The organism is Azospirillum brasilense, from assembly GCF_001315015.1.
GTDB lineage: Bacteria > Pseudomonadota > Alphaproteobacteria > Azospirillales > Azospirillaceae > Azospirillum > Azospirillum brasilense.
On record NZ_CP012917.1, the window covers coordinates 65001 to 122244 of the forward strand.

Consider the following 57244-nt stretch of genomic DNA (forward strand, 5'->3'; position numbering starts at 1 on the left):
GCAGGAAGGCGGTGGCCCCGGCCCGGCCCGGCTCGACCCCGAACAGGCCGATGCGCGCCATGAAGCGGTAGCGGCGCAGCATCGCCGCGTCGATGGGGCCATAGCCCGGCCGGTCGCGGTAGCGGGTCGTCCCCAACACGATCAGCAGGGCGGGGTCCCACCAGGACGGGTGGTTCAGACAGACGATCACCGGCCGGTCCGCCGGCAGGTCCGGCCAGCCCGGCCGGGCCAGCCGCACCGCGTGGAAGTCGCGCCGCATCCGCCGCGCCATGACGGCGCCGAAGAAGCGGCAGAGCGCCGGCGAGCGCCGTGCGACCGGATCGTCCCTCAGCCCGTCATCCTCCATCCCTGGCCCCATATCCGGCCCGCCGCTCAGGCGACGGCGCGCAGGTCGCCGTCGCGCGCTCCGCTCCGGAGGTCCTGGTCCAGGCTGTCGGCGGCGATCCAGCCGGACATCAGCACCATCGGCATGCCCGGTCCCGGATGGGCGGCCCCGCCGGCCAGATACAGCCCCTCCACGTCGCGCGAGCGGTTGCCCGGCTTGAAGGCGCCCATGAAGCGGCCGTGGCTGGCCAGCCCGTAGATGGCACCGTTCAGCACGCGGTAGCGGTCGTGGATGTCCTGCGGGGTCAGGACGCGCTCGACGCGGATGCGGTCCTCCAGGTCGGTCATGCCGGCGGTGCGCTTCAGCTTGTCGAAGACGGTGCGGCGGTAGTCGGGCAGCATCCGAGACCAGTCGTGGTGCGGCCGCAGATAGGGGGTGTGGACCAGCACATAGAGCGCCTCGCCCCCCGGCGACGCGACGCCGGGCTCGGTGCGGGCGGGGGCGGCGATGTAGCAGGTCGGGTCGGGCGCCGGCTCGCCGCGGCGGTAGATCCAGTCGAACTCCTCCGCCGGGTCGCGGGAGAAGACGAAGTCGTGGTGCAGGAGATGGTCGTAGCCGCGGTCGAGCCCGAGATAGAAGACCACGCCCGAGCAGGCCGGCTCGTAGCGGCGGCGCTTGCGGAAGCGCTTGGCCGGGGCGCCGCCCACCAGCTCCTCGTAGGTGCGGACGGAATCCATGTTGGAGACCACCGCCGACACCGGAATGCGCTCCCCACTCTCGGTCTCGACGGCGGTGACGCGCTTGCCGGTCACCTCCAGCCGGCGCACGCCGGTGCCGGTGCGGATCTCGACGCCGAGGCGCCGGGCCACCCGCTCCAGCGCCAGCGGAACGGCGCGGGTGCCGCCCATCGGGTACCAGACGCCGTCGTTGGTCTGCATGTGGGCGATGGCGCAGAGCACCGCCGGGGAGCCGTAGGGCGACGAGCCGACATACTGGGTGAAATGGTCGAGCATCTGGGCGGCACGGGCGTCGGGGACGTGGCTGCGGATGGTGCCGGCCACCGTGCTGCCCATGCGCAGCGCCAGCACGTCGGACAGGGTGCTGGCGTTCATGCTGTCGCGGACCTTCAGGGTGTCGCCAAGGTCCTCCACCGACTTCCAGAAGAAGAAGCGTTCGGAGATGCCGTGCAGACGCTCCGACAAGGCCTGGAAGCGGCGGTAGCCCTCCCCGGCGCCGCGACCGGGAGTCAGCCGGTCGAGGTCCGCGGCCATCGCGCCGATGTTCTCCGACAGGTCGAGCACGGTGCCGTCGTCGAAGAAGCAGCGCCATTGCGGCTCCAGCCGGACCAGCTCCAGCTCGCGGTCGAGGTCGCAGCCGGCCTCCGCCAGGATGCGGCGCAGGACGCGCGGCACGGTCAGGATGGTCGGCCCCATGTCGAAGCGGAAGCCGCCCTCCTCCAGAACCGCCGCCTTGCCGCCGACCCAGCCGTTCTTCTCCAGAAGCACCACCTTGTGGCCGCGCGCCGCCAGAACCACCGCCGACGCCAGCCCGCCCAGGCCGCCGCCGATCACCGCGATCCGATCCGTCATGCCAGTCCCCCCGCTACGGCCCGCTTGGGCAGGCCGGACAGTCCCATGGTTTCGCTGCGCCAGGGCGTCGGCAGCCCCAGCTCCGAGGCCAGCAGCCGCGACGTGATGCGCGCGCCTTCGAAGATCACCGGCAGGCCGCTGCCGGGGTGGGTGCCGCCGCCCACCAGATAGACGCCGTCCAGATCCTCGAACCGGTTGTGCGGACGCAGGTGGAGCATCTGGTCCAGGCTGTGCGCGAGATTGAAGGTGGCGCCGCGGTGCACCGCGAACTGGCGGTCCCAGTCGGCCGGCGTCACCACGCGCTCCACCCGGATGCGGCGCTCCAGATCGGTCAGCCCGAAGCCGGCCAGCCGGTCGAGCACGAGGCGGCGGTAGCGCGGTGCCTCGGCCGCCCAGTCGATGTGGCCGCGCTGATGGCCGACCGGCACCAGGATGTAGAGGGTGCTGCCGCCGGGCGGGGCGAGATCCGGGTCGCTCACGCAGGCGTTCTGCACGTAGATCGACGGGCGGCGCGGCATCTCGCGGCCGTCCTCGATCTCGGCGAGGTTGCGGGCGTAATCCTCCGCCAGATAGACGGTGTGGTGGTCCAGCCCCTCCATCCGCCCCTCGATCCCGAGATAGAGCATGAAGGTGGAGCAGGAGAATTTCTTGGTGGCGATGCGGGCGTCGGTCCAGCGGCGACGCAGGTCGTCGGGCACCAGGGTCGTCATGGCGCGGGCGAAGTCGGCGTTGATGACCAGCGCGTCGGCCGGATACTCGCCGGCCTCCGTCCGCACCCCCACGGCGCGGCGGCCCTGGAAGCGGATGTGGCGCACCGTCTCGTTCAGCCGCACGGTGACGCCGAGGCTTTCGGCCACCCGCCGCATCGCCTCCATCACCGCCTCGGTGCCTCCGCGCGGGTGGAAGACGCCGTGCTCATGCTCCAGGAAGGACAGGATGGTGAACAGGCTGGGGCAGCGGAAGGGCGACATGCCCAGATACTTGCTCTGGAAGGAAAAGGCGAGGCGGACGCGCGGGTCCTCGAAGTAACGGGACAGGTCGCGGTCGACCGAACGCTGCGGCGCGAGGCGCCCCAGCGCCTTCAGCATCGGCAGCGAGGCCAGCGCCCAGGGGCTGGAGAAGTCGGTCTCCAGGATCGGGCGGAACAGCTCCATCTTCGCCCGGTTGTCGGCCAGGAAACGCGGCAGACCCTGAGCGTCGCGCGGGTTGAGGCGCGCGATCTCCGCCATCAGCGCCTTCATCTCGCCATGGACCCGCAGTTCCCCGCCGGCCTCGAAGACCAGCCGGTAGAGTGGGTCGAGGCGGATCAGATCGACCTCATCCGACAGGCGGCGCCCGCAGGCCTCGAAGATCTCCTCCAGGATGCGGGGGTAGAGGAAGAAGGTCGGACCGCTGTCGAAGCGGTACCCGTCGAGCGCGAAGCCGGCCGACCGGCCGCCGATGCGGTCCTGCCGTTCCAGCACGGTGACCTTCGCCCCGGTGAGCGCCAGGAGCATCGCGGATGCCAATCCACCCGGCCCAGCGCCAATGATCACGACTTGCCGTTCCATCCGCTTGCCAAACGCTCCCAAGCTGCCGACTTGTGTGAAGGCAGTTACGAACATGGACCGGGAATGGATCACAGCCACAAAGCCACCTCTCCAGGCGTAACCCCTTGGACAAGCGGGAGCGGCGATCCATTTTCCATTGCGCGCGCCGCGTGGGCGGGCGGCAATACAGGCGAAAGACTGTCGATCATCCGCAAAATCCGCCGCCGCATCGCGGCGGATGCGGAGGAGCTTGTGCGAACGCTGGCGACCCGCCCCGGACGCAGCGCGGCCGAGAGCCTGAGCGCGGAGGTCCTTCCGCTGGCCGAGGCCTGCCGCTTCCTGGAACGCGAGGCCGCCGGTCTGCTGGCGCCGCGGCGCCTGGGCGCGCGGGGCCGTCCGGTCTGGCTGTTCGGCGTCGCGGCGGAGGTGCGGCGGGAGCCGTTCGGCACCGTCCTGATCGTCGGCCCGTCCAACTACCCGCTGCTGCTGCCGGGGGTGCAGGCGCTTCAGGCGCTGACCGCCGGGAACGCGGTGCTGGTCAAGCCGGCGCCCGGCTGCTCCGCGCCGATGGAGCGGCTGGCCGACTGGCTGGCCGAGGCCGGTCTGCCGGACGGCCTGTTCCAGCTTCTGGACGAGTCCCCCGACGCGGTGTCCGACGCGATCGCCGCCGGCATCGACAAGCTGGTGCTGACCGGATCGGCCGGCACCGGCCGGGCGGTGGCCCGCCAGCTCGGCGAGGCGCTGGTGCCCTCCACCATGGAGCTGTCGGGCAACGATGCGGTCTTCGTCCTGCCAGGGGCCGACCTCGGCACGGTCGCCCGCGCGCTGGCCTTCGGCCTGCGCCTCAACGGCTCCGCCACCTGCATCGCGCCGCGCCGGGTCTTCGTACCGCGTGCCCTGGCGGCGGCGCTGGAGGACGCCATGACGCGCAGCGTGGCGGCGATCCCGCCGGCGGCGGTGCCCCTGCCGGTGCGGCGGCGCCTCGTCGGGCTGGTCCGCGCGGCGATGGCGGAGGGCGCCCGCCCGCTCGGCCCTCTGCCCGAGGATGCCGACCCGGCGATGGCGCCGCTGATCGTCGCCGACGCGCGGCCGGGCATGGCGCTGCTGCGCGAGGAGCTGTTCGCCCCCATCCTGTCGCTGGTGCCGGTCCGCGACATGGCGGAGGCGCTGGAGGCCGCCGCGCAGAGCCCCTACGCGCTCGGCGCCTCGGTCTTCGGGCCGGAGGCGGAAGCCTGCGCTCTGGCCGGGCGGCTGGACGCCGGGACGGTGACGGTCAACGACCTGATCGTGCCGACCGCCGACCCACGCCTGCCCTTCGGCGGGCGACGCGCCAGCGGCTGGGGCGTCACGCGCGGGGCCGAAGGGCTGCTGGAGATGACGCGGGTCAAGACCGTCTCGGTTCGGCGCGGCCGGCGGCTTCCCCACACCGACCCGCCGCGCGACGGCGACGCGGCGCTGATGCTGGCGGCGCTCCGCCTGCTCCACGGCGGTCCGGGTGCCCGCGCCGGGGCGGTCCGGACCCTGATCCAGGCCTTGCGCAACCGCCGGACCGACTGACCCGGAGACCACTGTGACGACTGCCCTGATTCTCGCCGTTCTGATCGGCGCCGTGTCCGGTTCGCGCACCCTGCTGGGGCCGGCGGCGGTCTCCTGGGCCGCCTATGGCGGCTGGCTCGACCTGTCGGGAAGCTGGCTGTTCTTCCTCGGCCACCCGGTCTCGCCCTGGGTCTTCACCGCGATGGCGGCGGGGGAGTTGGTCATGGACAAACTGCCGAGCACCCCCAGCCGCAAACGCCCCTTCCCCTTCGCCAGCCGCATCGCCGGCGGCGCCATCGCGGGAGCGGCCATCGGCGCGAACGCGGGGGCCTGGGTTCCTGGATTGATTGCCGGCGGGCTGGGCGCGGTCGTCGGCACGCTCCTCGGTTATGCGGCGCGTCGGCGCATGGCCGCCGCCTTCGGCCGCGACCGGCCGGCGGCGCTGATCGAGGACGCCGTCGCGCTGACCGTCGCCCTGCTGGTCGTCGCCGCGGCATGAGCGGGCCACCCGGTCGCGTCGGCGATGGCGCCGCCGTCGAACCCGATGGCGATAGGGACCATGGAAAAGGGAAAAGCCAGCAACCCGTCAAGGTTGCTGGCCTTATGATGGTGGAGCCAAGGAGGATCGAACTCCTGACCTCTACAATGCCATTGTAGCGCTCTCCCAGCTGAGCTATGGCCCCACTATAATCTCATACCAACACAAGAAGTGTTGGTGCGCTTGGAGGGACTCGAACCCCCACGGCCTTTCAGCCACTAGGACCTGAACCTAGCGCGTCTACCAATTCCGCCACAAGCGCATCGTCTGCTCTTTGCCCCGCATCTCTTGGGGTGACGCGGGAGCGCTGATATAGCCGTGGCGATGGCGGGGCTCAAGCGAAATCGACATGGCCCCGTCACTTTTTTGCAAGACCGAGAGGGTTGGTGCAGTCACCCTACTCCGCCGCACCGGCATGGCGCATCCGGCCGGCGTTGGCGGCTCCCGCCTCGGTCCCCATCCCAGCCAGCATCTCCGCGGCGCCGCGGGCGATGTGCAGGGTGCGCTGCGGCAGCGGGAAGTCGATTCCCAATTCGATGAAGCGCGCCTTCATGCGGCCGTTGAACTCCCGCCCGACGTTCCACTGCTGGATGGGCAGCGTCTTGATCCGCGCTTTGATGACCGCCGCGGACTCCTGGAAGGAATCGACGCCCAGCACCTCCAGCGGCTCCAGGATCAGCGGCGCGAAGCGCGGGTCCTTGCGCAGCTCGTCGCCGATGCCGTGCAGCACGGAAACCACGCGGTCGGCGTTCTCGTGATAGGGAATCGCCACGTCGAACACGTAGTAGCTGAAGTCCTTCGTCATGTTCGACACGCTGGTGACCGCGCTGAAAGGGATGGTGTGCACCGTCCCGTCGAAGTCGCGCAGGCGGATGGTGCGGATGTTCATCCCCTCCACCAGACCGCCCTTGCCGCCGACATTGACGACATCGCCGACCGAGATGGTGTCCTCGAACAGGATGAACAGGCCGGTGATGACGTCCTTGACCAGCGTCTGCGCGCCGAAGCCGACGGCAAGGCCGACCACGCCGGCACCGGCCAGCAGCGGCCCGATGTTCAGCCCCAACTCCGACAGGGTGATCAGGGTAACCAGCGTCAGCAGGACCACCAGCAGGGCGCTGCGCAGCAGCGGCAGCAGGGTGCGCACCCGCGCGCTGCGCTGGATGGCCCGCCCGTTGCGGTCCGTCGTCGCCAGATGGCGCTCGATCAGCCCGTTCGTCACCTCCCACACGGCGAGCGCGATGGCTCCGACCAGCAGGAGCGACAGGCCCGACGCCACGATGCGCAGGCCGATGGCCGTCTGCAGCCAGCCCCAGACATCCAGCCCCCAGGCGTTCAGCACCACCAGCCCGCCCAGAACGGCCACCGCCGCGTGCAGCAGCCGCGCGGTGGGAGCAACGTAGCGGCGCAGCCGCCCCGCCGCCCAGGCCGAGTGACCCCGCCGGCGGTCCATGCGCTCCAGGATCGCCGCGGCGGCGCGGGTGATCCCCCGCCCGATCAGCCGCGCGACCCCGGCGACCACCAGCGTCACCGCCGTCGCCTGCACCACGAACAGCAGCCCGCCGCTGATCTCCAGCGCCCAGATGCCGAACAGGACGATGATGTAGAGGATGGCGATGGCGTGCCAGACATCGGCCACACGGCGGCCGGCGGCGCGCAGCATCCGCCCCGCCCCGGCGGCCCGCCGTCCGGGCGGAACCGGCGACACCACGTCGGACAGCGGCTGCGCCGCCGCGATGCCGCCGCGCAGGCGTGCGGCCACGGCCTCCCGGCTCTGCAGCACCAGCACCGCCAGCATGACGGCGACAACCAGACCGACCAGGGTCACCAGCGCGCTGTAGCTCTGCGCCGGCAGGCCGAGCCGCCGCGCCGCCTCGGCCAGGAACATGCCGTAGAGCGTGGTGATGGCGATGGTCCGGCACCAGCGCAGCAGCCGCAGGGCCGAGCCGTCGCTCATCGGGATCAGCCGCAGGTTGGGCGAGGCCGGAGCCAGCAGCGCCCGGACGACCAGCAGGACGATCTGCACGAAGATGCTGGCGTTGAGGAAGGTAACGCCCAGGACCCGCACCACCGGCGGCAGGTCGAACAGCGCCAGCACGCCGAAACCCGCGGCGGCGAAGGCGACGATGGGCGCCAGATCAAACAGCAATCTCACCAGCAGCAGCGGCACCTTGGCGAGTGTGGAATGGATGGGCCGTGCCGCCAGCATCGCACGCGGGCGCCGCAGCGTGCGGATGGCGATCAGCCGCGCACCCTGCCCGACCACCACCACCAGCACCAATTCGGCGGCCAGCCAACCCCAGGCAGCGCGCTGCGCCGGGTCGGAGACCTGCCGCTCCAGCCAGTGCAGCCCCTGCGGCGCGTTCAGCAGAGCGTCACCGGCCAGCGCAGCCTCCTGCCCCAACCCGTCGAGCCGGTTTGACAGCAGAGTGAGCAGGCGGGTGCCGATCCCGTCCGGCTCCGTCGGTGCGGCGGCGGCCTCCGCCTGTTCCAGGGCGCGGAGTTGGCCAAGCAAGGCGGCGCGGCGCTCCGGGTCCTCCAGCGTCTGGCGCAGGCGGGCGATCTCCTCCGGATTGGGAGCCGCCTCGGTCTGGGCCGGCGGGGCGGGCGCCGGGATCTGCGCCGACGCCGGGGCCGCAATTCCCCCAAGCGCAACGGTCAGCAGGAGAAGGAGGGCGGAAAGGCGGCGCAAGGCGCGGAAGCGGGTGGCGGAAAGCCGTGGGGCACGGTCGTCGGAAGTCATCGTCCTCTGGTGGTTCCGGTTTTCGGGAAAGACCTTTGGAGCGGTCCGGTTCACGGGTCCAATCCAGGCCAACAGCGCCAAGCACGTTTTGTCTTGCAACGCAGCAACCGCGACATTTTGTCCGGCGGACCGCCCGACCCGCCGTCCGCTCTTGCATGTTCATCTGATATATTAGTATATATATTACCGCATGCCGAAAGCGCCCGCGCCCTGCCGCGGCGGGCCGCCCGATCCGGCGCCCACTTTCCAACCGGCCCTGGCCGGCGCCGCCCCCGACCCCATCCGGGGCCGCGAACACCAGCGGAGAACAGCATGTCCGTGAAGGTAGCGATCAACGGTTTTGGCCGCATCGGCCGTCTGGTTCTGCGGGCCATCTACGAGAGCGGCCGCAACGACGTTGAGGTCGTGGCGATCAACGACCTGGCCGACCTCAAGGCCAACGCCCACCTGCTGAAGTACGACAGCGTCCACGGCCGTTTCCCCGGCACCATCGAGACCCGTCCCAACGAAGGCGGGGGCGGCGAGCTGATCGTCAACGGCCACTCGATCAAGGTCGTGCAGGAGCGTGACCCGGCCAAGCTGCCGTGGAAGGATCTGGGCATCCAGATCGCCATGGAATGCTCGGGCATCTTCACCAAGCGCGCCGACGCCGCCAAGCATCTGGAAGCGGGTGCGGAGAAGGTGCTGATCTCCGCCCCGGCCACCGACGAGGACATCACGGTGGTCTACGGCGTCAACCACGACCAGCTCAAGGCCGATCACCGCATCGTCTCGAACGCCTCGTGCACGACGAACTGCCTGGCCCCGGTGGCCTTCGTTCTGAACAACCTGATCGGCATCGAGAAGGGCTTCATGACGACGATCCACTCCTATACGGGGGATCAGCGCATCGTCGACACCAACCACAAGGACCTGCACCGCGCCCGCGCCGCGGCGCTCAACATGATCCCGACCTCGACCGGGGCGGCCAAGGCCGTGGGCAAGGTGCTGCCGGAACTGAAGGGCAAGCTGGACGGCACCGCCATGCGCGTGCCGACGCCCAACGTCTCGGTCGTCGATTTCAAGTTCACCGCCAAGCGCGCCACCTCGGTGGAGGAGATCACCAAGGCGATTTCCGAGGCCGCCAACGGCCCGCTCAAGGGCATCCTGGGCGCCTACACCGAGGATCTCGTCTCCACCGACTTCAACCACGACCCGCACAGCTCGATCTTCGCGCTGAACGAGACCAAGGTCATCGACGGCAACTTCGTCCGCATCATGACCTGGTACGACAACGAGTGGGGCTTCTCCAACCGCATGAGCGACACCGCCGTCGCCATGGCCAACGCCAAGTAAAGGCCCATCGGCAACATTCCCCTGCGGAAGCTGAGGCACGCTATCATGCATGAACCGAGCCCGTCGCCATGACGGCGTGACGCAACCCGCCAGCGGGAACCATGCTCCCGCTGGCGGCGGTTCAATACGGATTGCAATCCACTTTAACCCGACCAATCCGCGCTGAGAGCCTCTTCCTCCAAGTCCAGCCAGGCCCCGGCCAGCGGCCCCACCGTCAGGTCGCCGCCCAGGCCCGCGTCGCCCATGGCACCGGCGAATCCATCCTGCATGTCGGCAAGCGCCGCGGATGACAGGCCACCGCCGGTCTGCAGCGTCACATCGAAGCGCCGCCCCTCCCCCGCCGCGACGAGCTGCACCGCCCCCAGCGCCGGCAGCCGCATCTGCAGGACCAGCGCGCTTCCCGTCTGAAGGTCCGCCCCGTCGGAGATGGCGCAGAGCAGGCCTCGGCAGCCGCCCGCCGCCGTGCCGTCCATCACCGGGATGCTCATCACCCGCCACTCCCGCCCGTCGGCGGTGCGGCGGTGGCGCGGCGCCAGCGCCAGATCGAGATCGTCCAGCAGCGCACCGCCGTCGAGCCGCTCCAACAGCCGGCAGCGCTTCGGCCCCAGCCACGCCCGCGCGCCGTTGGCGGTCGCCGCCAGGAAGAAGGCCAAACCGAGGCCGAAGGTGGAATCGCAGCGCGGCAGTCCGCCGCGCAGCTCCTGCGCCGCCCGCGGGTCCAGCGCCTCCACCACCGCCAGCAGATGGCCGACCTCGGCGACCGCATCCGGCATCAGCATACCCATCAGTAAACGACGGCCATCAGTAGACGACGGCGTCCGCTTCGTCCGATTGCGGAAGAACGATCGCCCCGTCGTCGGCCATGGCCTTGGCGACCTGCACGATCTCCGCCTGCGCCTCGTTGACGTCGCGCATGCGCACCGGCCCCATGTTCTCGATCTCGTCCTGGAGGATCATGCGGGCGCGCTCGGACAGGACGGACAGGAAATGGTCGCGCTGCAGCGCCTCCGCCCCCTTCAGCGCGATGGCGAGCTGGCCGGTGTCGCAGCGCCGGATCACCGCCTGGAGCGACACGCGGTCGAGCCGCAGCAGGTCCTCGAAGGTGAACATGAGCTGGCGGATGCGGTGGGTCGAATCCGGCATCACGGCGTCCAGGTCGGTGAAGATGTCCGCCATGGTGTCGCGGTCGATGCGGTTGAAGATGTCGGCCATCCGCTCGTGCGTGTCGGCGCCGTGGGTGCGCGCGTAGTTCGCCATGAACTCGTTGTGCAGGATGGATTCGATGTCCAGCAGCACCTCGCGCTGCACGGATTCGATCTGGATCATCCGCTCGATCACCTCCAGCCGCAGCGCCGGGGCGAGCAGCGGCAGCACCTTGGCGGCGTGGTCGCTGCGCATGCGCGACAGGATGACCGCCGCCGTCTGCGGATACTCGCCCGCCAGATAGGTGGCGAGCACGCCCTCGTTCACGTTGGACATCTTCTCCCACATGGTGCGGCCGGCCGGGCCGCGGATCTCCCCCATGATTTCCGACACGCGGTCGTCGGGCAGGAAGCGGGAGAGCATGCGCTCCGTGCTGTCGTAGGAGCCGACGACCGAGCCGGTGTTGGCGAAGCGCTCCGTGAAGCTGCGCAGCAGCGCCTCGACGAGGTTGGAGGTGACGTTGCCGAGGCTGGCCATGGCGCGGCTGACCATGCGGATCTCGTCGTCGTCGAGCTTCTCCATCAGGCGGGAGCCGCGTTCCTCGCCCAGCGCCAGGAAGATCACCGCGGTCCTCTCCGACCCGCTCAGGCTCTTGAAATTGTCTCGGATCTTGATCGGCATGCCCATGCTGGCACCTCAGAAGAAGCGGTCGGCGGTCAGGGTGGAGTGGTCGGAGTCGTCGTCCCGCTCCAGGGGGCGGTCGCCCTGCAGGCGGTCGTGACGGAAGGCGTTCGCCAGGACGCTGCCGGCGACCAGCACCATGCGGTGCGGCACCAGCGGGTTGGGATCGAGCGCGTTCAGAAGGGTAATGACGGCCGTCTCGTCGTCCACCGTGACGCCCCGCCGTCTGGCGAAGGCGGTCACGCTGTCGGCCATCCCCGACGCCCCGGCGGGGGGGGCGGCGGGCGGCGCCGACAGACCGGCGGAGGGAGCGGCGGGCAGCAGCCGGGGCTCGGTCATCGCGTCAGGTTCCCCCATAGGAGCGGATCAGGCTGTTGGCGATCAGGAACCAGCCGTCGGTCAGCACGAAGAAGATGATCTTGAAGGGCAGCGCGATCATCACCGGCGGCAGCATCATCATGCCCATCGCCATCAGCACCGCCGCCACCACCATGTCGATCACCAGGAAGGGCAGGAAGATCAGGAACCCGATCTCGAAGGCGCGGCGCAGCTCTGACAGCAGGAAGGCCGGGACCAGCACGCGCAGGTCGGCGGTGGCCGCCGTCTTCGGCTGCTCGGCCTCCGGCTTGCCGGAGAAGCCGGCGAAGGCCGACAGGTCCTTGTCCCGCACCTGGGAGGCCATGAAGTTGCGGAAGGGCTCGACCATCCGCTCCAGCCCCTGCTCCTGGGTCACCTGCTCGTTCAGCATCGGGCGCAGCCCGTCCTGCCACGCCGTGTCGAAGACCGGCCCCATGATGTGGAAGGTCAGGAACATGGCGAGGCTGATCAGCACCATGTTCGGCGGCGACTGCTGAAGCCCGAGCGCGGAGCGCAGCAGCGACAGCACGACGATGATCCGGGTGAAGGAGGTCGCCATGACCAGCAGGCCCGGCGCCACGCTGAGCACCGTCAGCAGGACGATGCCCTGGATGACGCGCCCGGACAGCGACCCGCTCTCCCCCGTGGCGCTGCCGAGCGCACTGCCGATGGAGGACAGATCCAGCCCGCCGCTCTGCGCCCAGGCCGCCGCGGGAAGCAGCGCGGCGAGCACCAGGGCAAGGGCGGGCGGAAGCAGGCGTCGGATCATGGTTGGAACCCGGTGGATACGGTGCCGAGGGGTGTCAATCGATGGCCAGATCGGTGCGCACGATCTCGGTCAGCGTCACGCCGAGCCGCTGATCCTCGACGATCACCACCTCGCCGCGGGCGACCAGACGGTGGTTCACCAGAACCTCCACCGGCTCGTCCACCTTGCGCTCCAGCTCCACCACGGCGCCGCGGCCGAGCTTCAGGAGCTGCGCCACCAGCATGCTGGTGCGGCCGAGCACCACCTGAACGTCCACCGGGACGTTGTAGATGGCGTTCATCGAGCCGCCCGCGATTGCCGCGGCAGGGATGCCGGCGGCGTCCTTCTCGGCGGGCTTGGCGTCATCTTCCAGGACGTCGAGGTTCAGTGGGGCCATGATGCGGTGCTTTCCGTGTCGGTGAAGAGGTCATGTTCGGTGGACAGGGCGGCCAGCGCGCGGTCGCACAGGCCGTCGACGGCGCGCTCCACCGCGGCGGGGTCGTAGCGCAGGCCCCCGGCTTCCCAGGCGGCGTCGAGCCCGCCGGGCGGCAGGGACGGGTCGGCGACGATCTCCAGCGCGCCCTTGAAACCAAGCGACTCCGGGTCGGCCAGCCGGCCGCGGACGGGCTCCGCCAGAGCGGGATGGACGCGCAGCCGCAGCCGCGGCGACCCGCCGGCCAGACGCAGTGCGTCGGTGGCGAGCCGTTCGGTCTCCGCCGCCCCGATCCGCTCCAGCAGCGCCGGAGCGAGGCGGCGGACGAGCGCCAGCATCACCGCCGACCCTTGCGCCTCCACCCCGCGCAACGCGTCGGCAAAGCGGTCGTCCAGCGCGGCCAACCGCTCGTCGAGGTGGGAAAGCGCCTGCGCCAGAACGGCGTCGGTGCGGGCCGCGGCCTCCGCTGCCCCCTCGCGCCGGCCCTGCTCCACGCCCTCGGCGAAGGCGCGGACTTCGGCGCCGTAGACGGCGGCTTGGAGGTGGCGTTCGGAATGGACGATTTCGTCGAGCGGGTCGATGGGGTCCGGCTCGGGAGGGACGCCGAACTCCGCCGCCGCCTGCGCCGCGGCCTGGGCCGTGCTGTCGAAGCGCAGGTCGAAGCGGTAGCGCGGGTAGCCCATCAGACCGCCTCCTCGTAGAGCCAGGAGCGCAGGATGTCGATCGCCTCATCCGGGTACTGGTCGACGATGTCGCCCAGCCGGCGGATGGAGGAGGCGCGCACCCGGCCCTCCACCGTGCGCAGCTCGATGAGCTGGTCCATCGTCTCCTCGATGCCCGGCAGGGCCGCGGTTGCCGGATCGCCCGCGTCGGTGAGCTGGGCCGCCTGCATGGCGGGATCGCCGCCCATGGCCGGACCGGTGAGCTGCGGCATCGCCGCTCCCGCGGCCAGCGCCGGGGCGGCGGCTTCCGCCGCCACCGGCTCCGGCGCCGGGAAGACGCGGCGGATCAGCGGGCGCAGCCCCAGCACGATCAGCAGCCCGCAGAGCACCAGCAGAATCACCCACTGGATCAGCGTCATCACGTTACGGCTGAGCGTGTCGACGATCTCGGCCATCGGCTCGCGGGCGCCCAGCTCGGGGGCGAGGTTGACGAACTCCAGGTTGTCGACGGTGACCCGGTCGCCGCGCGCCTCGCTGAAGCCCATGGCGGAGCGCACCAGCTCGGTGATGCGCTGCAACTCCTCGGGCGAGCGCGCCTCGTAGCTGCGCGTGCCGTCCTGCGCCGTCGCCCAGGTGCCGTTGACCAGCACGGCGACGCTGACCCGGCGGATGTCGCCCGGCTCGATCACCGTTTCGCGGGCGACGTTGGAAATCTCGTAATTGACCGTCTCTTCCTGGCGTTTGGAGTCGGAGGAGGAGCGGTTGTTCTGGGCCTGGGCGCGGACCTCGCGCTGCGGCAGGTTCTGCTCGGCGGTGACCGGCGGCTCGCCCGTGCTGTCCAGGCTGCGGTCCTGCTCCTGCACCGTCTGGGTGGAGCGGACGACCTGGCTGTTCGGGTCGAAGCTCTGGCTGCGCACGACCTCGCGCTTGGTTTCGACGTCGACAGCAACCTGAACGCGAACATTCCCCTGCCCCAGCCGCGCCACCAGCATCTGTTCGATGGCGCGGGAGATGCGCGTCTCGTGCCCGGCGCGCAGCCCGTCCACCTTCGCCGAGGACCGGGCGTCGCCGTCCTCCTCGGTCAGCAGCACCTCGCCGGAGGCGTCGAGCACGGTCACCGCGCTCGGCTTCAGGTTGGGCACGGCGGCGGAGACGAGGTGGCGGATGGACAGCGCCTGCCGCCGCTCCAGCGGCGACCGGCCGCGCATGCGCACCACGATGGAGGCGGTCGGGGTGGGGGCGGCCCGCGAGAACTCCTCGCGGTCGGGGAGCACGATGTGGACGCGCGCCGCCTCGATGCCGGACAGCGTCTCGATGGTGCGGGCCAGCTCGCCTTCCATGGCGCGCAGCCGGTTCATCCGCTGCATGAAGCTGGTGATGCCCAGCGGTTTGTCGGTGTCGAACAGCTCGTAGCCGATGCCGCCGCGCGACGGCAGGCCCTTCTCGGCCAGCAGCATGCGCAGCCGCGGCACCTCGGCCTCCGGCACCTGGACGGCGGTGCCGTCGAAGGCGGCGGACACCGGCACCCCCATGGCCTCCACCGCCTTGACGATGCGCCCGGCCTCCGCCGGCTCCAGCCCGGTGTAGAGCGGCGTCATGTGCGGCCGCGACAGCAGAACCGCCATGGTGGCGACCGCCAGGACGATGCCGACACCCGTGCCGGCCAGCACCAGAAGGCGCGTGCGCCCAAGCGTCCGCAGATTGTCGATCAGTCCCGTCACGACACCCGCACCTTTAAAGTTTCCGAAAAGCGGGGACCGTAATGTTCACCCCGTGAGCCTTCACAACCTACCGGGATGACTTTTAAGCGGAGTAAAAGCCGCGAAGATAGACCGGAAGGAAGTCGCTAAAACTTGATCGTTTAAAACAGTCTCTCAAATTTTCGGTATTTTGGAGGCGCCGGCCGCGATGAATACAGATGCTGGAAAGGCAAGGACGGGAACGCCGGGCCGGCAGCGGATGTACGTCATCGTGCTGCCGCTGGCCCGGCTGGCGCTGGGGGCGGCCGCCCTGTGCGGCGTCGCGGCGGCCGGGTTCGGCGGCTACTGGATGGCCGTCGGGCCGGACGGGGTGGCACGGCTCTTCGAGGGCACGCCCATCGTGGAACCGGTCCAGGCGACGCTCGATATGCCGGAGCTGCTGGTGAACCTGCGCCCCGACACGCCGTCGCGCTTCATGAAGATCGGGGTGACGCTGGCGCTGGCGCCCAAGGACCGCAGCCGGGTGGAGCAGGCGATGCCCCACCTCGTCAACGCCCAGCAGGAGTTCCTGCGCAACCTCGACCAGCACGACCTGCGCGGCTCCGCCGGCCTGCTGCGGCTGCGCGAGGAGCTGCGCCGCCGCTTCAACCTGATCCTCGGCCCGGACACGGTGTCCGACGTCCTGCTGCGCAGCCTTCTCACCCAATAGCCGACCCAGAGGAACGGATGAGCACTCCCATCGACACGGACGACGGCGGCGGCGAAAACGGCGGCACCGGGGACGATCTGGACTGGGGCCTGGACAGCAGCACCGGTGAGTCCGAGGCCGCCACCCTGATGGCCGACACCAAGGAGCTGAGCCAGGAGGAGATCGACCGCCTGCTGAACTTCGCCGTCGGGCCGCAGACGGAATCCGTCGGGCAGACCCGCGCCATCGAACGGCTGATCAGCACCACGACGGTCAACAAGGACCGTCTGCCGATGCTGGACGTGGTCTTCGACCGCATGGTCCGGCTGCTGAACACGTCGCTGCGCCAGTTCTCCTCGACCAGCGTGGAGGCCAGCCTGCTGCGCATCGACTGGCTGCGCTACAACGAGTTCCTCGACACCATCGAGCTTCCGGCCCTGGTCGGCGTCGCGCGGGCGGAGCAGTGGGACAACCACATCGTCGTGTCGGTCGACAGCGCGCTGATCTACTGCATGATGGACGTGCTGCTGGGCGGCCGGCGCAGCCGCGCCCGGCGCATCGACGGGCGCACCTACACCTCCATCGAGCGCAAGATCACCGAGCGGCTCATCCGGGTCATCCTCCAGGATCTCAGCCAGTCCTTCGACCCGATCACGCCGATCGACTTCACCTTCGACCGGCTGGAGACCAATCCGCAATTCGCCACCATCACCCGCGCCACCAACGCGGTGATCCGCGTGCGCATCGCCGTGGAGGTGGAGCGCCGCGTCGGCCATGCCGAGGTGGTCATCCCCTACGCCACGCTGGAACCGGTGCGCGGCAAGCTGGTGCAGACCTTCATGGGCGAGAAGTTCGGCCACGACACGGTGTGGGAAAGCCACCTGAAGGCCGAGCTGATGCGCGCCAAGCTGGACCTCGTCGCGGTGCTGCAGCAGACGCAGGTCTCGCTGGGCGAGGTGCTGAACTGGGAAAAGGGCACCTCGCTGAAGCTGCGCATCGACCCCGACGCGCCGGTGGTTCTGCAAAGCAAGACCACCCCCCTCTTCGCCGGCCACATGGGCCAGCGCAACGGCAACATCTCCGTCAAGATCGACACCGACCTGGAGACCAAGCAGGAGCTGATCGATGGTCTCATTCCTCATTGACGCCGTCCTGGCGATCATGCTCGTCACCGCCACGGTGTTCCTGGTGATCGTCAACAAGCGGCTGAAGGTGATGCGCTCCAGCCAGGCCGAGATCGGCGCGCTGATCGGCACCTTCTCCAAGACCATCGACGAGACGGAGGCCTCGGTGCAGCGGCTGGTCGCCGCCGCGACGGAGGCCTCGGCCAAGCTGTCCGACGGGCTCGACCGCGCCAAGGGCGTGACCGAGGAGGCGGCGCTGGTGCTCGGCTCCTGCGAGCGGGCGTCCAAGCGCATCGAGGCGTCCGTGCAGGAGGCCCGCGCCCTGGTCCGCCGGCTGGAGGACGGCCCGGCGCCGCGCCCGCGGCCCCGCCCGGTCCCGCCGCCCGCGGCCGTCCCCGCAACCGTCACGGAACCGGTGCCCGCCCTTGCGAACGCCGCTCCCGCGCTGGACATCGACGCGCCGGAGGACGAGGACGGCTTCCGCCCGATGCGCGTCGCCGCGCTGGCCGGAGCCGCCGCCCGCCCGGCGGAGGAACCGCCGCCCGTCTCGGAGGAGGCCATTGAGACCTCCGAAGCCACCGTGGACACCGGCGGCGCGCGGCAACAGGCCGCCAACGCCTTCTACGCCCGGCTGCGGGCCATCGGACCGGAGCGCTGAACCATGCTGCGCGTACTTCCCATCACGCTGGTGGCGATCCTGATGGTGCTGCCGCTCAAGCTCGGTTCGCTGATGGAAGGGCTGCCGGTGGTCGCCCAACAGTTCGACCGCGAGTTCGGCAAGCATGAGCGCCCCTGGGCCAAGGACCTGAAGGGCGACGCGGAGTCCTCCTCCCTGGACGCCCCGCCAGCGCCGGCCCCCGCCCTGGCCGCGCTGCCGATGACCGCGGCGGCTTCGCCCGCGGACGCCGCCCTGCCCGCGGCGAGCTGCACCGATCCGGCCCTGCGCGCCGCCATCGCGGAGCAGAAGGCCGACGTGACCGCCCGCACCCGCCATCTCGGCGAGGCCGAAGCGGTGCTGGCCGCCGCCGAGACCCGCGCCACCGCCCAGATCCAGCGGCTGAGCGCCATCAAGCGCGATGTGGAGGCGCTGATGCAGCAGCGCTCCAACCTCCAGGCGGAAGATCTGAAGCGCATGGTGACGATCTACGAGACGATGAAGCCGCGCGACGCCGCGCGCATCTTCAACGACCTGGAAACCGACATCATCATCGACGTGCTGGACCGCATGGCCGAGCGCCGCTCCGCCCCGATCATCGCGGAACTGGAGGACGGCAAGGCGCGCGAGGTCACCCGCCTCGTCCTGCAACGCCGCGCCCTGCCCGGCGACCGCCCGCCGCCGCCCGCCCCGCTTCCCGTCCGCCTGACGCAGACGCCGACGAACTGAATCTCTCACCAAGAGACATCATGCCCAGCCTCCCCGACGTCATCGCCGCCCCGCCGCCCCGCCCCGCCCGCTCCGCGGAGGCGACGGCGGCGCCGTCCGCCGGCGCGCCGGACAAGGGCGAGGCGTCCGGAACACCCTTCGCCGACCTGCTCGACGACGCGGCGGGACGCGGCGGTGCCGATGCGGATGGCGAGCCCGCCGACCACGCCGAGTCCTCCGCCCAGAACAGCGGCGCGCCGGCCGGAGCCGACGCCGCTCTGGCCGCACTCCTGCCGCTGCTGAGCGCACCGCCGCCGGCGACGGCGCCGGGCCTTGCGGACTCCGGCTTGGTGCCGGAGGCCCTGCCCGCCGCCAACGGTCTTCCTCCGGTTCCGCCCGTCGCGACGCCCCCGGCGGAGCCCGCCACGGCGCCCCAGCCTCCGGTCTCAGCCCAACCCGGTGCGCAACCGCCGGCCGCGGCGCTCGCCGCCACGGCAGGGGCGGCGATCCCGGATGCCCCGCCCGACGGAACGACGCCGGAGGCCACGGCCGACAGCGCGCCGCCCGCCACCCCGCCCGTTCCGTCGCCGGCCTCCAACGCCAAGCCGGACTCGGCACCGCTGTTCCAGGCCGCGGAGCCCGCGGCACCCGCCAAGGCGGACGCGCCGCAGGCTCCCTCCCCCCAGCTTCAGCAGGCGATGGCCCAAGCGGGCGGCAACGCCGCGTCCAACGGCGGAACCGGCCAGAATTCCGGCCAGGGCCGTGGCAACCCGCCCGCCGGAGCGGAGGCGCTGTCGGCATCCTCCGCCCTGACAGACCCCGCCGGGGCACCGCCGCTGCCTTCCGCCCTCGCCCCGCCGGCGGCCCACGCGGTGGCCCACTACGCGGCGCATCCCGGCGAGAGCGCCGCGGCGCGGCTGCCCGCCGCCCAGGTGGCCGGCCAGCTGGTGCGCGTCGTCGAGGCGGGTGGCGGCGAGTTTCACATCGACCTCAAGCCGGAGGAGCTTGGCCCCGTCCGCGTGGTCGCCGAACTGAGCGGCGCCCGCGTCGCCCTGCATGTCCAGGCCGAAAGCCCGGAGACGCTGGCCCTGCTGCGCCGGGACATCCACCATCTGGAGCGCGCCTTGTCCGACGCCGGGTTCGAGCTGGACGGCGGCACCCTGAACTTCTCGCTGCGCGGCGACGGCGAGCCGCGCGGCTTCGCCTTCTCCGGCCAGGGCGACGGGAACGGCGGACGGGCGGACGGTTCCGGGCGGGCCTTCCGCACCGCCGACTCTGCCGCCACCCTGCCCCCCGAACGCGCCGCCCGCCCCATCGACGGCCTCGTCGACATCTCCGTCTAGCCGCAAGGACCCGCCATGACCACGACCGCGGCCACCAACACGGCCACCACGCCCCCCTCCGCCGCCGCGAAAAAGCAGACGGTGGACTACGAGGCGTTCCTGAAGCTGCTGACCGCGCAGCTGCGCAACCAGGACCCTCTGTCGCCGATGGACGCCACCCAATTCATGACGCAACTCGCCCAGCTCTCCACCGTGGAGCAGGGCGTGCGCACGAACGAGACGCTGGGGCAGGTGCTGGACACGCTGAAGAACAGCGGCATGCGGCTGGACATGGCCTATCTGGGCCGCAAGGTGGAGGCCGCGTCGGACCGCATCAGCCTGTCGGAGGGCAAGGCGGAAATGGCCTACGCCATCGACGGGGCCGCCGCATCGGTGAAGATCGAGGTGGTGAACGACGCCGGGCAGGTGATCTACAGCGCCCCCGGCAGCCCGAAGACGGGCCGGCAGACCTTCACCTGGGACGGCAAGCGCAGCGACGGCACCACCGCCGCGGACGGCACCTACCTCGTGCGCGTGACGGCGAAGGACAAGGCGGGCACGTCGCTGACCACCGCCACCGTGACGACCGACACGGTGAAGGAGGTGCGCAGCGTCAACGGCGAGACGCAGTTCGTCCTGAAGGGCGGCGCTGTGGTGAAGGGCACGGACATCCTGTCCGCGTCCTGATCGTCTCACCGGATTGATTCAACAGCGGAAATGGCGCGCGGGCCGGCGGGGAAAGGCTGTTTCCCCACCGGCCCGCGGCCATTTTACGAGAACCAGGAGTCGGTGACGCCGGTCAGGCCGACCACAGTGATGGTGCTCTTGTCGGACAGGGTGAAGACGGTGTTCTTGCCGACGGTTTGGGCGCTCGCCTTGATGTCCGCGATGCTGATGCCGGCGATCGCGAAGCCGAGGATGTCCTCGTCCGGGTTGAACTCGAACACATAGTCGTTCCCGCCGCCGAGCGTGAAGGCGAAGATGTCTTTCCCCGCACCGCCGATCAGCCAGTCGTCGCCGCCGAAGCCCCACAACACGTCGTCGCCGGCACCGCCGAACAGCGTGTCGTTGCCGTCCTCGCCGACCAGGGCGTCGTTGCCATCGCCACCGTCGATCAGGTCGTCGCCCGCACCGCCGCCGATCAGGTCGTCGCCCGCACCGCCGAGGATGGAGTCCTTGCCATCTCCGCCCACGAGGGTGTCGTTGCCGGCGTCGCCGGTCAGCAGGTCGTCGCCGTTCATGCCGAACAGAACGTCGTTGCCGTCGCCGCCGATGGCGGTGTCGTTGCCGTCCTCGCCCATCAGCCAGTCGTTGCCGGCGTCACCGCTGAGCAGGTCGTTGCCGTTGCCGCCGCCGACCACGTCGTCGTCGTCGCCGCCCAGAAGCGTGTCGTCGTCGTCGCCGCCGTGGAGGGTGTCGTTCCCCGCGTCGCCGGCCAGCAGGTCGCGCCCGGTGGTGCTGGCCACCACGTCGTTGCCGCCGCCGCCGCGGGTGGTGTCGTCCCCCGGACCGAGGTTGATGACCTGGGCGCTGTCGTCACCGATGGTCAGGCTGTTGCCCTCCCCGCCGGTGAAGGTGCCCTGGCCGACCAGCACCGCGAAGTCCACCTGGTTGAGGACGACCGAGCCGCCGGGGTTGCCGCCCATGTTGATGATGAGCGCTTCGCGCGGCGCACCGGCGGTGGCGGTGCCGGTGATGGTCACCGGTCCCGGGCCCGTCGGGGTCAGCGTGCGCAGCGTCATCGCACCGGTGGCGCTGGCGGCGAAGGTCGCCAGCTCGTTCCGGATCGCCGTGGTCCGGCTGTCCGGCAGCAGGGCGGCGAGCATGCCGGCGAAGACGCCGGCCATCTGGCTGCTCTCCACCGTGGACTGCGGGCCATAGGCGGTGAGGCGCCCGCCCGCCGCCACATTGGCCTGAAGGAACGGGACGTTGCCCGAATCCTGCATCAGCGCGACGGTCACCCCGTCCCGGTTGCCTTCCGGCACCGCCTGGACGAGGCCGGTCTCGACGAAGGCGACCGTGATGCCCGTCGGGGCACTGCCCGTCCGGGTCTGGACCACGACGCCGTTCACCGTCTCGTCGCCGACCGGCTTGGAACCACCGGCCGTGTTGTTGCCGCCGGTCGCCACGTCGTCGTTGCGGATGGTGCCGGTTGCCGTGGCCGTCCCGATCGTGCCGCCGCTGGCGTTCGACAGCGTAACCGTGAAGATCTCATCGGACTCCACGTCCCGATCACCCTGGACATTGACGGTGATCCGGGCGGTCTGCTCGCCCGCCGCGAAGGTGACCGTGCCCTGTGGCAAGGCGTTCCCGGAGAAGTCGGCGGCGTTGGCCGCGGAGGCGCCACTGCCCGTCACCGCATAGGACACGGTGGTGGCACCGGAGGTGTCGCCGGTGCGGGTGACCAGGAAGGTCAGCGCCGTCGTTCCGTCGTCGCCTTCCAAGGCGCTGCCGTGTTCCGCCGCGATGGACAGCGACGGCGGCGGCGGTGCCGTATTCTTGATGACGCCCGTCGCCACCGCGTTGCCGAGGGTGGCGCCGTTCGGGTTGGAGAGCGTGATCGTGAAGGTCTCGTCCGCCTCGTTCAGCGCATCCGTCGCGATGGTGATCTCGACGGTCTTCGTCGTCTCGCCGGCTGCGAGGCTGATGACTCCGGTCGGGAAGGCGTTGCCCGCGAAATCCGCCGCGGACGCCGCGTTCGGCCCGCTGCCCGCCACCGTGTAGGTGACGCTGACCGGGTCGAGGGCGTTGTCGCTGCGGGTGATGGTGAAGGTCGCCTTGGCGTTCGCCCCTTCCTGCACGATGGCCGAGGCCGCCGCGATGTCCAGACGGGGAGTGAGCGCGCCGTCGTCGTTCTCGATCGTCACGGTCGCCCGCGGCGCCGCGATGACCGCCTGGGTGGGCGCTCCGGCCTGTTGCGACAGGGTGACGGCGAAGGTCTCGTCGGCCTCCGCCACCGCGTCGCCGGCCACCGCGACGGTGATCGTCGCGGAGGTCTGCCCGGCGGCCAGGGTCACCGTCCCGCTGGGGAGCTGACCACCGAAGTCCGCGGCGTCCGCCGCCCAGGTGCCGAAGCCCGTCACGGCGAAGTCGAGCACCAGATCGGCGCTGGAGTCGCCCGTCCGGTAGACATCGAAGACAACGTTCGTGCTGCCGCTGTTGCGCTCTGTCACCGTGGCGGTGCGGGCCGCGATGGTGATGACCGGGGCGGCGGGCGGCGCGTTCGACGTGGTGGACTCCTGCGTCGGAGCGTTGGTTTGCGTTGCCCCCTTCAGGAAGCTGGCGTCGCCGGTCAGCGCCACGTCGAGCAGGGCTGCCTGCCGCAGCGCCGGATCGGTGATGCCGGCGGCGTCCAGCAGAGCCTCCGCCCGCAGGCGCAGTGCCTCGGGCAGGGCGTCCACCGACAGCACCTGCCGTGGGAAACTGCGGTCGGTATAGGTCGCCGTCGTCTCGCCCTGGCCATAGTCGAAAAGCGAGGTCTGCTGCGTCACCCGCCAGCCGTCGGCGTAGCTGCCGTACAGCACCGCATAGTCGATGGGCTGCGACAGCACCGTGCCGTCAGCCAGCGCCAGATCGTTGGAGGCGTCGCCGTCGAGGTTGCCCATCAGGCCCTCGATCGACCCCGCCGCACGGCTCGGCGACAGGTAGAGCTGAAGATCGACGCGGTCGGCCTCGACCGTGACGATGAGCTGCTCCTGGTTCGAGTAGACGATGGTGTAGACGTTGCCGGACCGGAAGATGTGCCCGTCGCCCACGGCCATCGATCCGGTGGCATCGGAGATGTCGGTCGCCACCCCGTCGATGCGCAGCGGATGGCCGGCGTCCTTCGCGTTGATGGACACCCGGACAGAACCGATCTTCGTCGCCACCGCCGTGTTGATCGACACCGCGTCGCCCAGCGCCGCGGTGCGGAGCTGCACGATCCGCTCGTCGCCCGACTTGGCGTTGACGTAGGTGAACTCGCCGACCGCCTGGAAGCTGTAATAGAAGCCGTCGAAGGTCACCAGATGCGGGTCGCCCCAGTTGGCGCCCGGACGGAAGCCCGGCGGCAGCGGCGGCGCCTGGTTGTCGTCGTTCAGGACGGTGCCGGTCGCCTGACGGTTGCCCAGCTTGATGTTGGACCCGTCCGCCGGGTTGGCCAACGTCACCGCGAAGGTCTCGTTCGCCTCGGCCACGGTGTCGCCCAGCACGTCCACCGAGATGGTCTTGCTGGTCTCGCCCGCCGCGAAGGTGACCGTGCCGTCATAGGGCAGGAAGCCGCCCGCCAGATCCCCGGCGCCGACCGGGTTGCTGCCCGTCCCGGCCACGGTGTAGCCGACCGACACCGCGCTGGTCGTGTCGCCGGAGCGGGTGACCGTGAAGGTGAAGCGGGTGGTGCCGCTGTTGCCTTCCGCCTTCGACAGCTGGCCCGGCTCGATCGCGACAACCGCCGGCAGGGCGTTGGTCGCCGCGCCGCCGGTCATCTCGAAGCGCCACAGGCCGTTCACGCCCGTGTTGCCCGCCGTGGTGTCGAGGGCGAGCATCCCCGCCTCGCTGCCCGACTGGGGCAGGATGAACAGGCCCGACGCATCGCCGTTGCCGGCGGTGTAGCCGGCCCGCGCGACCGTGTTCCCGCCGGTCTGCGCCCAGTTGACGGACTCGTAGCGGAACTCCGCGTCGAAGTCCCCGGCCTTGCGCCCGGTCGCGCCGGCGGCGTTGGTCAGCACGAGCTGGAAGGCGTTGCGCGCCCCGTCCGTGCCGCCGTTCGCCGCCACGTCGTCCCAGGTGATGATGATGGTCCCGGTGACCGGGTCGAGGTCGTAATAGACGCGGTTGGTGCCCTGCGAAGTGCCGCCCGGAGTCACCGCCCCGGTGCCGCCCCGCGTGTCCACGTCGGACAGGAAGGGCGCGATCATCGCCGGGGCCGACGCCGACAGCGCTTCGGCCGTCAGGCCGGCGGACAGCGGCGCGTCGAAGGAGATGCTGCCGTTCGTGTTGATGTAGAAGCCGGTGTAGACCTTGCCGAAGACGTTGATGCCGTCGGCGAAGACCGACCGGATATCGATGAAGGCGCTCGACCCGTCGTTGCTGCGGTCCAGCTCGTTCTCGCCGAAGCCGGCCGTGCCGCCCAGGCCGCCGATCAGCCGCGCCCCGATGGCGGTGGCCGGCGTCAGGTCCATCGTCTGGTCGGTGAAGCGCAACTCCTCCACCGCGGTGATGCGGGCGACGCCGTCCGCCTTGGTGCCACGGGCGTGGGTGACGGTGATCGTCCCGCCGTTGTTGACGATGTCGTAATTCGCCTTCGCGTCGGTGAAGACCACCGCGTCGAGTCCGGCGCCGCCGTTGATGTCGTCGGTGCCGCCGCTGGCCTGGAACAGGTCGTTGCCGTCGCCGCCGTTCAGCGTGTCGTCGCCGGCCCCGCCGTTCAGCGTGTCGTCGCCGGCGTCGCCGGACAGCAGGTCGGCCCCGTCGCCGCCGCTCAGGCTGTCGTTGCCCTGGCCGCCGGACAGGCTATCGTTGCCGCCGTTGCCGAACAGCCGGTCGTCGCCGGCCTGGCCCATCAACCGGTCCGGCGTGTCGCCTCCGTTCAGCGTGTCGGCGTCGGCGGTGCCGGTCAGGGTCAGGCCGGTGGCCCGCACCAGAACGCCGGCGCTGCCGTCGGCTTCCTGCAGCTCGTGGAAGCCCGCCAGAGTCAGGGTGGCGTCGGCCACGCCGTCGCCGTTCATGTCGAACAGCAGCTGCGTGGTGGCGCCGCCGGAGGTGACGAAGCGGAAGCCGACCTGCGCGCCGCCCGGCTGGGCAGCGGTGCCGGTGAAGGAACCGCTGCCGACGAAGGTGAAGGGAATGCCGGACAGGTCAATGCGGTCGCCCGCCGCGAAGTCGGTGATGCGGTCGCCGTTCGCCTCCGCCACGCTGGCGTAGCGGAAGGTGTCGTTGCCCTCGCCGCCGCTCAGCACGTCCTCGCCGACCCCGCCGGCCAGCGTGTCGTCACCGGCACCGCCATAGAGGAAGTCGGCACCGCCGAGGCCGTCGAGACGGTCGTCGCCGGCCCCGCCGGTCAGCGTGTCGGACGCCGCGCCGCCGGTCAGCGTGTCCGCCCCGTCGCCGCCGGTGGCGGAAATGGCGGTCACGCGGACCAGGACGCCGTTGTTCGACGGATCGGCGGCCAGCGCGTGAGTGCCGGCCAGATGGATGACGCGGTCCGCCACCCCGTCGCCGTCGATGTCGAACTGGAGGTCGGTGGTGGCGAAGGCGCCCGTGCCGGAGTTGACATAGTTCACCGCCACGCCGGAACCGAAGCGCTGGGACAGCGGCGTGGTGCCGAGGAAGCTGGCCGACAGGCCGGAAATGTCGATGCGGTCGCCGGTGGCGAAGTCGGTGATCAGGTCGCCGTCGATGTCGGTGGCGCGGCCGAAGACGAAGGTGTCGTTGCCGGCACCGCCGGTCAGCTCGTCGCGGCCTTCCGACCCCACCAGCGTGTCGTCACCGTCGCCGCCGCTCAGCGTGTCGCTGCCGACCCCACCGGTCAGGCTGTCGTTGCCGACCCCGCCGGTCAGCGTGTCGCTGCCCTCGCCACCATCCAGAGTGTCGTTGCCGTCGCCACCGTCCAGCCGGTCGTCGCCGCCAAGCCCCTCCAGCCGGTCGTCGCCGCCCAGGCCGGACAGGCTGTCGGCACCGTCGCCACCGGTCAACGTCTCGGCGGCGTCCGTGCCCGTCAGGGTCCTGTTGGAGACCCGGACCAGGATGCCTGTGCCGTCCTCCCGCAGGGCGTGGGCGCCGGCCAGTTCGATCACGGAGTCCGCAATGCCGTCGCCGTTGCCGTCGATCTCCACGAGGGTGCGCTGCTGGCCCTCCACGCCGGTCACCGCGACGCGGATCTGGGCCGGGCCAAGATTGACGGACGAGCCGGTGAAGGCACCGCCGCCGATGAAACCGGCGCCCAGCGCCGACAGGTCGAGACGGTCGCCGTCCGCGAAGTCCTGGATGCGGTCACCCGCGGCGTCGCCCACGGTCAGCACGCGGAAGGTGTCGTCGCCGGCACCGCCGGTCAGCGTGTCGGCCCCGTCGCCGCCCAGCAGCGTGTCGTCGCCATCGCCGCCGTCGAGCCGGTCACGGCCCGCCCCACCGGTCAGGCTGTCGATTCCAGCCCCACCGGTCAGCGTGTCGTCGCCGGCACCGCCGGTCAGCGTGTCGGCGGCGTCCGTGCCCTCCAAGCGCTGGCCGGCGGCGCGAACCAGGACGCCCGGCGCCTGCGGATCGACTTGGAGGATGTGCTCCCCGGTGATCTCGATGCTGCGGTCGGTCACGCCGTCGCCGTTCAGGTCGATGTCGAGCAGAGTGTTGCGGAAGCCCGGCTCGCCCACCGCGGACATGCGGATCTCCGCGCTCCCCGTGCCGCTGAAGGCGGAGGTGCCAATGAAGGCGGCGTTCAACGCCGACAGGTCGATGCGGTCCCCGTCCGCGAAGTCGGTGATGCGATCGCCCGCGATGTCGTCCGCGGCGAAGACGAAGCTGTCGTGGCCGGCACCGCCGGTCAGGCGGTCGGTGCCCGCCCCGCCGACCAACGTGTCGTCACCGGCATCGCCGGACAGCGTGTCGTTGCCGACACCGCCGGTCAGGCTGTCGTTGCCGCCGCCGCCGGACAGGCTGTCGCGACCGGCGCCGCCCTCCAGCGTCTCGCCGGCGTCCGTCCCTGTCAGGACGAGGTCGTCGACGCGGATCAGGATGGCGGCGTTGTCGGGCCTCGCCATCAGCGTGTGCGCACCGGACAGGATGAGCATCCGCTCGCCCAGGCCGTCACCGTTCATGTCGAAGACCAGCCGGGTTTCGGCCAGCGGGCCGCTGCCGACGATGACGGCGTTGACCTGGGCCGGGCCGGGCTGCGCGACGCTGCCGGTGAAGGCGGCGGTGCCGATGAAGGTGACGTTCATGTCGCGCAGGTCGATGCGGTCGTTGGGACCGAAATCGGTGATGCGGTCGCCGTCGATGTGGCCGGCCCGGTTGAAGCGGAAGCTGTCCCGCCCGGCCCCGCCGGTCATCAGGTCGCCGCCCGGCCCGCCGTTCAGCGTGTCGTCGCCGTCGCCGCCCTCCAGCGTGTCGATGCCGTCGCCGCCGATCAGCGTGTCGTTGCCGGCCCCGCCGATGATCAGGTCGTTGCCGTAATCGCCGCTCAGCGTGTCGTTGCCATCCCCGCCGATCAGCGTGTCCGGACCGGAAGCGCCGGTCAGGCTGTCGTCGCCGGCCGTGCCGGTCAGGGACTGGCCGTATTCCGTGATGAGGACGCCGGGGGTCCCCGCCATCTCGACCAGAGGCACCACGCCGTTGAGCCACATGCCGACGTCGGCCACGCCGTCGCCGTTGGAGTCGAGGACGACCGTCGTGGTGTCCGCGCTGTAGTAGACGCGCAGTTCGGCGCGGCCCGGATTGGACACGCTGCCGGTGAACGCTCCCTCCCCGAGGAAATGCGCGTTCAGCGCCGACAGGTCGAGTTGATCGCCGGGGCCGAAATCGAGGATGCGGTCGTAATTCATCTCCGACGCAGAGCCGAAGACGAAGCGGTCGTTTCCGGTGCCGCCTTCCAGTATGTCGGCCCCATCGCCCCCGGTCAGCACATCGTCGCCGGTACCGCCTTCCAGCGTGTCAGCCCCATCGCCGCCGATCAGCGCGTCGTCGCCGGTGCCGCCTTGGAGCAGGTCGTTGCCGCCCAAGCCCACCAGCGTGTCGTTGCCCGCACCGCCCGACAGCGTGTCGCGGCTGGGACCGCCCGTCAGGCTGTCGTTCCCATCGGTGCCGGTCAGCGCCTGGGTCGGAACGCGGACGAGCACGCCCGGCGCGTTCGGATCGGCCTGGAGGTCATGCTCGCCGACCAGCATGAGAATGTTGCTGATGAAGCCGTAGTTGGAGGAGACCTCCACGCGGGTCACGCCGTCGGAGATGACGGAGCGCACCTGGATCGGGCCGCCGCCGTTGGGGTAGTAGGTGAAGGCGGCGGAACCGATGAAGACCGCGTTCAGGGCCGACAGGTCGATGCGGTCGCCATCCGTGAAGTCGGCGATGCGGTCGCCCACAATGTCAGCGGAGTTGGTGAAGCGGAAGGTGTCGTTGCCTTCGCCGCCGAAGAGCTGGTCCGCCCCGGCCCCACCATCGAGCGTGTCGTCGCCCGCACCGCCGCGCAGCAGGTCCGCACCCGCCCCGCCGAGGAGCAGGTCGTTTCCAGTGCCGCCGTCCAGGCTGTCGGCGCCGCCAAGGCCGGACAGCGTGTCGTCGCCGGCCCCGCCGGACAGCGTGTCGCTGCCCGCCCCGCCTTCCAGCGTGTCGTTGCCGCCGGTTCCGGTCCGGACTGTCTCCGGAGCCCGGATCAGCACGCCCGGCGTGCCCGGATCGACGATCAGGGCATGCGAGCCCGACAGGATGATCCGGCCGTCGACGGTGCCGTCGCCGGTCAGGTCGAAGTCGAGCTGCGTGTCGTCGCCCGACATGGTCAGGCGGACCTGCGGCGCTCCTTTCTGCTGGAAGTTGCCGGTGAAGAGCTGTTCGCCGATGTAGGTGACGTTCAGGGCGGACAGGTCGATGCGGTCGCCGGCGGAGAAGTCCGCGATGCGGTCGCCGGCAAGCTGGCTGGCCTCGGTGAAGCGGAAGGTGTCGTTGCCCTCGCCGCCGATCAGCAGATCCGCGCCGTCCCCGCCGACCAGCGTGTCGTCGCCGGCCCCGCCGTCCAGCACATCGCCGCTGCCCAGCCCGTTCAGCAGGTCGTTGCCGTCGCCGCCCCACAGGCTGTCGAAGCCCGGACCGCCGGTCAGCGTGTCCGCCGCCTCGGTCCCGACGAGGGAGCGGTCGGCGACCCGCACCAGCACGCCGGGCTCGTCCGCAAGCTCCTCCAGCGCGTGGGTGCCAGTCAGAATGATCCTGTGGTCGGCAACGCCGTCGCCGTTGCTGTCGAACTCCAGCGCCGTGCTGCCGACGTCCGTGCGGTAGCGCACTTGCGCCGGGCCATAGTTGGGATAGCTGCCGGTGAAGGCCCGTTCGCCGATGAACTGGACGTCCATCTCGGACAGGTCGATGCGGTCGCCCGGACCGAAGTCGGTGATGACGTCGCTGCCGACGTCGCCGATCCCATCGAACCGGAAGTCGTCGTTGCCCGCCCCGCCGGTCAGGATGTCGCGCCCGGTGCCGCCGTCCAGCGTGTCGTCGCCATCGCCGCCGTTCAGGCTGTCGGCGCCGCCCATGCCGCGCAGCAGGTCGTCGCCCGCCCCGCCGTTGACGGTGTCGAGCCCGGCGCCGCCATTCAGCTCGTCGTCGCCCGCCGTGCCGCTCAGCGTCCGGTCGGGCACGCGCACCAGGATGCCCGGCGAGTCCGTCAGTTCCTCCAGGGCATGGATGCCGGCCAGTTGGATCTGGCGGTCGGTGATGCCGTCGCCGTTGCTGTCGATCTCCAGCACCGTGCCGTTGCTGAGATCCGTGCGGAGGCGGACCGCCGTGGTGCCGTTCCCCGGGAAGCCGTTCTCACCCACGAAGACAGCGTTCAGTGCCGACAGGTCGATGCGGTCGCCCTGCGCGAAATCGCTGATGTAGGTGCCGGAATAGACGGAATAGCTGAAAGCGGTTCCGGCCGGTGCCGCGGCGATGCGGAAGGTGTCGTTGCCAGCGCCGCCGGACAGCGTGTCGAAGCCGATGCCGTCTTCCAGAAGGTCGTCGCCGGCGCCGCCGGACAGGCTGTCGTTGCCGGCGAAGCCACGCAGCGTGTCGTTGCCGGTGCCGCCGGACAGCGTGTCGCGGCCCGCCGCACCGTCCAGGACGTCGTCGCCAGCCGTGCCGGTCAGCGTCCGGTCGGGCACGCGAACCAGGATGCCAGGCGCGTTCGCCAGTTCCTCGAGCGCCGCCCCGTTGGGCAACTGGATGTTGCGGTCGACGCTGCCGTCGCCGTTGGCGTCGATCTCCAGCGTGGCGCTGGTGCTGTCCTGGCGCAGGCGCACCTGCGCCGGCCCCTTGTTGCTGTAACTGCCGGTGAAGGCGCCGTTGCCGATGTAGGTGGCGTTCAGACCGGTCAGATCGATGCGATCGCCCACCGCGAAGTCGGTGATGACATCATAGCTGTAGGTGGTGAAGCCGTTGTTGACCGGCCCCGCGACGAAGCGGAAGGTGTCCGCGCCGTTGCCGCCGGTCAGCGTGTCGTTGCCCTCGCCACCCTCCAGCGTGTCGTCGCCGTCGCCGCCGGACAGGCTGTCGCTGCCGGACAGACCCTGCAGCAGATCGTTGCCGCCGCCGCCGCTGATGGTGTCCATGCCAGCGCCGCCGGTCAGGATATCGGCATCCGCCGTGCCGGTCAGGGTCTGGTCGGGAACACGCTCCAGCACGCCGGGCGAACCGGCCGCCTCCCGCAGCGCATGTTGACCGGTCAGGGAAATGCTGCGGTCGGAATAGCCGTCGCCGTTGCTGTCGATCTCCAGGACGGTGGTGCCGTAGTCCTGGCGGACCCGCACCTGCGCAGGTCCGTTGCCCATGCTGGTGCCGGTGAAGTTGCCTTCGCCGATGAAGACAGCATCCAACCCCATCAGGTCGATGCGGTCGCCGTTCGCGAAGTCGGTGATGATGTCCCCGCCGGCGTCGGTCGGGTTGGAGAAGCGGAAGATATCGTTGCCCGCCCCACCCGTCAGGCTGTCGCCGCCGGGCCCGCCGTCCAGCGTGTCGTCGCCGAAGCCGCCAGACAGGCTGTCGTTGCCGCCCAGGCCCTGCAACAGGTCGTTTCCGTTGCCGCCGTTGATGGTATCGCGCCCGAGTCCTCCGGTCAGCGTGTCGGCCTCCTCCGTGCCGGTCAGCGTCTGGTCGGGAATGCGCTCGAAGACGCCGGGGGAACCGGCCACCGGCTGCAGTGAAGGTGCGCCGGACAGGGTGATGGTACGGTCGGAATAGCCGTCGCCGTTGCTGTCGATCTCCAGGACCGTCGCGGTGGCGTCGGCACGGACGCGGATCTGCGCCGGACCGTTGCTGGAATAGTTGCCGGTAAAGGGGGATTCGCCGATGAAGGTGGCGTTCAACCCGGTGATCTCCAACCGGTCGCCGGGGGCGAAGTCGGTGATGACGTCACTGTCGATGTCGGTGAGAGCGAACCGGTAGACGTCGTTGCCGAGCCCGCCGGTCAGCGTGTCGGCTCCGGCGCCGCCTTCGAGCGTGTCGTCGCCCTCGCCACCCGTCAGACTGTCGTTGCCGGACAGTCCCTGCAGCAGGTCGTTGCCGCCGCCGCCGTTGATGGTATCGCGCCCGGCGGCGCCCTCCAGCGTCTCGGCCTCAGCCGTTCCGGTCAGCGTCTGGTCGGGAATGCGCTCGAAGACGCCGGGCGAACCGGTCACCTGCTGCAGTGAAGGTGCGCCGTTCAGATAGATGTAGCGGTCGGCGTAGCCGTTGCCGTCGCTGTCGATTTCCAAAGACGTCTGCCCACCGTACATGCGGACGCGGATCTGCTTCGGCCCGGTGTTCATGAAGGAGCCGGTGAAAGCCCCATCACCGATGAAGGTGGCGCCCAGGGCAGACAGGTCGAGACGGTCGCCCAGGGCGAAGTCTTCGATAACGTCGCCGTTGACGTCGCTCAGGCTGGCGAATCGGAAGGTATCGTTGCCGACCCCGCCGGTCAGCGTGTCGCCGCCGGCCCCGCCATCCAGCGTGTCGTCGCCCTCGCCACCGGACAGGTTGTCGTTGCCTCCCAGACCGCGCAGCAGGTCGTTGCCGCCGCCGCCGCTGATGGTGTCGCGACCTGCACCACCCTCCAGCGTCTCGGCTTCCGCCGTACCGGCGAGCATCTGGTCGGGGATGCGCACCAGCACGCCCGAACCCGCCGTCTCCTCCTGCAGCGCTTGCCCGCCGGTTAGGTAAAGGTAGCGATCGGCCATACCGTCGCCGTTGCTGTCGATCTCCAGCACGGTGGAAGCGGAATCCGCGCGAACACGCATCTGCGGCGGCCCGTAGGAAGCGGTCGTCCCATCCCATTTGTAGAAACCGGTGAAGGGTCCCTCGCCGATGAAGGCGGCGTTCAAGGCCGACAGGTCGATGCGGTCCCCTTGGCCGAAATCGGTGATCGTGTCTCCGTTGATCTCGGCCGCGCTGGCGAAGAGGAAGGTGTCGCTGCCAAGGCCGCCGGTCAGCGTGTCGCCGCCGGCCCCGCCATCCAGCGTATCGTCGCCCGAACCGCCGATCAGGCTGTCGTTGCCTCCCAGACCGCGCAGCAGGTCGTTGCCGGCTCCGCCGTCGATGGTATCGCGCCCGACACCGCCCTCCAGCGTCTCGGCTTCCGCCGTGCCGGTCAGCGTCTGGTCGGGGATGCGCACCAACACGCCCGAACCCGCCGTCTCTTCCTGCAGGGAAGGCGCCCCGGTCAGATAGATGTAGCGATCGGCCATGCCGTCGCCGTTGCTGTCAATCTCCAGCGCGGTGGAACCGTAATAGTTCTGGTTGAAACGGATCTCCGCCGCCCCTCCACCGACAATGGTGACTCCATTGAAGGACTTCTCGCCAATGAAGGCGGCGTTCAAGACCGACAGGTCGATACGGTCGCCCTGGGCGAAGTCGGTGATCGTGTCTCCGTTGATCTCGGCCGCGCTGGCGAAGAGGAAGGTGTCGCTGCCGAGGCCGCCGGTCAACGTATCGCCGCCGGCCCCGCCGTCCAGCGTGTCGTTGCCCGAACCGCCGGACAGGCTGTCGTTGCCTCCCAGACCGCGCAGCAGGTCGTTGCCGCCGCCGCCGCTGATGATGTCACGACCGCCGCCGCCCTCCAGCGTCTCGGCTTCCGCCGTGCCGGTCAGCGTCTGGTCGGGGATGCGCACCAACACGCCCGAACCCGCCGTCTCCTCCTGCAGCATATGCGCGCCGGTCAAGTAAAGGTAATTATTGACCATGCCGTCGCCGTCGCTGTCGATCTCCAGCACGGTGGAAGTGGAATCCACGCGAACGCGCATCTGCGGCGGCCCGTAGGAAGCGGTCGTCCCATCCCACTTGTAGACGCCGGTGAAGGGTCCCTCACCGATGAAGGCGGCGTTCCAGGCCGACAGGTCGATGCGGTCGCCCTGCGCGAAATCGATAATGCGCTTTTCGCTGTAACCCGTCGTGCTTGGCTTGGAGATCAGGAAGGTATCGTTGCCCGCCCCGCCGGCCAGCGTGTCGTTGCCGGAGCCGCCGGACAGCGTGTCGTCGCCCGAACCGCCAATCAGGCTGTCGTTGCCGCCCAGGCCGCGCAGCAGATCGTTGCCGGCACCGCCGTCGATGGTGTCGCGCCCGGGGCCGCCCTCCAGCGTTTCGCCGTCCGCCGTGCCGGTGACCGCTTGGTCCGGCGCCCGCTCGATCAGGCCGGACGAGCCGTCCACCGACTGCAATCCGGGCGATCCGGCGATCCGGATGGAATAATCGCTCCAGCCGTCGCCGTTGCTGTCGATTTCCAGCATGGTGTCGGACATGTCGGTGCGCACACGCACCTGCGCCGAACCACGGGCCGAATCTTTCCCGGTGAACGCCTCTTCGCCGATGAAGGTGGCGTTCCAGGCCGACAGGTCGATACGGTCGCCCTGGGCGAAGTCGGTGATGCGAACTTCGCCGTAGCCCACGGTGGCCGGCTTGGAAATCACGAAGATGTCGTTGCCGGCCCCGCCGGTCAGCGTGTCGTTGCCGGTGCCACCGTCCAGCGTGTCGTCGCCGTCACCGCCGGACAGGCTGTCATGGCCGCCCAGGCCGCGCAGCAGGTCGTTGCCGCCGCCGCCGCTGATGGTGTCGCGCCCGGCGGCGCCCTCCAGCGTCTCGCCCGCCGCGGTGCCGGTGATCGACTGGTCCGGGGCCCGCTCGAACACGCCGGGGGAACCGGCCACCGCCTGCAATCCGGGCGATCCGGCGATGTAGATGGATTGATCGTTGTAGCCGTCACCGTTGCTGTCGATCTCCAGCGTGGTGTTGGCCATGTCGGTGCGCACGCGCACCTGAGCCGGCCCATGGGCGGCGTTCGTCCCGCTGAAAGGACCATCGCCGATGAAGGTGGCGTTCCAGGCCGACAGGTCGATGCGGTCGCCCGCAGCGAAGTCGGTGATCCGCACCTCGTTGTAGCTCATGGTGGCCGGCTTGGAGATCAGGAAGGTGTCGTTGCCCAGGCCACCGGTCAGCGTGTCGTTGCCGGTGCCGCCGTCCAACGTGTCGTCGCCGTCACCGCCGGACAGGCTGTCGTTGCCGCCCAAGCCACGCAGCAGGTCGTTGCCGCCGCCGCCGCTGATGGTGTCCGGGCCGCCAGCGCCTTCCAGCGTGTCCGCCGCGCCGGTGACGGTGACGGTGAGCAACTGGCCGGGGGTGGCCTCCAGCACGCCGGGCAAGCCGTCGACCTGCCGAAGGACGACGGGGCCGCTGACGGTGATGAACCGATCGGGAAAACCGTCGCCGTCGCTGTCGATCTCCAGGATCGGGCCGGTGAAGTCACCGCGCGTGCGGACCTGCGCCGGCCCTTTGTTCTGCGGGGAGCCGGTGAAGGGACCATCGCCGATGAAGGTCGCGTTTAGCGCCGACAGGTCGATGCGGTCACCCGGCGCGAGATCGGTGATCCGGTCATAGCCGATGTCGCTCAGGCTGGAGAAGCGGAAGGTGTCGTTGCCCGCACCGCCGGTCAGGACGTCGTAGCCGCCGTAACCGTCCAGCGTGTCGTCGCCGTTACCGCCCGTCAGCGTGTCGCTTCCCGAAGTGCCAGTCAGCTCGGACATCGAATACCCCGTTGGAAAGAAATTTCTTCTACTTTCCTCCTACCTTTGTGCGAATGTCATATCAACTTCTAGTTCGCTCAGTGATTTTCAAATCATCTTAAAATTAAAAAAGTGTAGCGATGTTCACTTTTTAGACATTATCTGTGCTGAAAAGCACGCGACGAAGAAACACGACATGCAGCCTCCAAAACCAGGGACCACATTTAATCCCGGAAAAACATCTTATGCGGCAACATGCCGCACGCTAATGCCTGCAAAAACAATGCCTTAGAGATAACGTCGCAATGCCATGAGGAAGGCTCATCCACACAGGCCACGGGTCTTCTTCTTATAGGGAATCATCACGACAGAAAAACAACTTCGAGACTAAATAAGAATGTGGAATTGTATCTTGGATCGAAAATGGCATTGCTGAATATGTTATCAGAATAGATAATCTCCGAAACAACTGCGGCCTCCCTGCCGCGAGACGGGGAGGCCGGAGCCAAAAATCAACCTTTGGTGGTTTACTTCGCAGACACGGTTCCGGTCCAGCCGGGCTCCACGCCCTTCATGTCGGGAAGCCGGTGGGCGATGCCCTTGTGGCAGTCGATGCAGGTCCGCTCGCCGGTGAACAGGTAAGTCTCGTGCATCTTGGCCGCCCGCGGGTTCTGGCGGGTGATGTCCATGGACTCCGCGCTGTGGCAGTTGCGGCATTCCAAAGAGTTATTGGATTTCAGCCGGTCCCATTCGTGGGTGGCCAGCTCCAGCCGCTTGTCCAGGAACTTCTCGCGGGTGTCGATGGTGCCGAAGATCTTGCCCCAGACCTCCTTCGACGCCTGCATCTTGCGGCCGATCTTGTGCGTCCAATCGTGCGGGACGTGGCAGTCCGGGCAGGTGGCGCGCACGCCGGAGCGGTTGGTGAAGTGGATGGTCTGCTTCAGCTCCTCGTAAGGGTTGTTCTTCATCTCGTGGCAGGAGATGCAGAAGGCCTCCTTGTTGGTGACCTCCAGGGCGGTGTTGAAGCCGCCCCAGAACATCACGCCGGCCAGGAAGCCGCCCAGCGTCAGGAAGCCCAGGCTGAAATGCACGCTGGGCCGCGAGAAGACGCGCCAGAAGCGTCCGGCGAGACTCAGAAGGCCTTTCATTTGGCGCCTTCCTTTCCACCGGCCAGAATGCTGTCGATGTCGCGGAAGCGGTTGCCGGTGATCGGCTGGGCGTCGGTCTGCGGCACGTGGCACTGGGTGCAGAAGTAGCGCCGCGGGCTGACCGCGCCCAGCGTCTGGCCGTCGCGGTCCTGGAAGTGGGTGACCGAGATCATCGGGGCCTGCGAACCCTCGGTGTTCTTGCGGTCATGGCAGGTCATGCACTTGTTGATGTTCAGGTCGATCTGGTAGTCGCGGATCGCGTGCGGGATCAGCGGCGGCTGGTCGGCGTAGTTCCGCGCCCGCTTGTGATCGTCGGTGATCTCCTTCGCCATCGGGTCGGCGGGGATCTCCTGGGTGATCGGGTGCGGGCCGGAGGGAACCTTCGCGGGGGCGGCCCCGTCCGCGGCGAACACGCCGGACACCAGGAGCGGCATGGCCGCGGCCAGCGCGAGGGCGGCAAAGGTGATGCGGGTCTTCATGGACGGGCTCCTCACGCGACAGGAATGATCTTGACCGCGCATTTCTTGAAGTCGGTCTGCTTGCTCAGCGGGTCGGTGGCGTCCAGCGTCACCTTGTTGATGAGCACCGTGTGGTCGAAGAAGGGCACGAAGACGAGGCCCCGCGGCGGCTTGTTGCGGCCCCGCGTCTCGACCCGCACCCGCACCTCGCCGCGGCGGGAGGCGATGCGCACCTCCTGCCCGCGCCGCAGGTTCAGGTCCTTGGCGTCGTCGGGATGGATGAAGACGACGGCGTTGGGGAAGGCCTTGCGCAGTTCCGGAACGCGCAGCGTCATGGAGCCGGAGTGCCAATGCTCGACCACGCGGCCGGTGCAGAGCCAGAACGGATAGTCCTTGTCCGGCGATTCCGCCGCCGGCTCATAGGGCAGCGCGAAGATGTTCGCCTTGCCGTCCTTGTTGCCGTAGAAGCGCACGCCCTCGCCCGCCGGAACGTAGGGGTCGAAGCCCTCGCGGTAGCGCCACTTCGTCTCCTTGCCGTTCACCACCGGCCAGCGCAGGCCGCGCTCCTGGTGGTACATGTCGTAGGGAGCCAGATCGTGGCCGTGGCCGCGCCCGAAGGCGGCGTATTCCTCGAACAGGCCCTTATGGACGTAGAAGCCGAAGGCCTGCGATTCGCGGTTCTCATAGGCCGGGTCGCAGTCCGACAGCGGGAAGGCGTTGACCTGACCGTTGCAGTACAGCACGTCGTACAGGGTCTTGCCGCGCACGTCGGGCTTCTTGGCGATCAGCTCCTCCGGCCACACCTCCTCGATCTTGAAGCGCTTGGAGAACTCGATGATCTGCCAGAGGTCGGAGCGCGCCTCGCCGGGCGCGCCGACGAGCTGGTGCCAGACCTGGGTGCGGCGTTCGGCGTTGCCGTAGCCGCCTTCCTTCTCCACCCACATGGCGGTCGGCAGGATCAGGTCGGCGGCGAGCGCCGTCACCGTCGGGTAGGCGTCCGACACGACAATGAAGTTCTCCGGGTTCCGGTAGCCCAGGTAGGTCTCGTTCGCCGTGTTCGGCGCCGTCTGCATGTTGTTGTTGCACTGGACCCAGTAGGCGTTGAGCTTGCCGTCCTTCAGCATGCGGTCCTGCTGGACGGCGTGGTAGCCGACCTTGTCCGGGATCGTGCCTTCCGGCAGCTTCCAGATCTCCTCGGCGTGCTTGCGGTGTTCCGGGTTGGTGACCACCATGTCGGCGGGCAGGCGGTGCGAGAAGGTGCCGACCTCGCGCGCCGTGCCGCAAGCCGAGGGCTGGCCGGTCAGCGAGAAGGGGCCGCAGCCCGGCTGGCTGATCTTCCCGGTCAGCAGATGGATGTTGTAGACGAGGTTGTTGGCCCAGACGCCGCGGGTGTGCTGGTTGAAGCCCATGGTCCAGAAGGACATGACCTTCACCTTCGGGTCGGCGTACAGCTCGGCCAGCGCCTCCAGCCGGTTCTTCGGCACGCCCGACAGCTCGTGCGCCTTCTCCAGCGTGTAGGGCTCGACGAACTTCGCGAACTCCTCGAAGGAGATCGGGTCGGACTCGTTGGCCTTGGCGACGTTCTTCGCCTTTTGCTCCAGCGGGTGCTCGGGCCGCAGGCCGTAACCGATGTCGTCACGGCCGCGCTTGAAGTTGACGTGCTTGGCGATGAACTCCTGGTTCACCCGGCCCGTCTTGATGATGTGGTTGGCGATGTAGTTGAGGATCGCCAGATCGGACTGCGGCGTGAAGACCAGGCCGATGTCGGCGAGATCGAAGCTGCGGTGCTCGTAGGTGGACAGGACGGCGACCTTGCAGCCCTCATGGGTCAGCCGGCGGTCGGTGACGCGGGTCCACAGGATGGGGTGCATCTCCGCCATGTTGGAGCCCCACAGCACGAAGGCGTCGGCCTGCTCCATGTCGTCGTAGCAGCCCATCGGCTCGTCCATGCCGAAGGTGCGCATGAAGCCGACCACCGCCGACGCCATGCAGTGGCGGGCGTTGGGGTCCAGGTTGTTGGAGCGCAGGCCCGCCTTCATGAACTTGGAGGCGGCATAGCCTTCCATGATGGTCCACTGGCCGGAGCCGAACATGCCCACCGCGGTCGGACCCTTCTTCTTCAAGGTCTCCTTCCACTTGGTGGCCATGATGTCGAAGGCTTGGTCCCAGGTGATCGGGGTGAATTCGCCTTCCTTGTGGAACTGCCCATCCTTCATGCGCAGCAGCGGCTGGGTCAGCCGGTCCTCGCCGTACATGATCTTGGACAGGAAATAGCCCTTCACGCAGTTCAGGCCGCGGTTGACCTCGGCCTTCACGTCGCCGTGGGTGGCGACGATGCGCCCCTCCTTCACACCGACCATGACGCCGCAGCCGGTGCCGCAGAAGCGGCAGGGGGCCTTCGACCAGGTGAGCTTGGCGTCGGCGCCGGCCGTCAGAGTGCCGGCCTCGGCGGGCTGGATGACGGACGGCAGGCTCACACCGGCCGCCGCCGCCGCTGTCACGGCGGCTTGGACCTTCAGATAATCACGGCGGGTCAGGGACATAGGGGGGTGCCTCCTGGGGCGGGTCGTCTTTTCTTGGACGGACGTCAATGGGCGTGGGGGACGAGAGCGGTGTCGGCGGGCATCGGCTCCGCGCAGCGCTCGGCGTCCTCGTAGTGGTGGTAGACCAGCGTGGTGGTGTGGACGCCCGCCATGGCGTTGATGTCGGCGATGCGGTCCAAGACCTCGGCCTCCGTCGCGGTTTCCAGCGTGACGATGGCTTTGCCGTTCTCCGACGCGTGCCAGTCGGCGCCGTCGAGCGCCAGGACCACCTCCTTCAGGGCGGCGGTGCGGTCGGGCGCGTGCTGGATGACGAGGCTGGAAATGTGCAGTTCGGGCATGGCCGCCTCACATACCGCCGGAGTGGGACAGGATCTGGTACATCCAGACGGAGAAGCCGTAGGCCCCGACCATGCCGATCGCCAGGAACGGCCATATCAGGATGGAGAGGGCGAAGAAAACGAACCCCTCGAAGCGGCGGGTCGGGGCGGCGGTGTCGGCAGTGCGGGCGGGCGGCGCGGTCATGGCGGTCCCATGGATTGATCGAACGGTATCGCCGCGGAGCTTCATCCTTTCGCATCATGAGTGGCTTGACCGAGGTCAAGTGCCGGTACCGACTTAGTCCCTAAGTACCGGTACTTTCGTTGCTTTGGACGTTTTGCCGCACGCCAACGCAAAACCCCTCCCCCGCCGGGCGCGGGAGAGGGGTTTTGAGGAAGCGAACCGGGATCGGGCGGGTTACAGCCGGGTGTTTTCCTGGCGCATCAGGCGGTCGATCAGCACGCCGCGCACGAGATCGGGGCCGAGCTGTTCGGCGGCGGCCTGCTTCAGGGATTTGGCGACGGCGGCGGGATCGACCGACGGGCCGTCGAAGGCGCCCGCCCCCGCCATGCCGAACAGGGCCTGGAGCAGGGCGTTGCGCGCGTGGGGAAGATGGCGGCGCAGCAGGTTGGACTGCTCGACGCTGCCCGTCTGCAGGGTGATCTGGGTCAGGATGAAGGCGTTGGTGCGGCCCTCCACCAGCACCGGCACCATCAATTGCCCGACCTCCACATAGAAGGGGCCGGGACCGTCGGTGGGCAGGTCCGGGCCGGCGCCGGCCTGCTGCTCCAAGGCCGTTTCCTCGGCGCCAAGCGTCAGCTGCAGGCGCCCGATGCCGTAGCCCACCGCCGCCGCCAGCGCGGCGCAGAGCACGAAGACCGAGTAACGGCTGGGTCCGGGGCGGTCCGCCATGGTCGCGTTTCCCCGCCGCTCAGAAGGGCATGATGATGTCGAAGACCTGCTGGCCGTAGCGCGGCTGCTGGACGTCGGTGATCTGGCCGCGCCCGCCGTAGGTGATCCGGGCCTCGGCGATCTTATCGTAGTCGATGGTGTTCACGTTGGTGATGTCCTCGGGCCGGATGACCCCGGCGATGCGCATCTCGCGCAGTTCGTAGTTCACCCGCACCTCCTGCCGGCCGGCGATCACGAAGTTGCCGTTGGGCAGCACCTCGGTCACCACCGCCGCGGCGCGCATGGCGATGCGCTCGTTGCGCTGGATGGTCCCGGTGCCGGAGGAGGAGGAGGAGCTGTCCATGTCGACGAGGCTGGACGGGTTCACCGCGTCAGGCAACACCGCCGGCAGCCGCGACTCCAGCCCGAAGAAGTTCGGCACGCCCGCCGATTCGGCGTTGGAGCGCTGGCGCTGCGTCTGGTTCTGCAGCTGCGCCTGATCGGCGATGTTGATGATGACGGTCAGCAGGTCGCCCACCTGTTTGGCCCGCGGGTCGCGGAAGAAGTCGCGGGACCCGGTGCGCCACAGCGAACTCGGCACCTGCTCGTTGGTGTTGGGGCGCGGCATCGGCATGGAGATGACACGCGCCTCCGGCGCCATGGCGGGGTTGGAGATTTCCGACAGACGCGGCGCCTGCCCCACGTCGGCCAGCCGCCCGCAACCGGCGAGCGCCACCGTCAGGGCGAGGAACGGAACCAAGGTGCGGGGCGGGAGCGTGCGCATGAGGGTGGTGTCCTTGATTGGACTCGGGTGACTGGGCTCAGAATTTCGCGGACGCCGCGTTGGGCGGCATGGCGTCCGGAGGCCCGGCGACGGTGACGGTCTGCGGCCCGGTGATGGTGCCGGTGACGACGATGTTGCTGGCGACGTTCATCACCCGCACCAGCTCCCCCACCCCGCCGTCCTGCAAAGCACGACCGCGCGCCATCAGTTGCAGCGGCCCGTCCTCGTAGACGAGGCTGACCGGCTTGTTGCGCTGGACCACCAGCGGGGCGCCAACCGCGGAGGTCTGGATCAGCCGCCCGGCGGAGAGCTGGCGGCGGCTGGCCAGCCCGGCGAGGCTGTCGCGGGAGGTGACGACGGCGCCGTTCAGCCGCTCCAGCGGCATCGGGATGGTGGTCAGGTCGCTGTCGGCAATGACCTCGCCGGGCAGGATGCGGCGCGTCGGCACCGGCACCTCCACCATGATGTCGGCTTTGGCCTTCACCTCGACGATTCGTCCGTTGCTGCTGACCAGCGCGCGGACCAGCCCGCCGCGCGGGTCGTAGGACAGGTCGCGCACCGCCTCCACCGGGCCGGAGAAGGGCACGGTCAGCACCAGCGAGACCCGCGCGTCCGGCGGCACCGCCGGGCCGAGCGAAGCCGCCAGCTCCTGCGCCAGCAGCGCCTCCACCGCCCCCTCGCCGTCGGACAGATACGCCGCCTGAACGGGCGCGCCGAGCAGCTGCAGGGCGACCGCGAGTCCGGCCAGATGACGAACGGAACGCCGCATCGAGGTCACCGCATGTTCGACAGCGTGGAGGCCATCTGGTCGCCGGCCTCGACCACCTTCGCGTTCATCTCGTAGGCGCGCTGGGCGGAGATGAGTTCGGTGATCTCCTGGACGACGTTGACATTGGAGGATTCCAGATACTTCTGCCGGATGGTGCCGAAGCCCGCCTGTCCGCCGGTGCCGTCCTGCGGCTCGCCCGAGGCGGGGGTGGCGCGGAACAGGTTGTCGCCCATCGCCTCCAGCCCGGATTCGTTGACGAACACGGTCATCACGAGCTGGCCCAGCACGCGCGGGCGGGTCTGCCCGTCGACGAAGGCCTGCACCTCGCCGGAGCTGTTCACCGCGATTTCCCGCGTGCCCTGCGGCACGGTGACCTCCGGCAGCACCGGGTGGCCGTCGCTGGTCACGATGGTGCCCTCCGGCGACAGCTTGAAGCCGCCGGCGCGGGTGTAGGCGGTCTCGCCCGCCGGCATACGGATGTTGAAGTAGCCGCGCCCTTCGATGGCGAGGTCCAGCTCGTTCCCGGTCGAGGTCAGGTTGCCGGTCGTGTTGATGCGGTTGACCGCCCCCGGACGCACGCCGAGCCCGACCTCGATGCCGGTCGGGATGATGGTGCCGGCGTCGGTGGACTGGCTGCCCTGGCGCCGCTCCGACTGGTACATCAGGTCCTGGAACTCGGCGCGCCCGCGCTTGAAGGCTGTGGTGTTGATGTTGGCGATGTTGTTGGAGATGACCTCGACGTTCAACTGCTGGGCCATCATGCCGGTCGAAGCGATGCTGAGCACGCGCATGGACGCAATCTCCTGATTTTAAGCGGATTTGCCGAGGCGGTTGATGGCGGAGCGCAGCAGGTCCTGCCCGTCGTCCATCATGCGGGTGACCGACTGGTAGTCGCGCGTCAGCTCCATCATCCGCGACATCTCCGCGATGGACTGGACGTTGGACTGCTCCACCTTGCCCTGGATGATCCGGGTGTCGGGGGCCGGCAGGGGCTGGGCGTCCACGGCGTCGAACAGCACGTCGCCGGTCTGGGCCAGCGCCTGCGGGCTCTCGAAGCGGACGACGCGCAGCCGGGCGATCATCTCGTTGTCGGCGGAGACCAGCCCGTCGGTGCCGATCTCCATCCGGCTGCGGTCGGCCGGAATGACGATGGGCTGCTGGTTGTCGTCCAGATAGGGGAAGCCGCCGGCGTTCACGAGCTGTCCGTCCACGTCGCGCCGCATCCGCCCGTCGCGGGTGTAGCGCGGGCCGTCCGGAGTTTGCACCTGGAGCCAGCCGTCGCCGTCCAGCGCCACGTCGTAGGGGTTGTCGGTCGGCTTCAGGCTGCCGGCGGTGAAGTCGGTGTAGGTGGCGCGGTCGATGGTGAAGGCGATCTTGTCGGACGGCTTCATGCCGCCGCGCTCCATCGCCGCTTCGAACAGCATGCGTTCGCCGCGGAATCCCGCAGTGTTCATGTTGGCGATGTTGTTCGCCACGACATCGAGCTGCCGGCGCAAGGCCACTTGCCGCGACAATCCAATGTAAAGGGGATTCTCCATCGCCGGACACCTTCGGTTTGAACGCCGCCTTAACCTAGGTGATGCAGTTTAAAGCCGGGTTTCAACCTGAGGCGCCGCGACGGGAACTGACCGGTGTCTTGGGGGATTTGATTCCGATTTAGATAAAATTTGGGGCAGTCGCGATGCATCCCTGCCGGACCCTGTCCATCTCCCTGGCCCTGCTGTCGGTCACCACCGCCCTCACCGTGCCCGCGAGCGCTGCGGACTCCACCCCCGCCCCCATCACCGTGCAGACGGGCGACCACGCCGACTTCTCGCGCCTGGCGCTGGTCAACGCGCAGGGCGCCCCGGCGGTCGATGTGGGAAGCTGCGGCGGGCGCGTCGCCTTCTCGCAACCGGTCCCCTGGCCGCTGGAGGCGCTGAACGGCACCTATTCGCGGCGGCTGACCGGCTTCCAGACCGGGGAGGAGGGGCGCAGCCTGACCATGGAGTGGCCCTGCGGCGCCCGCGTCACCGTGCGCCGGGAGCGGCGGATCACCTTCATCGACGTCACCGACCCGCCGCGCCCGGCGCGCAAGCCCGGCGCTCCGGTCCCGGCACCCGAAGGCGTTCTGCTGGCCGAGGCGCCCGGCGCGTCGGTGTTTCCGGTGATCGCGCCGCCGCCGCCTCCCGAACCGCCACCTGCCCAAGCGGCGTCCGCCCAAGCAGCGCCCATCAGCCTCGCCGAGCGGCTGACCCCCGTCGCCAGCGCCCAGGCGCAGCCAGTCGTACAAGCCCCGCCCGTGGCACCGGCACCGCCGCCGGCCACGCCGCAACCGGTCGCCAAGGTCCCGCCGCCGAAGCCGGAGCCCGCCCGGACGGTGGCCGCCGTGCCGCCGCCGGCCGCGCCTCTGACCCCCGCCCCCGCCGTCCAGACCGACCCGCCGATCCGCGCCTTCGACCTGGACGCCTGGGCCGGCGACGACTACCCCACGCGCAAGCAGCATCTGGAACAGCGCATCGCCGAGAGCCAGGGCCGCGCGCGGGTGGACGCGCTGCTCGCCATGGCCCGCTTCACGCTGGCCCGCGCCCTGCCGGAGGAGGGCCGCGCCGCGCTGGACGCCGCGGAGAGCCTGACGCCGGGGCCGGACCAGCGCTACGAGCTGCGCCTGCTGCGCGACGCCTTCCACGCGCTGGACGACACCGCCGACCCCGACGACAGCCAGTTCGTCCGCGCCCAGCCCACCCCCGCCGCCGCCGACCACCATGTCTGGCGCAGCGCCACCCTGGCCCCCAGCCGCTGGACCGCGGCGAAATCGAGCCTGCCGATCGCGCTCAAGCGCCTGCTGTCCTACCCCGCCGACCTGCGCGGTCGCCTGCTGACCCTGCTCGCCGAATCAGCGGGCGAGGCGGCGGACGGCGCGGCGCTGAACCTGATCGTGCTGGAGATGATCACGCTGGACGGCATCGGCTCCACCGACGGGCGGCTCGACCTCTTTCGCGGCCGTCTGGCGGAGCTGCTCAACGAGACGGCGGAGGCGCTGGCCCATTACAAGCGCGCCGCCGCTTTGCCCAACCTTTACGGCCACCGCGCCCAGGTCCGCTCCATCGAGCTGCGGATGGCCAGCGGCGCTTTGGACGATCCCGGCGCCATCGCGGAGCTGGAAAGCCTGCGCTACGCCTGGCGCGGCGGCGACGTCGAGACGGACGCATTGGCCGCGCTGGGCGCCGCCTACACCCGCGCCGGGCGGATCGACGCGGCGCTCGACATCTTCGGCCTGCTGGGCCGCCGCTTCGGCGCGACGGCGCGCGGTCGCGCGGCGCTGACCACCGGGCGGGGGCTTCTCGACGCGGTGATCGGCCATCTGGAGACGACCCCGGGCAGCGCGCTCGACGCGCTGTCGCTCCAGGTGCGCTACGGCCGCACAGTGATGCTGACCGACGACGACGCCGGCACGCAGCAGCGCCGGCTGGCCCGGCTGCTGGCCCGCGGCGGCTTCACGCTGGAGGCCGCGCGCCTGCTCCACACCGTCGCCGAGACCGCGCGCGGCGCCGAGCGCGCGGCGGTCGGGCTGGAGCTGGCCCGCGTGCTGCTTGACGCCGGGCGCGGGACCGAGGCGCTGGCCGTGCTCGACCACACCGCCGGCCCCGCGCCGGACGCCCAGGCTGCCGAGCGCCGCGCCTTGCTGCGCGCTGACGCCTTCGCGGCAGAGGGCGAAGCGATGCGCGCCTTCGACGCGCTGCGCGGCCTGACCGGGCCCGAGGCGGCGCGCATCCGGGCGGACAGCCTGTTCCGGGCCGGCGAGTGGCCGGCGGCCCGCGCCGCCTACGCCCAGCTGTTGGGTGGGACGGATGCGCCCCTGCCGGACGACATCGCCTTCCACGCGCTGGCCGCCTTCCGGGCGGGCGACGACGCGGCGGTCACCGCTGCCGCGGAGCGCCACAGCACGGCGCTGGCCGGGACTCGCTGGGCCGGTCTGCTCGACGCCCTAGCCGCCCCGCTCGACCCGGCGGGCAAGCCGCTGTCCAGCGCCACGGTCAGTAGCCAGTTGGCCGCCGCCGACGCGCTGGCCGGCGTGCTGCGCCGGTGGACGGCTCCCTGAACGCTCCCGCCCCACACGACGGCTCCCTGAGCCCGATCCCTCTTTTCGGCCGAGCCGGAGGACTCACATCATGCGTTTGCTGTTCGGAATCGTCGCGGTCTTCCTGAGCGTGCTCGGCGGCTTCGCCGCCATGGGCGGGCGGATGGGCGTGCTGTGGCAGCCCGTGGAAATCGTCATCATCGTCGGCGCCGGCATCGGCGGCTACGTCATCGCCAACTCCATGGCGGTGCTGCGCGCCACCCTGCGCACCATCGGCGCGGTGGCCCGCGGGCGGCACACCAGCAAGGACGAGTATCTCGACCTCATCTCCCTGCTCTACGCCCTGCTGCGGCAGGCGAAGTCCAAGGGCGTGTCGAACATCGAGAGCGACATCGACAAGCCGGACGACAGCCCGATCTTCGCCCAGTACCCCTCGGTCTTCCGCCAACCGCGCTGCGTCACCTTCCTGTGCGACTACATGCGCCTGATCGCGCTGGGCCAGGACAACCCGCACGACCTGGAAGCCCTGATGAACGAGGAGATCGAGACCATCGGGCGCGAGCTGAACCAAGTGCCGAAGGCCCTGCAAAACTTGGCCGACGCGCTGCCGGCGCTGGGCATCGTCGCCGCCGTGCTGGGCGTCATCAACGCCATGAGCGCGATCAGCGAGCCGCCGGAGGTGCTGGGCCACATGATCGGCGGGGCGCTGACCGGCACCTTCCTCGGCGTGTTGCTGTCCTACGGTCTGGTCGGCCCGATCGCCGCCGCCGCCCGCCATCGCCGCGAGGCGGAGCTGACGCTGTTCATCTGCGTGCGCGCGGGGCTGGGCGCCTATCTGCGCGGCAGCCCCCCGCAGGTCTGCGCGGAGTTCGCCCGCAAGGTGCTGTTCGCCGACACGCAGCCGAGCCTCGCCGAGGTCGAGGTCGCCACCACCCTCTCCTCGCAGGCGAAGGCCCGCGAGGCGAGCCAGCCCGCCTGAGGCCCTGCCATGCCCCGCAAGCGCATCGAGCCGACGATCATCATCAAGCGCCGCTACGGCGAGGAGGAGGAGGAGCACAACAGCGCCTGGAAGCTGGCCTACGCCGACTTCGTGACGGCGATGATGACCTTCTTCCTGATCATGTGGCTGATGAACATCACCACGGTGGAGCAGCGCAAGGGCATCGCCGACTATTTCAACCCGGTGGCCCTGTCCCAGTCCAACTCGGGCGCCGACGGCATGCTCGCCGGGCGGGCGGTGGACAAGACGGGGGCGCTGTCCACCCCCAACGCGCCGGGGGAGCACAGCGTGCCGGTGGCCGCCCCGCCCGTCGTCGCCTCGCTGGGCGAGAGCGACCGCGAGCCCGCCGGCCGCAAGGACCCCATGCCCAACCCGCCCGGCGGCAAGAGCCAGACGGACCGCGACGCGCGGGCGGAGCTGGAGGCCCTGCTCGACCGCCAGACCGCGGCGCTGAGCGAACAGCAGGGGTTGGAAAAGGCCGAACGCGACCTGCGCACGGCGCTGGAAACGATGCCGGAACTGGGGGCGCTCGCCGGCAGCGTGGTCATCGAGCAGACGTCCGTCGGCCTGCGCGTGCAGCTCACCGATCAGGCGAAGGTGTCGATGTACAACGTCGGCTCCGCCCAGATGAACGAGCAGGGCCGTCGCCTGATGCGGCTGGTCGCCGGCGCCGTCGCGTCGTCGCCCAATCGCCTCAGCATCACCGGCCACACTGACGCGCTGGGCTATGCGGATGGGGCGAAGTACGGCAACTGGGAACTGTCCAGCGACCGCGCCAACGCCGCCCGCCGCGAGCTGATCGCCGCCGGCGTCCCGGCTCGGCGGATCGTCCGGGTGGAGGGGCGCGCCGACCTCGACCACCTCGACGGCGCCAACCCGCTGGCCCCGCAGAACCGGCGGATCAGCATCACCCTCCTGAAGGCCGCGGCAGGGGAATAGGCCCCTTCAGGTCGGGCTGGTCGTCACCACCGGCCGCGCGCGGAGCAGTTGGACGGTGGTCAGGAAACCCAGCACAGCGGCGACGCTCCCCAGCAGGAAGACGCCGCCGTAGCCCACCCGGTCGGCGAGCAGCCCGGCCAGCGGTCCGGTCAGGCCGTAGGCGACGTCCTGGAACGCCGCGAAGGCGCCGAGCGCGGTGCCGCGGAGTTGCGGCTCGACGAGATGGACGACCTCCCGCCCCATGGCGGGAAAGACCAGCGAGCAGCCGAGCCCCGTCAGAAAGGCGCCGGCCAGCGCGGTGACGGGATCGCCCGCGGTCCACAGCAACGCCTGCCCGACCGCCTCCACCGCCAGCGATCCCATCGCCACGCGCAGCCCGCCGAAGCGGTCGGGCAGATGGCCCAGCGCGAAGCGGACGAGCACGAAGCCGAGGCCGAAGGCGGTCAGGCCGAGCCCGGCGTGGGGCCAGCCCTCGCGGACGAAGTGCAGCGAGAAGAAGGCGCCGATGGCGGCGAAGCCGATGCCCTGGAGGCTGACGACGGCGCCCTGCCGCCAGATCCGCCCCAGCACGCGGCGGAAGGGCGGGCGCTCGGCGTCGGGATGGGCCTGGGTCCCCTCCATGCGCCGGATCGCCAGAAGCCCGAGGGCGGGCAGCAGCGCGCTGACCGCCATGACGCCGGAAAAGCCGAAGCGGTCGAGCAGCCCCAGCCCCAGCGGCCCGCCCGCCGCGAAGGCGCCGTAGAGCGCCGCCCCGATCAGCGCCAGCACACGGCCCGAGCGCTGCGGACCGACAATGCCGATCCCCCAGGCGACCACCCCGACCCCGACGAGGCTTTCGCCGACGCCGATGAGCAGGCGGCCCGCGACCAGCACGGAAAAGGCCGCCCATGGCGAGAGCGACAGAGGGCCGGCGGCCATCGAGACCAGCCCGCCGGCCACGTAGAAGGCCAGCCCCCGCCCGACCGCGCGCTTGGCGCCTTGGCGGTCGGAGACGGTGCCCGCGAAGCCGCGGCTGAGGATGGTGGCGAGGAAGGCGCTTCCCACGCCCAGCCCGGCCCAGACATTGCCCATCCCCAGATCCCCGGCCACGAAGAGCGGCACGACGGGAAGGGACAGGGCGACACAGAGGTAGGAGACGAAGAGGACGGCGGTCAGGACGATCAGGCGGCCCTGCGCCGGATCGCGCGCCGACGCCGGCCGTGTTTGGGGACCCATGGTGTGCTCCACACTGGTCCCCGCCGATGGCCGTCCGTCCGAACACGCGAACGCACTCCGATCGGCGAGGATCGTTGAGTGCGTTGGTTGACGTTGAACGCTTACGGCCAGCGTGGCTGGCGATGCGGGACAGGGTACCAAGCCCGAGGAGAATTGCAACAGGCCGCGTCGGCCAAGGCTGTCGCCTTTGACGCTCCCTCTTCCCCGAGGGGAATCCTGTTCCGATGCGGAACGTCAGGTGCCGGAATTCCCCACATTCTCAACCCCTGTCATAAAGGCCGGCGCCGCCAATCGGCGTGCATGGTTCCGCAGGTCCGCGGGCCAGGATTCCGTCAGCTCGTGGAAGCGTTTCCCATCGCCGGCATAAAGTGACCGTGAGGCCTCCTCCCACCCCTGCTGATCGCCCAGCATGGACATCATGAAACGGTCCGCGGCAGCTTGGGCCTGACGCGCGCGCTCGACACCGCTTCTTTGGTTGCGGGCGGCATCAATCAACCGGCGGATCACCGCTGACGCGCCCTCCGGTTGGGCGGCGAGCCACTCCCAGTGGCGCGGAAGCAAGGTCACCTCCCGCGCGACGACTCCGAGCTTGGGCCGGCCGCGCGTCGGCGCCCCCATGCTCTGCCTTTGCGGCGACACGTCGTCATTCATGGTGCGAAGACGTTCGGCAACCTCTTCCTCACTTCCGCTCAGATCGAAGTCGATTTGGCGCCCGGTTTGGTCGTCGAAGACGAGGATGACGGCATCGCTGCCGGACGTGGCGGCCCGCTTGATGGCAAGCGCCACATCCTTCGGTGTTCCGGCAGCAAACAGCCCGTCACCGATGAAGGCGGTGCAGGACGGTCCCTCGGTCGGAGTATCGTTCACGGTGGCTCTCCGATGACATGTGAGTGGGCAAACGCGCGCAATTTATACCCGGATAAAAAGCTTGAACGCAATATTACCCGGGTGTAAATGCCAAAGCCAGAACGTTGAGGTTCAGATCGCGCAGCCGGAGTGAGCGGAACAATGACAACTGGTCAGGACAGAAAGGCGGCCGTGACCGCCTACAAGGAGCGGAAGGTGTCCGCCGGTGTCTACGCACTGCGGTGCGTGGCGACCGGCAAGGTCTGGGTGGGTGCTGCCCCCGATCTGAGCACCATTCAGAACCGCTTGTGGTTTCAGCTCAAACAGAACTGCAGCCCCAACCGTGACCTCCAGGCCATCTGGAACGAGCATGGAGCGGACAACCTGAGTTTCGAGATCCTCGAGCGTCTGGAGGAGGAAACGCTGGTTTATGCCCAGAGAGCGGCTTTGAAGAAACGCGTTCAGCATTGGCGCGAAACGCTGGATGCGGCCGTGCTTTGACCTTGGCTTTCCCTGACCGGATGAGGCGCCAGGAGCGGCAGGCGCACCCGACAAAACGGTGATGAAGGTGCCGGGAGGTGCGGGGCCGCACCTCTCCTATCCGATCCTTATCGGATCCACGGCCTTCAGCGGGCCACGTACCAGTCCGTCCGGTGGTTGAAGGCGACGAAGGCGTTCAGCACCGCCGCCCCCAGCATCGAGGCCAGCACCGCCTTCCCGTCGATCACGAAGACCGCCATGGAGAAGATCACCACGTCGAACATGGCCTGGAGCCAGCCGGCGCGGAAGCCCGTCTTCTCCTGGATGTAGAAAGCGAGAATGCCCACCCCGCCGCCGCTGGAGCCGTGGCGGAACAGGCCGATCACCCCGATGCCGATGCAGAAGCCCGCCAGAACCGCCGCCACATAGGGGTGGAGAGCGTCGTAGCGGATCGCGTGGGGCGCCAGCGTGGTCAGCACCGAGATGCTGGTGACCGCCAGAAGCGACTTCGCGGTGAAGCGCCAGCCGATGCGCGCCAGCGCCAGCGCGTAGAAGGGCAGGTTCACCACGAAGAACACAGGCCCGAAATCCAGCCCCGTGGCGTAGGCGATGACGAAGGACAGCCCCGCCGCCTGCCCGGTGATCAATCCGGCGGCATGCAGTATGGAAATCCCGAACGCGGTCATGATGATGCCGAAGAGCTGCCCCTGCGCATTATCAAACGCGCTGTGCGACGCCCGTTTGGTTTCATTTGTTGCAACAACAGTGTTGGCGGCTACGGATACTGCACTTTTCTTGAGCACGCTCGGCACCTTCCAGACTTCATTCCATATCGACAGTATCATCAAAGACCAGACCAAGAATAGAGCGGCGTGAGTTCGTTCGCCGCCCCCGCAATCCGTAGAGCGACGCCGCTTCGCGTTCCCGTCGCCCCTCCCCTCGCCGTCGATTCCTCCGGATGGTGCCGGCGTTCCGCGCGGGGGCACGGGCGGCGGGACGCGGAATTGCACGGCCTTGCGCCCATCGTTGCGCCCACCGCGCAAGAATCGGTCGCGCCAACACCACACGCTTTCCCCGCATTGATCGCCGAAGCGCAACCCAGGCGCACAAAACTCACGCGGTCTGCCGGATTCTTTCGCCGGATAGACCAATCGCGCGGCAAGCCGCCTCGCTACAGTCGCACCGTCCGCCGTTCACGCATCCCATGGTCGCATGGGGCTGCATGAATGATCGACGCCAACAGCGGCCGCCTTTGAAACCGGCCCCACCAGTGAGGAAAGACAATGGCATTTCCGACCGCCGTGAACGACCAGATCACCGATTCCGTCACCCAGGCCAACACCAAGGTCCTGGGCGACGCTCCGGCGATCGCCATGGGCAACCTGTTCCAGGCCACGGCCCAGGCGCTGGCCAACGCGGCCCACAACGCCACCAACGCCCAGCAGCAGTCCTACGTGACCGCGCAGGCCGCCACCACCCAGGGCGTGGCCACGCTCTACTCGATCGACACCGCCTCCACCGGCGTGGCGACGAAGAGCATCCTCAGCACCGGCGTCAAGGGCCTCGGCTCGTAAGCCGGACCCGCGCGCCCATCGACGTTTCAAACCACCTGCGCCACCCCGCCTTCCATGAGGGATCGCGGGCGGGCGGCAGGCAACCGAAGAGGACGAACAAATGGCTTTCCCGACCGCCGTGAACGACCAGATCACCGATTCCGTCACCCAGGCCAACACCAAGGTCCTGGGCGACGCTCCGGCGATCGCCATGGGCAACCTGTTCCAGGCCACGGCCCAGGCGCTGGCCAACGCGGCCCACAACGCCACCAACAACCAGCAGCAGTCCTACGTGACCATGCAGGCCGCCACGACCATGGGCGTCGCCACGCTCTACTCGATCGACACCGCCTCCACCGGCGTCGCCACCAAGTCGATCCTGGGGAGCTGATGAGCCGACCGGCCGGGACCGGGCGCCCGCGGGCATCCGGAACAGGCCGCCGGCCATCCATCCCGAACCATTCGCCAAGGAATAACGTCAGATGGCTTTCCCGACGGCAGTCAACAGCCAGATCACCGATTCCGTAGCCCAGAGCAACGTCCAGGTCGTTGGCAGCTCGCCGGCGATCGCCATGGGCAACCTGTACCAGGCCACCGCCCAGGCGCTGGCCAACGCGGCCCACAACGCGACCCTGGCGCAGCAGCAGATGTACGTCACGGCGCAGGCCGCCACGACGACGGGCGTCGCGATGCTCTACTCCATCGACACCGCGACCACCGGCGCCGCCACGTCGAAGCTCCTCGGCTGATCGGACGGCGGACGCGGCATCCACCGCCGTCCGCCGCCCGACGCCGGCGCTTTGGCCTCAAACCAACGCAACATCTGATGTAAGGAGCAAACACGATGGCTTTCCCGACCGCCCTGAACAACCAGATCACGGACTCGGTCTCCCAGGTCAACACCAAGGTCCTGGGCGACGCCCCGGCCGTCGCGATGGGCAACCTGTTCGTCGCCACCAGCCAGGCGCTGTCGAACGCGGCCCACAACGCCACGAACAACCAGCAGCAGTCCTACGTGGTGATGCAGGCGGCGACCACGCAGGGCCTGTCGACCCTGTACTCCGTCGACACGGCCTCGACCGGCGTCGTCACCACCCAGATCCTGGGCCTCTCCTAAGGAGAGCCGGCGGGCCGCCCCCGGGACACCGGGGGCGGCCTTCGCCGCAGGTTGAAGCGCCCGGTCGCGCATAAGCCCGTGTCCGCAGAAACTGGTGGCAGGAGCCTGAAGGCAGGAGTGTGCGAATGCCGGACGGAGGCTCCTCCAGTCTTGCCGGATCGGTCGCGGCGAACACGGCGATACCGCTTGGCCTGACCCCATCCCTGGCGATGGACATGACCTACGTCGCCATGGCCGACAGCCTCGGCCTGGCCATGCAGAACGCCGTCGCCAACCAGCAGCGCGCCCAGGTCATCACCGAAGCCGCGCTCGCCCAGGTCCTCACGCTGATCATCACCAAGGGAACCGCAAAATCATGAGCGATGAAGGCACCGTGAACACCCAGGTGATCGACGCGACGTCGGACATCGTCACGCTTCTGACGGGACAGTCCCCCGCGCAGTCGTTCGCCATGCTCGACGCCGTGATGGTCGAGACGCTCGGCATGGCGATGCACAACGCCGTGCACCGCCAGCAGAACGCCGGCATGGTCAATTCCGCCGCGGTCACCGCCGCCTGCGCCAAGATGCTGTCCGTGCCCTTCCCCACCACGCCACCGCCGCCGCCCTCGGGCGCCTCCACCTCCGGGGGCAACGCGTCGCCGCTGCAGCCGCTGACGCCGCTGCTGACGACCTCACTCACCACCCTGCCCTCCACGGTCGCCGGCGGCACTGGAAACAGCACCGTCGCCAGCGGTACCGGAAACGGCACAGTCACAGGCGGTACCGGCAACAGCACCGTCACCGGTGGCGCCGGGAACAGCACCGTCAGCGGCGGGTCGTGATTGACCCCGCGCCCATTCCCCAGCGGCCGGCCGTCCAGGCCACAACGAGCAAGGAGCCTTCATGTCGGAGCCCACGAAGGTCAATGCCCAGATCATTGACGTCATAAACCAGACGCAGACGGCGACCATGAGCCCGCAGGTCGTCACCACCAGCGGCGCCGGGAAAGCCTATCAGGCGGTCGCCCAGTCCACGGCCATGGCCGTGCAGGATGCGACGGACACGCTGCGCAACGTCTCGACCATCGCCACCACGGCGATCGGCGTCGCGATGGCGCAGCTTCTGGCGACCGGCGACCCGAAATACGTCACCGCCCTGACCCAGGCCCAGGGAATGATGACGAGCGCCGCCAACGACTTCACCAGCATCGGTACCGCGGCCTCCACGGTCCTGAATAGCTTCCCGTCGAGCTGACCCTTACGCAGGTGTCCCCACCATGACCGTCTCTGTCGCCAACAAGATGATCCAGAACCGCGCCGGGCTCACCGACCTGGGGCGGCTTGCGCTCGCCTTCATCGATGGCGGGTCGGAGTGGCTCGACTGGGCCATCAGCAACGCCGGCCCGCGCTACGATTTCCCGGACGAGAGCACGCTCGTGGAGCAGGTCCAGCAGGGTCTTCATGCCACGCGGCTGGCCCTGCTGCCCACCATGAAGCTGATGGTCAGCCCGGTGAAGTTGATGACGCTGGGGGTGGACAGCCTGCGCACGCTGGCCGACGCCGAATCCGGCGACACCAGCGCCACGGTGTCGGCCCAGGTCAAGCGCATCCTCGCCGACCACAATCTTCTGACCCAGGACGACTTCGCCGCCAGCGTGTCCTTCCTCGCCGGGCTGGGAGTCTCCGGGGCTCCGGTCTTCCAGTTCATGGGCTTCGACGAGCAGCTGGCGGTGCAGGAGCTGCTCTACCGCAAGGAAAGCCAGGGGACGGCGAATCCCGAGCTTCAGAAGGAGGCGGCCGCCTTCGCGGTGGAGCAGGCGCGCACCGTGCAGGAGTTCGCCGATTATTATCAGTTCTATCTGATCTACGTGAACCGGCTGGGCTCCCTGACCGCGACGCCGGACGACCGGAAGAAACGGGCCGGCGGGGCGCTGGACACCATCCTGCCGCAGCTCTTCGGATTCCTGGAATGCCCGCAGGTCCCCCCGCTGGCCGCCCCGGCGGAGGTGGCGCGGGCCGTTTCCAACTGGCAGAAGCGCGGCCGGCCGGTCGGCTTCGCCCGGCTGTCGGACGGGGCGCTGCAGATCGTCCGCGACACGGCCTTCCGGGACGAGACCGGCGACGCGGTGCGGGTTCTGGTGGCCGGCTATCTGGCCGGGGCGCAGGCTCTGCTGTCGGCGACGCCGCCGCAGCGGGGCATCATGGGCCAGGACGGCGCATCCTGTCTCTTCCCCGTCTTCGGCAAGGGCATTCAGGCGGAAATCCAGATGGGGGCCGCGGGGGTGATCTCGCTGCGCTGCTTTCGCCCCGATCCCCCCGCCACAAGCACTGCTGCCGACGCCGACGCCTGACTCGCGTCAACAGGCGGTAGCCGGGGCGGCCCCTTCCGCGCCGCCCTCCGCACCATCCGCGCCAGCCACGGAGCCGCCGACGGCCCCGGCGGCACGCGCGCCGCAAAACCAAACCGGACGAAGGAGATCGAAGGATGGGCGTTTCCCAGCCCCCCAGCAGCCCGACCCCTGACGCGGCGCCCGCTCCGGCGGCGCCGGACACCTCGGCTCCGGCCATGCCCGCAGAGAATGCAGCGCCGCCGGCCATCACGGCACCCGATACGGCACCGTTCGAGGCGGACACCAAGACGCCCGCTGAAATCGCCAGCGCGCTGCTCGACCACGCGGTGAAAAGCGTGAACGCCGCCGCCGAGCAGGCGCTGGCCGCCGTCGAGCAGGCCATCCAGCTCGCCGGCCAGGCGGTGGAGGCGATCCCCGGCCTGACCGCGCATCCCGGCGGCAACGCCGACGAACAGAGCGCGATGTCCCAAGCGAACGAGGCGATGTCGCAGGCGCTCCAAGCCGCCAGCGGAACCGGCGCCGGCGGTCGGGCGATGCAGCAGGCCAGCGAGCAGCAGCAGAAGGCCGTCACCGCGGCCAACGAGGCGGCGCAGCAGGCCATGGCCGCGGCCAGCGCCCAGATCGCGCGGGCGATGAACAGCAAGGGCGACCCGGCCCTGTAAGCTCCCCGACGATCCACCGCCCCGCAGGGACCACGACGCCACGCGGCCGGCCGGGGCGCGTGGTGCGGGCGCGTTTCCGCCCATTCCCGAACACGTCCCCAACCGAACCGAAGGACATCCCGCATGCCGTCCCGGGCTGGCTGGCACGCTGAACGCCCTGACGCCGCAAGCCTGCGCACTGGAACGCCTTAAGGCGCCGATCCGTCGGGGGGCTCTGCGCCAGCCGATGCGGTCACCTGATGCTGACCCTCATGTTGCGCGCCGGTCTGCCAATAGGGCAAGACCGGCACGGTTTCCGGCTGACGATGGAAATGAAGCCGGCGCGGTAAAGTGCCATCATCCCACCACTTCTGTGATTCCAGCCGGAAAGCCGGTCAGGAAAAGCATGGGAATGCCGTCACCGATGGGTGCGCGGGCGCATGGCGACGCGCATTCCCATAGGTTTCGGACGTTTCACCGGCAGGGGGCTTGACGGCCGCCCCCTCCGGTGACCGGTTCATCCGTGCGCGGCGGCTCCGCTCAGGTTGCGCCGATACTCCCGCGGGCTCTGTCCGACGAGACGGCGGAAACTCTTCTCGAAATGGCTGAGGTCGCCGTAACCGACGCTCATCGCCACCTCGGTGATGGGCAGGCGGCG

Annotated in this window: 49 protein-coding genes and 2 tRNA genes (2 of these 51 only partly in view); 23 read left to right on the forward strand and 28 right to left on the reverse strand. The window is 69.6% G+C overall.

All coding sequences use genetic code 11. From position 1 onward, the window contains the following. The 3 genes in view from AMK58_RS25210 to crtI are tightly spaced (at most 14 nt apart) and all read right to left on the reverse strand, a layout consistent with a single transcriptional unit that may run on beyond the window. Positions 1-358: the 5' portion of a lysophospholipid acyltransferase family protein gene (locus AMK58_RS25210; protein WP_236778368.1), read on the reverse strand. It extends 473 nt beyond the left edge of the window; 358 of the gene's 831 nt are visible here — the first part of the coding sequence; it begins with the start codon at positions 356-358; its stop codon lies beyond the left edge, outside the window. A 14-nt stretch (positions 359-372) separates the two neighbouring features. Next, the gene (locus AMK58_RS25215) at positions 373-1914 is read right to left on the reverse strand and encodes a phytoene desaturase family protein (protein ID WP_035674722.1); all 1542 of its coding nucleotides are present in this window, start codon (positions 1912-1914) and stop codon (positions 373-375) included. Then, positions 1911-3410: a phytoene desaturase family protein gene (gene crtI / locus AMK58_RS25220; RefSeq protein WP_059399608.1), complete on the reverse strand. Its 1500-nt coding sequence runs from the start codon at positions 3408-3410 to the stop codon at positions 1911-1913. The genes AMK58_RS25215 and crtI overlap by 4 nt, the downstream gene beginning before the upstream one ends. A gap of 117 nt (positions 3411-3527) precedes the next feature. On the opposite strand from crtI, the gene AMK58_RS25225 reads away from it, so the two are divergent. Both AMK58_RS25225 and AMK58_RS25230 read left to right on the forward strand, forming a co-directional pair. After that, on the forward strand, positions 3528-5000 hold the full coding sequence (locus tag AMK58_RS25225) for an aldehyde dehydrogenase family protein (protein ID WP_079285699.1): 1473 nt from the start codon (positions 3528-3530) through the stop codon (positions 4998-5000). Between the two features lie 13 nt (positions 5001-5013). Further along, positions 5014-5478 carry a DUF4126 family protein gene (locus AMK58_RS25230; RefSeq protein ID WP_079285698.1) on the forward strand — a complete coding sequence of 155 codons (465 nt, stop codon included), beginning with the start codon at positions 5014-5016 and terminating at the stop codon, positions 5476-5478. Positions 5479-5586: 108 nt separating this feature from the next. On the opposite strand, the gene AMK58_RS25235 is transcribed toward AMK58_RS25230, so the two are convergent. The 3 genes from AMK58_RS25235 to AMK58_RS25245 form a co-directional block, all read right to left on the reverse strand. Then, a tRNA-Ala gene (locus tag AMK58_RS25235) sits at positions 5587-5662 on the reverse strand. Between the two features lie 30 nt (positions 5663-5692). Then, positions 5693-5779, reverse strand: a tRNA-Leu gene (locus AMK58_RS25240). A 135-nt stretch (positions 5780-5914) separates the two neighbouring features. After that, complete coding sequence (locus AMK58_RS25245; RefSeq protein WP_079285697.1) at positions 5915-8260, reverse strand: mechanosensitive ion channel domain-containing protein; 2346 nt, start codon at positions 8258-8260, stop codon at positions 5915-5917. A 312-nt stretch (positions 8261-8572) separates the two neighbouring features. Here AMK58_RS25245 and gap point away from each other — a divergent pair, with 312 nt between their 5' ends. After that, positions 8573-9595 carry a type I glyceraldehyde-3-phosphate dehydrogenase gene (gene gap, locus AMK58_RS25250; RefSeq protein ID WP_059399609.1) on the forward strand — a complete coding sequence of 341 codons (1023 nt, stop codon included), beginning with the start codon at positions 8573-8575 and terminating at the stop codon, positions 9593-9595. Positions 9596-9738: 143 nt separating this feature from the next. Here gap and AMK58_RS25255 read toward each other — a convergent pair whose 3' ends face one another. The 7 genes from AMK58_RS25255 to fliF are packed head-to-tail and all read right to left on the reverse strand — an operon-like array spanning position 9739 to position 15340. Further along, the gene (locus AMK58_RS25255; protein WP_236778369.1) at positions 9739-10368 is read right to left on the reverse strand and encodes a hypothetical protein; all 630 of its coding nucleotides are present in this window, start codon (positions 10366-10368) and stop codon (positions 9739-9741) included. 28 nt (positions 10369-10396) lie between these two features. Then, the gene (locus AMK58_RS25260; protein WP_051140248.1) at positions 10397-11419 is read right to left on the reverse strand and encodes a flagellar motor switch protein FliG; all 1023 of its coding nucleotides are present in this window, start codon (positions 11417-11419) and stop codon (positions 10397-10399) included. Positions 11420-11434: 15 nt separating this feature from the next. After that, positions 11435-11758, reverse strand: a complete 324-nt coding sequence (locus AMK58_RS25265) for a hypothetical protein (protein WP_051140246.1) — start codon at positions 11756-11758, stop codon at positions 11435-11437. A gap of 4 nt (positions 11759-11762) precedes the next feature. Then, positions 11763-12545 (reverse strand): flagellar type III secretion system pore protein FliP, encoded by a 783-nt coding sequence (gene fliP, locus AMK58_RS25270; protein ID WP_174436809.1) that lies wholly within the window; start codon positions 12543-12545, stop codon positions 11763-11765. Positions 12546-12579: 34 nt separating this feature from the next. Then, the gene (gene fliN / locus AMK58_RS25275) at positions 12580-12921 is read right to left on the reverse strand and encodes a flagellar motor switch protein FliN (RefSeq protein ID WP_014200132.1); all 342 of its coding nucleotides are present in this window, start codon (positions 12919-12921) and stop codon (positions 12580-12582) included. Further along, positions 12909-13640 (reverse strand): FliH/SctL family protein, encoded by a 732-nt coding sequence (locus AMK58_RS25280; RefSeq protein ID WP_059399611.1) that lies wholly within the window; start codon positions 13638-13640, stop codon positions 12909-12911. The genes fliN and AMK58_RS25280 overlap by 13 nt, the downstream gene beginning before the upstream one ends. After that, positions 13640-15340, reverse strand: a complete 1701-nt coding sequence (fliF, locus tag AMK58_RS25285; protein WP_035682907.1) for a flagellar basal-body MS-ring/collar protein FliF — start codon at positions 15338-15340, stop codon at positions 13640-13642. The genes AMK58_RS25280 and fliF overlap by 1 nt, the downstream gene beginning before the upstream one ends. 238 nt (positions 15341-15578) lie before the next feature. Between fliF and AMK58_RS25290 the strand changes: the two genes are divergently transcribed. The 6 genes from AMK58_RS25290 to AMK58_RS25315 are packed head-to-tail and all read left to right on the forward strand — an operon-like array spanning position 15579 to position 20503. Then, entirely contained in the window at positions 15579-16028 is a 450-nt protein-coding gene (locus AMK58_RS25290) for a flagellar basal body-associated FliL family protein (RefSeq protein ID WP_236778370.1), read from the forward strand. Between the two features lie 17 nt (positions 16029-16045). Beyond that, positions 16046-17152, forward strand: coding sequence for a flagellar motor switch protein FliM (fliM, locus tag AMK58_RS25295; RefSeq protein ID WP_035682909.1), 1107 nt, complete (start codon positions 16046-16048; stop codon positions 17150-17152). Further along, positions 17133-17789, forward strand: coding sequence for a DUF6468 domain-containing protein (locus tag AMK58_RS25300; protein WP_059399613.1), 657 nt, complete (start codon positions 17133-17135; stop codon positions 17787-17789). The genes fliM and AMK58_RS25300 overlap by 20 nt, the downstream gene beginning before the upstream one ends. A gap of 3 nt (positions 17790-17792) precedes the next feature. Further along, positions 17793-18515, forward strand: a complete 723-nt coding sequence (locus AMK58_RS25305) for a MotE family protein (RefSeq protein WP_059399614.1) — start codon at positions 17793-17795, stop codon at positions 18513-18515. 20 nt (positions 18516-18535) lie between these two features. Beyond that, positions 18536-19837, forward strand: coding sequence for a flagellar hook-length control protein FliK (locus tag AMK58_RS31730; RefSeq protein ID WP_059399615.1), 1302 nt, complete (start codon positions 18536-18538; stop codon positions 19835-19837). 15 nt (positions 19838-19852) lie between these two features. Continuing rightward, complete coding sequence (locus AMK58_RS25315; RefSeq protein ID WP_035682919.1) at positions 19853-20503, forward strand: flagellar hook assembly protein FlgD; 651 nt, start codon at positions 19853-19855, stop codon at positions 20501-20503. Between the two features lie 83 nt (positions 20504-20586). Here AMK58_RS25315 and AMK58_RS31850 read toward each other — a convergent pair whose 3' ends face one another. The 11 genes from AMK58_RS31850 to flgF all read right to left on the reverse strand — a co-directional run bounded on the left by AMK58_RS31850 (position 20587) and on the right by flgF (position 43942). Next, the gene (locus tag AMK58_RS31850) at positions 20587-35514 is read right to left on the reverse strand and encodes a Calx-beta domain-containing protein (protein WP_059399616.1); all 14928 of its coding nucleotides are present in this window, start codon (positions 35512-35514) and stop codon (positions 20587-20589) included. A gap of 506 nt (positions 35515-36020) precedes the next feature. Further along, on the reverse strand, positions 36021-36641 hold the full coding sequence (locus AMK58_RS25325; RefSeq protein ID WP_035682928.1) for a NapC/NirT family cytochrome c: 621 nt from the start codon (positions 36639-36641) through the stop codon (positions 36021-36023). After that, entirely contained in the window at positions 36638-37120 is a 483-nt protein-coding gene (locus tag AMK58_RS25330) for a nitrate reductase cytochrome c-type subunit (protein ID WP_035682930.1), read from the reverse strand. The genes AMK58_RS25325 and AMK58_RS25330 overlap by 4 nt, the downstream gene beginning before the upstream one ends. A gap of 11 nt (positions 37121-37131) precedes the next feature. Beyond that, complete coding sequence (napA, locus tag AMK58_RS25335) at positions 37132-39642, reverse strand: nitrate reductase catalytic subunit NapA (RefSeq protein WP_059399617.1); 2511 nt, start codon at positions 39640-39642, stop codon at positions 37132-37134. A 44-nt stretch (positions 39643-39686) separates the two neighbouring features. Continuing rightward, on the reverse strand, positions 39687-39980 hold the full coding sequence (locus tag AMK58_RS25340) for a chaperone NapD (protein ID WP_035682956.1): 294 nt from the start codon (positions 39978-39980) through the stop codon (positions 39687-39689). A gap of 7 nt (positions 39981-39987) precedes the next feature. Further along, a complete protein-coding gene (locus AMK58_RS25345; RefSeq protein ID WP_035682958.1) occupies positions 39988-40164 on the reverse strand; it encodes a periplasmic nitrate reductase, NapE protein in 177 nt (58 codons plus the stop codon). 213 nt (positions 40165-40377) lie between these two features. Beyond that, complete coding sequence (locus AMK58_RS25350; protein ID WP_035682960.1) at positions 40378-40872, reverse strand: hypothetical protein; 495 nt, start codon at positions 40870-40872, stop codon at positions 40378-40380. A gap of 19 nt (positions 40873-40891) precedes the next feature. Continuing rightward, positions 40892-41635: a flagellar basal body L-ring protein FlgH gene (flgH, locus tag AMK58_RS25355; RefSeq protein ID WP_035682963.1), complete on the reverse strand. Its 744-nt coding sequence runs from the start codon at positions 41633-41635 to the stop codon at positions 40892-40894. A 37-nt stretch (positions 41636-41672) separates the two neighbouring features. Further along, positions 41673-42404 carry a flagellar basal body P-ring formation chaperone FlgA gene (gene flgA / locus AMK58_RS25360; RefSeq protein WP_211105455.1) on the reverse strand — a complete coding sequence of 244 codons (732 nt, stop codon included), beginning with the start codon at positions 42402-42404 and terminating at the stop codon, positions 41673-41675. 5 nt (positions 42405-42409) lie between these two features. Then, positions 42410-43195: a flagellar basal-body rod protein FlgG gene (flgG, locus tag AMK58_RS25365; RefSeq protein WP_014200150.1), complete on the reverse strand. Its 786-nt coding sequence runs from the start codon at positions 43193-43195 to the stop codon at positions 42410-42412. An 18-nt stretch (positions 43196-43213) separates the two neighbouring features. Next, positions 43214-43942 (reverse strand): flagellar basal-body rod protein FlgF, encoded by a 729-nt coding sequence (flgF, locus tag AMK58_RS25370; RefSeq protein ID WP_014200151.1) that lies wholly within the window; start codon positions 43940-43942, stop codon positions 43214-43216. A gap of 143 nt (positions 43943-44085) precedes the next feature. On the opposite strand from flgF, the gene AMK58_RS31735 reads away from it, so the two are divergent. The 3 genes from AMK58_RS31735 to AMK58_RS25385 all read left to right on the forward strand — a co-directional run bounded on the left by AMK58_RS31735 (position 44086) and on the right by AMK58_RS25385 (position 48403). Then, complete coding sequence (locus tag AMK58_RS31735; protein WP_059399618.1) at positions 44086-46485, forward strand: tetratricopeptide repeat protein; 2400 nt, start codon at positions 44086-44088, stop codon at positions 46483-46485. Between the two features lie 70 nt (positions 46486-46555). Beyond that, positions 46556-47443, forward strand: a complete 888-nt coding sequence (motA, locus tag AMK58_RS25380; protein WP_035680664.1) for a flagellar motor stator protein MotA — start codon at positions 46556-46558, stop codon at positions 47441-47443. Between the two features lie 9 nt (positions 47444-47452). After that, a complete protein-coding gene (locus AMK58_RS25385) occupies positions 47453-48403 on the forward strand; it encodes a flagellar motor protein MotB (RefSeq protein WP_035680661.1) in 951 nt (316 codons plus the stop codon). Between the two features lie 6 nt (positions 48404-48409). On the opposite strand, the gene AMK58_RS25390 is transcribed toward AMK58_RS25385, so the two are convergent. Both AMK58_RS25390 and AMK58_RS25395 read right to left on the reverse strand, forming a co-directional pair. Next, positions 48410-49618 carry an arabinose transporter gene (locus AMK58_RS25390; protein ID WP_035680658.1) on the reverse strand — a complete coding sequence of 403 codons (1209 nt, stop codon included), beginning with the start codon at positions 49616-49618 and terminating at the stop codon, positions 48410-48412. A gap of 234 nt (positions 49619-49852) precedes the next feature. Next, on the reverse strand, positions 49853-50485 hold the full coding sequence (locus tag AMK58_RS25395; RefSeq protein WP_035680657.1) for a DUF2239 family protein: 633 nt from the start codon (positions 50483-50485) through the stop codon (positions 49853-49855). Positions 50486-50656: 171 nt separating this feature from the next. On the opposite strand from AMK58_RS25395, the gene AMK58_RS25400 reads away from it, so the two are divergent. Continuing rightward, positions 50657-50965 (forward strand): GIY-YIG nuclease family protein, encoded by a 309-nt coding sequence (locus AMK58_RS25400; RefSeq protein WP_244621361.1) that lies wholly within the window; start codon positions 50657-50659, stop codon positions 50963-50965. A 125-nt stretch (positions 50966-51090) separates the two neighbouring features. Here the strand turns inward: AMK58_RS25400 and AMK58_RS25405 are convergent, their stop codons facing one another. After that, positions 51091-51630 (reverse strand): YitT family protein, encoded by a 540-nt coding sequence (locus AMK58_RS25405; RefSeq protein WP_035680652.1) that lies wholly within the window; start codon positions 51628-51630, stop codon positions 51091-51093. Between AMK58_RS25405 and AMK58_RS31565 the strand changes: the two genes are divergently transcribed. From AMK58_RS31565 to AMK58_RS25450, 10 genes are all read left to right on the forward strand, one after another. Continuing rightward, entirely contained in the window at positions 51629-51820 is a 192-nt protein-coding gene (locus AMK58_RS31565) for a hypothetical protein (RefSeq protein ID WP_236778372.1), read from the forward strand. The genes AMK58_RS25405 and AMK58_RS31565 overlap by 2 nt on opposite strands. 407 nt (positions 51821-52227) lie before the next feature. Further along, a complete protein-coding gene (locus AMK58_RS25410) occupies positions 52228-52518 on the forward strand; it encodes a RebB family R body protein (protein WP_014200159.1) in 291 nt (96 codons plus the stop codon). Positions 52519-52618: 100 nt separating this feature from the next. Continuing rightward, positions 52619-52888 (forward strand): RebB family R body protein, encoded by a 270-nt coding sequence (locus AMK58_RS25415; protein ID WP_014200160.1) that lies wholly within the window; start codon positions 52619-52621, stop codon positions 52886-52888. 91 nt (positions 52889-52979) lie between these two features. Continuing rightward, positions 52980-53246 (forward strand): RebB family R body protein, encoded by a 267-nt coding sequence (locus AMK58_RS25420; protein WP_014200161.1) that lies wholly within the window; start codon positions 52980-52982, stop codon positions 53244-53246. Between the two features lie 95 nt (positions 53247-53341). Then, a complete protein-coding gene (locus AMK58_RS25425; RefSeq protein ID WP_014200162.1) occupies positions 53342-53614 on the forward strand; it encodes a RebB family R body protein in 273 nt (90 codons plus the stop codon). Positions 53615-53739: 125 nt separating this feature from the next. Continuing rightward, on the forward strand, positions 53740-53973 hold the full coding sequence (locus tag AMK58_RS25430; RefSeq protein WP_014200163.1) for a RebB family R body protein: 234 nt from the start codon (positions 53740-53742) through the stop codon (positions 53971-53973). Next, positions 53970-54437, forward strand: a complete 468-nt coding sequence (locus tag AMK58_RS31995) for a RebB family R body protein (RefSeq protein WP_104675487.1) — start codon at positions 53970-53972, stop codon at positions 54435-54437. The genes AMK58_RS25430 and AMK58_RS31995 overlap by 4 nt, the downstream gene beginning before the upstream one ends. A gap of 61 nt (positions 54438-54498) precedes the next feature. Continuing rightward, positions 54499-54849 (forward strand): hypothetical protein, encoded by a 351-nt coding sequence (locus AMK58_RS25440; protein ID WP_035680645.1) that lies wholly within the window; start codon positions 54499-54501, stop codon positions 54847-54849. Between the two features lie 22 nt (positions 54850-54871). Then, positions 54872-55945, forward strand: coding sequence for a hypothetical protein (locus AMK58_RS25445; RefSeq protein WP_059399619.1), 1074 nt, complete (start codon positions 54872-54874; stop codon positions 55943-55945). A 134-nt stretch (positions 55946-56079) separates the two neighbouring features. Then, positions 56080-56607, forward strand: a complete 528-nt coding sequence (locus AMK58_RS25450; protein ID WP_236778373.1) for a hypothetical protein — start codon at positions 56080-56082, stop codon at positions 56605-56607. Between the two features lie 496 nt (positions 56608-57103). Here the strand turns inward: AMK58_RS25450 and AMK58_RS25455 are convergent, their stop codons facing one another. Next, a protein-coding gene (locus tag AMK58_RS25455) for an AraC family transcriptional regulator (protein WP_035680642.1) crosses the window boundary here: on the reverse strand, positions 57104-57244 show its 3' portion. The gene runs 1497 nt beyond the window's last position; the window shows 141 of its 1638 coding nt (coding positions 1498-1638); the start codon falls outside the window, past its right edge — the gene reads right to left on this strand; its stop codon occupies positions 57104-57106.

Bases quoted from the DNA above. Each gene is read 5' to 3' on its own strand.
- AMK58_RS31850 (WP_059399616.1), bottom strand. From the start codon at position 35,514: ATGTCCGAGCTGACTGGCACTTCGGGAAGCGACACGCTGACGGGCGGT.
- AMK58_RS25225 (WP_079285699.1), top strand. From the start codon at position 3,528: ATGGATCACAGCCACAAAGCCACCTCTCCAGGCGTAACCCCTTGGACA.
- fliP (WP_174436809.1), bottom strand. From the start codon at position 12,545: ATGATCCGACGCCTGCTTCCGCCCGCCCTTGCCCTGGTGCTCGCCGCG.
- AMK58_RS25425 (WP_014200162.1), top strand. From the start codon at position 53,342: ATGGCTTTCCCGACCGCCCTGAACAACCAGATCACGGACTCGGTCTCC.
- AMK58_RS25440 (WP_035680645.1), top strand. From the start codon at position 54,499: ATGTCGGAGCCCACGAAGGTCAATGCCCAGATCATTGACGTCATAAAC.
- AMK58_RS25450 (WP_236778373.1), top strand. From the start codon at position 56,080: ATGGGCGTTTCCCAGCCCCCCAGCAGCCCGACCCCTGACGCGGCGCCC.
- AMK58_RS25215 (WP_035674722.1), bottom strand. From the start codon at position 1,914: ATGACGGATCGGATCGCGGTGATCGGCGGCGGCCTGGGCGGGCTGGCG.
- AMK58_RS25325 (WP_035682928.1), bottom strand. From the start codon at position 36,641: ATGAAAGGCCTTCTGAGTCTCGCCGGACGCTTCTGGCGCGTCTTCTCG.
- AMK58_RS25305 (WP_059399614.1), top strand. From the start codon at position 17,793: ATGCTGCGCGTACTTCCCATCACGCTGGTGGCGATCCTGATGGTGCTG.
- flgA (WP_211105455.1), bottom strand. From the start codon at position 42,404: ATGCGGCGTTCCGTTCGTCATCTGGCCGGACTCGCGGTCGCCCTGCAG.
- AMK58_RS25390 (WP_035680658.1), bottom strand. From the start codon at position 49,618: ATGGGTCCCCAAACACGGCCGGCGTCGGCGCGCGATCCGGCGCAGGGC.
- AMK58_RS25445 (WP_059399619.1), top strand. From the start codon at position 54,872: ATGACCGTCTCTGTCGCCAACAAGATGATCCAGAACCGCGCCGGGCTC.
- AMK58_RS25245 (WP_079285697.1), bottom strand. From the start codon at position 8,260: ATGACTTCCGACGACCGTGCCCCACGGCTTTCCGCCACCCGCTTCCGC.
- napA (WP_059399617.1), bottom strand. From the start codon at position 39,642: ATGTCCCTGACCCGCCGTGATTATCTGAAGGTCCAAGCCGCCGTGACA.
- AMK58_RS31735 (WP_059399618.1), top strand. From the start codon at position 44,086: ATGCATCCCTGCCGGACCCTGTCCATCTCCCTGGCCCTGCTGTCGGTC.
- AMK58_RS25420 (WP_014200161.1), top strand. From the start codon at position 52,980: ATGGCTTTCCCGACGGCAGTCAACAGCCAGATCACCGATTCCGTAGCC.
- flgH (WP_035682963.1), bottom strand. From the start codon at position 41,635: ATGCGCACGCTCCCGCCCCGCACCTTGGTTCCGTTCCTCGCCCTGACG.
- gap (WP_059399609.1), top strand. From the start codon at position 8,573: ATGTCCGTGAAGGTAGCGATCAACGGTTTTGGCCGCATCGGCCGTCTG.
- AMK58_RS25290 (WP_236778370.1), top strand. From the start codon at position 15,579: ATGTACGTCATCGTGCTGCCGCTGGCCCGGCTGGCGCTGGGGGCGGCC.
- AMK58_RS25340 (WP_035682956.1), bottom strand. From the start codon at position 39,980: ATGCCCGAACTGCACATTTCCAGCCTCGTCATCCAGCACGCGCCCGAC.
- motA (WP_035680664.1), top strand. From the start codon at position 46,556: ATGCGTTTGCTGTTCGGAATCGTCGCGGTCTTCCTGAGCGTGCTCGGC.
- AMK58_RS25255 (WP_236778369.1), bottom strand. From the start codon at position 10,368: ATGCCGGATGCGGTCGCCGAGGTCGGCCATCTGCTGGCGGTGGTGGAG.
- AMK58_RS25265 (WP_051140246.1), bottom strand. From the start codon at position 11,758: ATGACCGAGCCCCGGCTGCTGCCCGCCGCTCCCTCCGCCGGTCTGTCG.
- flgF (WP_014200151.1), bottom strand. From the start codon at position 43,942: ATGGAGAATCCCCTTTACATTGGATTGTCGCGGCAAGTGGCCTTGCGC.
- AMK58_RS25415 (WP_014200160.1), top strand. From the start codon at position 52,619: ATGGCTTTCCCGACCGCCGTGAACGACCAGATCACCGATTCCGTCACC.
- fliN (WP_014200132.1), bottom strand. From the start codon at position 12,921: ATGGCCCCACTGAACCTCGACGTCCTGGAAGATGACGCCAAGCCCGCC.
- AMK58_RS25260 (WP_051140248.1), bottom strand. From the start codon at position 11,419: ATGCCGATCAAGATCCGAGACAATTTCAAGAGCCTGAGCGGGTCGGAG.
- AMK58_RS31995 (WP_104675487.1), top strand. From the start codon at position 53,970: ATGAGCGATGAAGGCACCGTGAACACCCAGGTGATCGACGCGACGTCG.
- crtI (WP_059399608.1), bottom strand. From the start codon at position 3,410: ATGCTCCTGGCGCTCACCGGGGCGAAGGTCACCGTGCTGGAACGGCAG.
- AMK58_RS31565 (WP_236778372.1), top strand. From the start codon at position 51,629: ATGATGATGCCGAAGAGCTGCCCCTGCGCATTATCAAACGCGCTGTGC.
- AMK58_RS25315 (WP_035682919.1), top strand. From the start codon at position 19,853: ATGACCACGACCGCGGCCACCAACACGGCCACCACGCCCCCCTCCGCC.
- AMK58_RS25385 (WP_035680661.1), top strand. From the start codon at position 47,453: ATGCCCCGCAAGCGCATCGAGCCGACGATCATCATCAAGCGCCGCTAC.
- AMK58_RS25300 (WP_059399613.1), top strand. From the start codon at position 17,133: ATGGTCTCATTCCTCATTGACGCCGTCCTGGCGATCATGCTCGTCACC.
- AMK58_RS25330 (WP_035682930.1), bottom strand. From the start codon at position 37,120: ATGAAGACCCGCATCACCTTTGCCGCCCTCGCGCTGGCCGCGGCCATG.
- fliM (WP_035682909.1), top strand. From the start codon at position 16,046: ATGAGCACTCCCATCGACACGGACGACGGCGGCGGCGAAAACGGCGGC.
- AMK58_RS25410 (WP_014200159.1), top strand. From the start codon at position 52,228: ATGGCATTTCCGACCGCCGTGAACGACCAGATCACCGATTCCGTCACC.
- AMK58_RS25430 (WP_014200163.1), top strand. From the start codon at position 53,740: ATGCCGGACGGAGGCTCCTCCAGTCTTGCCGGATCGGTCGCGGCGAAC.
- flgG (WP_014200150.1), bottom strand. From the start codon at position 43,195: ATGCGCGTGCTCAGCATCGCTTCGACCGGCATGATGGCCCAGCAGTTG.
- AMK58_RS25345 (WP_035682958.1), bottom strand. From the start codon at position 40,164: ATGACCGCGCCGCCCGCCCGCACTGCCGACACCGCCGCCCCGACCCGC.
- AMK58_RS25280 (WP_059399611.1), bottom strand. From the start codon at position 13,640: ATGGGCTACCCGCGCTACCGCTTCGACCTGCGCTTCGACAGCACGGCC.
- AMK58_RS25350 (WP_035682960.1), bottom strand. From the start codon at position 40,872: ATGGCGGACCGCCCCGGACCCAGCCGTTACTCGGTCTTCGTGCTCTGC.
- AMK58_RS25405 (WP_035680652.1), bottom strand. From the start codon at position 51,630: ATGACCGCGTTCGGGATTTCCATACTGCATGCCGCCGGATTGATCACC.
- AMK58_RS31730 (WP_059399615.1), top strand. From the start codon at position 18,536: ATGCCCAGCCTCCCCGACGTCATCGCCGCCCCGCCGCCCCGCCCCGCC.